This window comes from Marinomonas algae, from assembly GCF_047525555.1.
Lineage (GTDB): Bacteria > Pseudomonadota > Gammaproteobacteria > Pseudomonadales > Marinomonadaceae > Marinomonas.
This window is the reverse complement of the sequence record NZ_JBLIXK010000011.1, coordinates 1-57,350: the sequence shown is the minus strand read 5'-3', so window position 1 is coordinate 57,350 and position 57,350 is coordinate 1. Positions and strand designations below refer to the sequence as shown.

The following is a 57,350-nucleotide window of genomic DNA, read 5'->3' as shown; positions in this document are numbered from 1 at the left end:
GTGTCAACTTCTAACAAGAAGTGAACACCACCACGCAAATCAAGGCCTAACTTAGCCGGACCAGCACCTAAAGAGGCTAACCAATCAGGCGTTGTTGGCACCAAATTCAATGCCGTTACAAAGTCTTCACCCAGTGCAGCAGACACAACAGGTTTTGCTGCAAGTTGGTCCTCACCACTATTAAAGCGCAAGGTACCGCCAGCAGAGGTAAGCTCTGCTTCTTTTAATTCTATATTCGCTTTTGCAAGGGCGTTTTTAGCCTGCTCTAGCGTTTGTTCATCAACGACAGAAGTTGTTTTTTGAGCAGACAGTTGTAGCGCTGGATCATCTGGATAAAGATTTGGGAAGGCATAAAGTAGCCCCAAAGCCAAAACAAGAAGAATTAGCAAATACTTCCACAAGGGGTACTTGTTAAGCATGTAAAATCCTTTAAACCTGAAAAATAAAATGGATCGATTAAAGAAGAAAAGCGCCTACTGTTTAAAAACAGAGGCGCTTCTCCAAGAAGGTTAAATTGACTTTAACGTTCCTTTTGGTAGTACTGCTGCAACAGAAGACTTTTGAAATTTCATTTCAATGCCTTCAGAAACTTCTAGCACAACGTAGTTATCATCTACTTTAGATACTTTACCTAACACGCCACCGCCTGTTACTACTTCAGTACCTTTCGCTAAAGAAGCAATCAAGTTTTTATGCTCTTTGGCACGTTTTGCTTGTGGGCGCCACATAAGGAAGTAAAAAATAACAACGAAACCTGCAAGCAATACAAGGTTAAAAATACCTGCATCGGCAGGTGCGCCACCTTCAGCATACGCTGGTGAGATCAATGCGATCATGGGATTAACTCTCCAATGGTTTATGAAACTTTCGTGTTTTTCTTATCAAATAGAGGAAAACCACATTTTTTGTTTATTATTCACTCAAAGCAGGCGTTTCTAAGCCACGCTTTGCATAAAACTCATCAACAAAGGCGTCAAATCTACCTTCATCGAGCGCTAGACGCAATCCCGCCATGAGTGTTTGATAATATCGTAAGTTATGAATGGTATTTAATTGTGCACCAACCATTTCTTGACACTTATCTAAATGATGTAGATAAGACCGAGAAAAGTTTTTACAAGTGTAGCAATCACATTCTTTATCCAAAGGCCCAGTATCATGACGATATTGAGCGTTACGAATACGCACAACACCTTCAGAAGTAAATAAATGACCGTTACGAGCATTTCGTGTTGGCATAACGCAGTCAAACATATCGACACCACGACGCACACCTTCGACCAAATCTTCTGGCTTACCAACCCCCATCAAGTAACGAGGTTTGTCTTCTGGCATTTTTGGCGTTGTATGATCCAACACCTTCATCATCTCTTCTTTTGGCTCACCAACAGAAAGACCACCGATTGCGTAACCATCAAAGCCGATATCAACCAAACCTTCTAAAGATTCATCACGCAAGTTTTCGTACATGCTGCCTTGGATGATTCCGAACAAAGCGGACGGGCTGTCGCCATGTTCATCTTTAGAACGTTTCGCCCAACGCAAACTCATGCGCATCGATTTTGCCGCCACTTCTGGCGTCGCTGGATACGGCGTACATTCGTCAAAAATCATTACAATATCGGAACCAAGATCTCTTTGAACCTGCATAGAAATTTCAGGACTCAAAAACACTTTAGAACCATTAATAGGAGAACGGAAACTCACGCCCTCTTCGGTAATTTTTCGCATTTCTCCCAAAGAGAAAACTTGGAAACCACCGGAGTCGGTCAAAATAGGTTTTTTCCATTGGGTAAAGTCATGCAAGTCGCCATGAGCTTTAATCACTTCCGTACCTGGGCGAAGCCACAAATGGAATGTGTTACCCAAAATAATATCCGCACCGATTTCTTCGATGTCTTTGGTTAACATACCTTTCACTGTGCCGTAGGTTCCTACTGGCATAAACGCTGGCGTTTCAACTTTACCGCGAGGAAAAGTTAAGGTCGCACGACGCGCTTTCCCTGAGGTTTTGTGAAGTTCAAAATCCATGAAACATTCTGGACGCTTATCAGACATTCGTCTTATTCCTCACTTTGCGGGCCTTTCGCCTGCGCATTTCGTGTAATAAACATGGCATCGCCATAACTAAAAAATCGGTATTTTTGCTCAACGGCTTCTCGATAAGCAGACATTACATGGTCGTACCCAGCAAAGGCGCTAATCAGCATAATGAGCGTTGATTCCGGTAGATGGAAATTGGTGATCAGAGCATCCACCGTTTTAAATTCGTAACCAGGATAAATAAAAATGCTCGTATCATCCTGCATAGGCGCAATTTCGCCACTTTGACTGGCCGACTCAAGACTACGTACGCTAGTCGTTCCAACCGCAATCACTCGCCCGCCGTTGGCTTTCGTCGCTTTCACTTGATCAACAACCGCTTGATCCACTTCAACGTATTCAGCGTGCATAATATGATCTTCCACATTATCCACCTTCATCGGCTGAAAAGTGCCAGCACCAACATGCAAGGTAACAAACGCCACATCTACGCCTTTGGCTTTTATCTTTTCTAACAAAGCATCATCAAAATGCAAACCTGCCGTCGGCGCCGCAACCGCACCAGGTTTCTGGTTATAAACCGTTTGATAGCGCTCCTGATCACTTTCTTCATCAGGGCGCTCAATATAAGGCGGCAAAGGCATGTGTCCAACGCGAGACAATACATCCAACACTGGCTCTTCAAAAACAAGATGGAACAAGGCACCAGAACGACCAATCATTGTCGCCTCGATTTGTTCACCTTTATCTTGTCCTAAAAAGATCTTGCTGTTTTCTTTTGGCGATTTGCTAGCACGAACATGAGCCAAGGCTTCATTCGTCGCAACAACACGCTCGACCAAAATCTCCACTTTACCGCCAGATTCTTTCTGACCAAATACACGAGCAGGAATAACACGAGTGTTGTTAAACACCATCAGATCGCCCGGCTGAACAAGCTCTAACACATCAGGAAACTGACGATGGGCAAGCTCACCACTCGGGCCATCAAGATGCAACAATCGGCTAGCGGTTCTGTCCGGTGTTGGATAATTCGCGATCAACGAATCGGGTAAATCAAAGTGATAATCGGAAACGAGCATGAAAAGAAAACTACCTAGAAAAAACGACCCAGCATTTTATCGAAAAACCACATAAAAAGGTACTTCCAAGAGACATCTCTTAAAAAGATAAAAAATAACACGCACAACCGTTGACATATATTCAAATTCCCCTAGAATACGCCTCACCTTTTTCAAGGCCAGTGTGGTGGAATTGGTAGACACGACGGATTCAAAATCCGTTGCCGAAAGGCGTGGCGGTTCGAGTCCGCCTACTGGTACCAACATAAAAAAGCCCTGATCGATGATCAGGGCTTTTTTTTCGTTCCTCGAATGACCTTCTTGGATATTACAATAGACCATTAAATCATTTAGGAACAAATATGAACCGCCGTAAGAAAATCAAAAGCATTTTGACGAAGAAGTCCAAACGCGCCAACTTGAAAGAAAACCCAAAAAAGGCGAAGCCTAAGTATATTTCAAAGGCAGAACGCGCCAAGATGGAAGCAGAAGAATCCAGTGTTGTAGAAAGTTCTGAGCCTTCAGCCGACACATCTGAAGACAACACCTAATAGATAAATAACACCCTGCTCTATTCAGGTTTGATCTAATTAACCTTGCTCCAAACCGCCCATTCATTTTCGCATGGATCTAGGAAATGAAAGCGACGACCTCCGGGAAACTCGAAAATCACTTGCTCTATATGACCACCAAAAGCAGGTATTTTCTCAACTAAGGCTTCCAGGTCATCGCTGTATAAAACCACCAACGCGGCACCCGTTTGAGGTCTCGAACAAAAATCGGCCTGAAAGAAACCACCGTCTAAACCAGCATTTTTAAACGCCGTATATTCTTGTCCAAAGTCTTCAAAGTCCCAACCAAACACATCACGAAAAAAGGCCTTGTTTAATACCAAATCACGAGCAGGCAACTCTACATAATTAATTTTTGTCGATTCCATCAAAACCTCACTTTATGGTTGAACTCACTACCAAGATCACACTCGCCACAATCATAGCACCGCCTAACCATTGCTGCTTGGTAATGCGCTCCGCAAAACGCTTCTTAGAAAAATACAAAGTGCCTAGAATTTCCACTTGGCCCAATGTTTTTACTAAAGCGGGATTCATCAAAGCAAACGCCGTAAACCATGCAATCGAACCCAAAGAACTGAATACACCTACTTTTGTACTCAACACAATATTCTTTCTTATTGGTGCAAGTAAATCTCTTTCTTTAGCCATCTGTATCCCGCACAAAATAACCGATTGAAGCGCCAAAACATAAAATAAGGTCACACCCGCACTGGTAATAATAGATCCTTGCAATGAATGACTAGCAAGGGAGGCGGTTACTGTACTCAAGGCAAAACAAAAGCCACTACCTAAACCAAAAAGCAATGAAGTATCTTTATGAACCTGCTTAATATTTTGCCATTTAACACTCATCACAAATGCACCAATCACTCCCAAAGCCACACCCAGCCAAGAAACCAAAGTCAGGGTAAAATCTAACAACACCAAACCAATCAGAGCAGCTAAGACGGCTTCTGTTTTTGCTAATAAAATGCCTAGCGTGAAACTGCCTGACTGGAATACTTTTAGCATAAGATAGGTCGCAATAACTTGTGCAATCGCACACACACTGGCCGTAACCCAGAATAAACTACCACTGGGGAATTGAATCCAGCCAAAGGCAAAATAACAAATAATCAGATATAAACTAACGAGAGGTAAACCATACAAGGAACGGGACAAAGTAGCATGCAGAAAGCCAGTTTCACGGGCCAGAGTATTCTGATAAGCCGTCCGAATTGACTGACAGCCAGCCGCAAAAAGCGTGATAAAAATCCACATACCAAAACCCTACTAAAACCATAAAGCGGTAGCATGCAGAGAAATTTAGTATTTGTAAAAAGAATAAATCTTATTTTTAGCATTCTCAGAAGGAATACCAAAACATCCTTGTCTGGTAAAAACTAACACAACCGCATCACGCTATTTTTCATCAGCGTATTTAGCGAAGCGACCTTCTTGCTTATCATGAACTTGATCGTGACGAGGCCAAGGCCAACCACCAAATTTGGTTTCTTGGTAATCATTAAAGGCTTGCTGCAATTCAGCTTTCGTGTTCATAACAAAAGGCCCATGTTGCTCAACAGGCTCACCTATCGGGCGGCCCTGTAACACCAAAAACCGGGCAGCTTTGCCAAGGTTCTTAAGCGTCACTTTACGATCACTTTTCAACACAAAGGCTTCATCAACACGACCTTTTTCACCGTCTAATTCGGCCTCTTCACCTTCAAAGAAGTAAAGACTACGATTCAACCCAGATACCGCCGCAGGTAAATCCCACTCTGCATTTTCTAGCAAATCAATTATCCAAATAGCCACATGACTATCACTCTCAGCCGCCCACGAATTCGGAGGGCAAGGCGCAGCTTTGACATCATTCAATGTTCCTGCAACGACTTTGATAGACACTTGGTTACCTTGAGCATCCAGCTCTTTTACGACTGGCGTGTCTTCGTGCCACATCATAGTAAAATGCGGCGGCACCATTTTGTTTTTGCTAGGAAGATTCAGCCAGATTTGAAAAAGCTCAATAGGGTTATCGCTATCTTCATTTAGCAGAGGGAACATTTCTGAATGCTGAACACCTGCTCCTGCGGTCATCCACTGGGTATCACCTTCTCCGTAACGACCAGCCGCGCCCATCGAATCGGCATGATCAACCAAGCCTTTATTGACGACTGTGACTGTTTCGAAACCACGATGAGGATGAGCCGGAAAGCCTGGAACTTTTTTCCCGTGATACATTCTCCAACCGTCGATGCCTGCAAAGTCTTGACCCAACGCACGCCCTGCTAACGACTCAGCAGGCCCCATGCTTCCATCGCCTTTAGGGTATTTATCATTATGAAAAGCACAAAATAAAAAAGGGTCAAACGTCGGCCAGAACATTTCCAGCGGAAGTCGTTTTAAAATAGCTGAACTCATTTGTCTTCTCCTGCACGAAACTATATTTCAATATGAGCATCATAGCACCACCCAAGAGATTAAATTTATACAGATATTTGGTCGAACTTATCGATTTTTTCAATGCAAAACACGAGGCATAAAAAAAGAGCTCAATGAGCTCTTTTCACTTGAACCTACACCTTAATCACATACTCACCGAGCCGTAACTTGGTTCAGAGTGTGATTGATTAAGTGCTTCTTGAGCATGAGGCATGTAAACAACAGCATCACCTTCTTCCGTTGTTCTAGGTTTCGTTGTTTCACCTTTCCAAGCGATTTTGCGTTCATCACGAGGTGAAACACCAATGTGTTTTCGATAACAACGACTAAAGTGCGGAGTAGAAATAAAGCCACAAGCCATCGATATCTCAACAATCGACATATTAGACTGTTTCAATAGTTTACGTGCCCTTTCAAGCCTTAGTCGAAGGTAGTAACGAGAAGGAGAACAATCTAAATGGCGATGGAACATACGCTCGATTTGGCGACGAGAAACATCAACAAAAGAAGCTAGCTCATCCAACTCGATAGGCTCTTCTAAGTTATTTTCCATTAACTCAATTACATCCACCAACTTAGGCGTACACATGCCCACACTGTTGAATTGGCGCATCGGCATACGCTGTTGATCAGATTCATTGCGAATACGATCACAAATAAACATGTCGGAAATGGCGTTCGACAAGCGCGCCCCATGCTGTTTCGTCATCATATTCAAAAGCATATCCATTGGCGCACTGCCACCAGACGATGTCATACGATCACGATCCAAAGAAAACAGTCGATTATTGCAATTCACTTTCGGATAAGTTTCCTGCAATGCGGTTAAACATTCCCAATGAACACTACATTGGTAGCCATCCAATAAACCAGCATGAGCCAGCACATAAGCGCCTGTACAAATCCCGCCTAGCTGAACACCTTTGCGGCTTTGCTTCATTAACCAAGAAACCTGTTTGTTCGTATAAGTGCGAGTAATATCAACGCCACCAGCAACAATAATCAGGTCAAAATCAACATTATCTTGAAGTGAAAAGTCAGGCGTCAAACTTAAACCGTCACTGGCTACAACCGCACCGCCATCTTCTGAAATCAAACTCCAACTATAAAGTTCTTCAGCAGATAACTGGTTCGCCATACGCAATGGCTCAATTGCGGAAGCAAGAGCGATCATGGTGAAATGATCAAGCAACAAAAAGCCTATTTTAGTTGTTCCCTTCGCTTCAAAAACGAGAGAAGAGTCTGTTGTCATTTCCATATTAATATCCCCATACGTGTGCCATTTACGTCTACTGCTTGGCGATGATTCATGTTCGATATTGCTATCTACTGTAAAAAAACATAAATCGAACAAAGCAAAATGCAGACCATTTATTAGACAACTTTTTTATTTTAAGGAAACTTAACGCTTTCCAGAGTCAGTGAGCAGCTATAGAGCCTATAGTCGACACATCAAGCTGACACCACGCACTAATATAGATCAAGAATGCGCTTAAACTGAACGTATATTTAGAAAAAAAATATTCTTATTCTGAAAAGCAATATAGCTCCCTAGTCTAATACTCAATCACAACATCGGATTTAGGCACAGTACAACAAGACAAAACATAACCCTCTTCAACGTCATCATCCGTAATGCCGCCATTATGATCCATCTGGGTTTCACCACTTTTCACCATAACTTTACAGGTACCACAAATTCCCATACCACAAGCTTTTGGAATCATGACATCCAATTTCGCGGCCGCTGTATGCAGGGTTTCTCCTGCTGTCACTTGAACACTTTTACCACTCCCTGAAAACTCAACACGCAACAAATCCTCTTGATTCACCGCTTCTGCTTCCGCTAACGCCACTTCAGCTTGTTCAATCGCATCTTCCACAGCACTCACAGGCGTTTCGCCGAAAGATTCTTCATGGTAGTGAGACATATCAAAGCCTCGCGACTGCAAAAGCGCTTTAACCGCTTTCATATAAGGCGCAGGCCCACAACAGAAGATCTCACGCTCCATAAAATCGGGCGAAATCATGTCTAACTTAGCGGCATCTAAATAACCTCGATAACCTTGCCAAGGCAAGCCGTTCTCCATGCGCTCAACAATAAGGTACAAGCCAAAATTGTCGAGGCGAGACGCCATGTGATCCAACTCTCTAGGGTAAATCACATCTCGCGGTGAACGAGCACTGTGAATAAAGGTAATATCCACATCGGCATTAGTATCAAACCACCAACGAGCCATAGACATCACAGGCGTAATCCCAACACCGCCAGACAAAAGCAGCACCTTGTCGGATGGGAAATCAATGCAATTGAAATTCCCTACTGGGCCATGCACAGCCAATTCAGAACCGACCGTCAAATTATCATGTAACCAGTTAGACACTTCGCCACCAGCAACACGCTTCACCGTGATCGAAAAGCTGTAAGGCACAGAAGGAGAACTGGAAATCGTGTAGGAACGCATTACCTGTTTGTTTTCAATTTCTAATTCCAAGGTGACAAACTGCCCTGGCTTAAAAAAGAACATCACAGGCTGTTCAGCCATAAAGCAAAAGGTGCGTACATCCCATGTTTCATGAATCACCTTCACGCAACGCACGTTATGTCGTCCATTCACCCAAGTCTGGGTATTCACGGGAGCTAAGTAATCCGCATTCACCAAAGGCGTAGAAGAGTCAGTCATAATAGGATCTCTTAAGTTAAATTCGTTATGGCACTGTTTCGAATCATTCTGGAGCCAGTTAATCAATCCAAGTTAACCCTAACCGACAATTTGTTGCTCATGGCAGCCAAACCTAGTCAGCACAAGACATAGAGAGTCGATTTATGTATCAACTCATGTCGTGAATGGTCATTTCCGACTAGTTTAATTGCGCCACTATAGCCTCGTAATCAAATGCGCTGAAAAGCAGTTCAATCAATCTTTTTGTCATGAAGGCCCAGAAAGATGAATCAACACGATCTCCTCAATGTTCGCCACGCTTCCGTTGATGAAGCAAAAACAGCCATGTCCGATATGCTGACTAAGCGTCTGAACCATTACTCATTAGATGCGCCGCTCTACAACGACCCACATATGTTCCGAGTCGATATGGAAGAAGTCTTTCAAAAAGAATGGCTGTTTGTTGGTATGACCAGTGAAATCCCTAAAAAAGGCGATTACATCACGGTAGAAGTTGGGCAAAACCCTGTTTTAGTGGTGCGCGACGCCGAAGGCAATGTGAACGCATTTCACAATACTTGCTCTCATCGTGGCTCATTAATTTGCACAGAACACAGAGGAAAAGTCGCCAACCTTGTTTGCCCTTATCATCAATGGACTTATGACTTAAAAGGCAATTTGCTTTTCGCTGGCACAGAAATGAATAAGGACTTCGACAAAGGGCAACATGGACTCAAACCCGCTTTTTGCAAAACTGCAGGCGGCTTTATTTTCGTTTGCCTTGGCAAAGAAGCACCAGACGACGGCTTTGACGATTTCCTAGACACTCTCGAAACCTACATGGAACCTTATGACGTGGAAAACACCAAGTTAGCGGTGGAATCTACCATGTATGAACGCGCCAACTGGAAACTGGTCTTAGAGAACAATCGTGAATGCTATCACTGCGTCGGCAGCCATCCTGAACTTCTCCAAACACTACTAGAAGAAGACGACACAGAAGACCCTAGAGCGTCAAAAAACTTCCTAGAATTACACGCCGACCAAGCAGCGAAATGGGATGCAGAAGGCATTCCGCATAAGCTCAAAAGCTTTGGCGAAGTGCAGCGCAACAGGATCGTGCGCATGCCTCTCAAGAAAGGCACTCAAGTTATGACCATTGACGGACTAGCGGCTTGTACAAAAATGCTCGGACGCATTAAAAACAGAGAACTTGGCTCCATGCGTATTCTGCATTTACCTAACTCTTGGAATCACATGCAGTCTGACCATTTTATCGTTTTTCGCGTATTACCCATTTCCGCTCAAGAAAGCCTTGTCACCACCAAATGGTTTGTCCACAAAGACGCGGTTGAAGGCGTGGACTACGATCCAGAAAACCTACGCAAAGTATGGGATGCAACCAACGAGCAAGACAAAGTCCTTGGTGAGCGTAACCAGCTTGGCATTAACTCCATCGGCTATCGACCAGGTCCTTATTCCGAAACCTACGAATTTGGCGTCATTAACTTCTTAAATTGGTACTCAAATACCATCAAGAAAAACCTGAAAACCAAATAGCTTTTCAAAGCTAGCAACCAAAAGCAAAAAGGCGAACTCATTCCAAATGAGTTCGCCTTTTTGCTTGGCTCTAAATGAATATGGTTCTAAAACAAGAGATTTAGCCGAGTTATAAAATTCGCTTTAATAATCGATCCATTCTAGTACGAACAACTTTTTTCAATAGCCTCTGAATCTTCGATGGATAATCTTGCAATGTCTCTAATTGGCTGCATGAAGCAACCCGCTGAGTATGCTGAAAGATATTATCAAACTCCGCACTGAACTTTGCTTCTAGTCGTTTTTGAGGGTCTTTAATGAGCAAACCATTTTCCAAGTCTAACGACCATGCCCTTGGATTAACATTGTTACCTGTCAGCAAAGTAGTTTTGCGGTCTACCCATATTCCTTTTAAATGGTAACTATTAAAGTCGTGCTTCCAGAGGTGAAGAGACAAAATTCCTGATTTCGTGTACTTCTCATTCACCACCGCAAACTTGCGCAAATTCATTTCATATAAATATGGCAAACCACCAATGGCTTTAAACGGCTGATCTGGAGCGATGTAAAAATCATTGGCGGTTTTATCGCCCACGACAATATCGACTTTCACGCCGCGCTTAATCGCTCGCTTTACTTCTCTTAGAATTGGTTTCGGGAAATTGAAATACGGCGTACATAAAACGATCTCTTCCTTCGCATTGGCCAGCAAAGCAAGAATCTGCTTATTGAGAAGGTTATTCCTTCGTCCCACACCGACCAAAGGCGTTACGGCAACGTGCGCTTCTTCAACAGATTCTGGTTTAACTTTATAGGACGACTTACTCAAGGCAATACGGAATTTTCGAATCGATAATTTGATTTCTTTCGTACTTGGCAAATCAACCTGAGACAAGTTATGAACCGCCGACTGCTCGATCATGTCCTGTCGAACAAAGTCCACCATGCAATCAGCTAAATGTGCATGCTGAATAGTATGGTAGCGGTCAAAACGGTAGCGGTCTTTATGGTGCAAGTAAACGTTGTTCAAACTGGCACCGGTATAAATCACAGTGTCATCAATCACAAAGCCTTTGAGGTGCAACACACCGAACACTTCTCGAGTACGAACTGGAACGCCATAAACCGGCACTGAGATGCCGTATTTCTCAGCATAAGCCTGATAAAACGCGGCGTTACCCTTAGATTTTGCTGCGCCAACCAAACCTCGCTGAGCTCGATGCCAATCGACACACACAACTACATCTAGCTTAGGGTTTCGTAATTTGGCTTCATAAAGCGCTGCTAGCACTTCTCGCCCAGCGTCATCGTCTTCAAGATAGAGAGCAACAATATAGATTCGAGTGGTTGCCTTACGGATGGCTTCCAATAAATATTCACGAAAATGGCGAGCCGACTGCAGAACATCAAACTGTTCAGGGTCAACCGAAAAAGCGGGCAATGCGTCAACAGAATATCGAATGGACATGATACAGAGGTGCTACCTTTTTTAAACAACGGCGAACTGTAACAAATTTGTTTGTTGCGTGCTGTATGAATTCGTTAATAAAGTTATTCTCGTCTGATGACTCACACAACCTAAACCACTTGTTCCATTGGTCTAAACGCCAAACACATTCCTCACATCGACATTTTTCACAACGCAAAAATTTCTGTTTTTATTCAATGGGATGTACACTCCATTCGTGTACCAACATAAGCCATTTCGTTCACACACAATAAATGTAGAAGAATGAGAACAAGGCTTTTATCCTATATAAATTGAACCGCTCCCATAAACGCGGGTCTATTTAATTGAAAATACGCCTTTACCCTTGTCGTCGTTCACTTTCCAACGAGGCAGAAAACCTTTGGTAAGAACGATCAGAGCATTATGAAACAAACGATTAAGCCCCTATTCTCCTTATTCTTTCTGTTATCAGTTTTACTGCTAACGTCAATTGAGGCTGTGGCAAAAGATATCACGACACCGCATTCCACAGTGTTAATCGGCGGAGATCACAATTACCCTCCTTATGAGTTTCTCAATGAGCAAGGACAACCTGATGGCTACAACGTTGAACTGACGCGCGCCATTGCAGAAGTCATGGGCATGGACATCGATATACAGCTGAGCACTTGGGACAGCATGAGAACCAAGTTAACAGAAGGTGAGATCGACGTTCTTCAAGGCATGGTGTATTCCGAAGACCGAAATCAGGAGTTCGACTTCACGCCTCCTCACGCCATTATTAATCAATCTATTTTTGCTCGAAAAGGCGAATCAAGGGTTTCTTCTTTATCCGCACTGACAAACAAAGAAGTCATAGTTCAGGAAGGCGGCATCATGCACGACTACCTGCTGCAACAGAATGTTCAAGCCACACTGATTCTGGTAGACACTCACGCTGCCGCCTTGCGAATGCTGGCGTCTGGCAAGCATGATTATGCCTTGGTTGCCAACTTACCTGGTCTTTATCTTGGTCGAGAACTTGAACTATCAAACATAACGCCCGTAGGAAAACCCTTTGGCACGCTGGAATATGGCTACGCGCTTCCTAAAAATCACCCTCAATTATTAGCCCAATTCAGTGAAGGATTAGCCATTCTAAAAAATACCGGTCGCCAGCAAGCTCTATACGAGAAATGGCTAGGCACTCTTGAAAAACCAAGTTTGCCTTGGGAGAAAATAGGGCTGTTTACTGGTATCGCTTCTGCCTTGTTGTTTCTTATTCTAAGCGGGATTGTGATATGGAACAGAATGCTAACTCGTCAAGTTTCCCTTAGAACTGACGAAATAAAACGACAACATGAACAATTAATCCAAGCCGATAAAATGACCTCGCTTGGTGTGTTAGTGGCAGGTGTCGCCCATGAAATTAATAATCCTAGTAGCCTACTTTTATTGAATTTGCCCGTCATAAAAGAAATGTACCAAGACATGGAACCCATGCTAGAAGAGCGCTATCAAAACGAAGGTGATTTCGACTTTGCTGGGCTGACCTATAGTCGTCTACGAACGGAAATTCCAGCCATTTTGGATGACATGCTAGCCGGAACACAACGCATTCGCAGAATAGTAAACGACCTTCGGGATTTCGCTCACCAAAGACCCGCAGACTCATACGAGAACGTAAACCTTAATGACGTTGTCGCTTTATCTGTCCGCCTTGTTGATAACACCATCCGAAAATCAACCAACCATTTTGAAACCCATTATGGGAATCAATTGCCTTTATTTTTGGGCAACGCGCAACGAATAGAACAAGTCGTCATAAACCTTATTGTTAATGCTTGCCAAGCCCTAGATGACGCTAACAAAAGCATTAGCATTTCTACCTATTACCTTCAAAAAACCAACCGCCTTTGCTTGGAAATATCCGACCAAGGCTGCGGTATCGATTCAAGCGATCTTCCTCGCCTTAGCGATCCTTTCTTCACCACAAAGCGAGAAGAAGGCGGCACAGGGCTTGGGCTATCCATATCCTCCAGCATCATTAATGATCACGGAGGCACACTGACATATACATCTGAACTAGGCCAAGGCACCAAAGCCTTAGTCTCACTGCCGGCAATTCATAGGGACCAATCGATATGAGCATAAGTAGTAACCCTGACTTTGGTATCCTAATGATAGATGACGAGGTGTCTTTTTTACGCAGCCTCAGCATCTCGTTGGAACGACATGGCTTTAACAACCTTCACCGCTGTCACGACAGTCGTGAAGCTATGGATATCATTTCCCAAAAACAAATTGGTTTAGTCTTGCTAGACCTAACCATGCCTTACATATCTGGCGAAACACTATTAAAAAAGATTGTTGAAGAATACCCAGACATCTCTGTCATCATTCTTAGTGGTCTAAATCAGCTAGAAACCGCGGTGAACTGCATACGCTTAGGCGCTTACGATTACTTTGTTAAAACAACGGAAGAAGACCGTTTAATCGAAGGTGTTAGCCGTGCCATCAGAATGAAAGAGATGCAAATTGAAAACCAAAAGATGCGCCAAAAGTTTCTATCTGGCACGCTCGAACATCCTGAAGTTTTTTCCGAAATTATCACTCAAGATAAAAGCATGCACTCTGTTTTTCAGTATCTAGAGTCTGTTGCGATTAGCAACCAACCGCTATTAATAGGCGGAGAAAGTGGCGTAGGAAAAGAGCAAATCGCCCACGCCGTTCATACCTTGAGCAACCGCCCTGGCCCTCTTATCTGTGTCAACGTAGCTGGCTTAGACGACAACGTGTTTGCAGACACTTTATTTGGTCATCATCGTGGCGCTTTTACAGGTGCAGACACAGCGCGAGCAGGCATGATAGAACAAGCCGCAAACGGGACTTTGTTATTGGATGAAATTGGCGACCTGAGCTCTGCGTCGCAAATAAAGCTGTTACGACTTCTACAGGAAGGAGAATATTATCCTTTAGGAAGCGACCGGCCAAAACGCATCAAGGCAAGAGTCATTGTAGCGACTCATCAGGACCTAGAGAAAAAGCAGCAAACAGGAGAGTTTCGAAAGGACCTTTTCTATCGGTTAAGAATCCACCACGTTGAGATTCCAGCCCTTCGTCACCGTAAACAAGACATCCCATTACTGCTGGACTACTTTTTAACGGAAGCAGCGAAAGAACTGAACAAACGTAAGCCGACCATACCAAAAGAGCTATTAGTGTTATTGGCAAACTACCCTTTCCCTGGCAACGTCAGGGAGCTAAGAGCATTAGCTTATGACGCGATGAGTCAGCATAAAGCCAAAATATTATCTATGGAAAGTTTCCGTCGCGCCCTAAACATGACATCCATCCCAGATGTAGACACACCTGAAACCCTGCTGTTTAAACCAGATATGCCATTGCCAACCTTACAAGAAACCAATGACTTACTCATCGAAGAAGCCATGCGTCGCTCGCAAGGAAATCAATCCATCGCTTCTCGATTACTCGGTATTTCTCAACCGGCATTAAGTAAACGCTTAAAGAAAAAAGAATCCGATAGCGACATTAACTAGGGAAGACTTATTCGTAGCTTCCCTAGGCCTACAAAATGTTTGTTTAATCGCGTAAATATTTGTTCAAAATATCGTCAATTATGCAAACATTCCCCCTATAACCAAAGGAATAGCTATAACTATTATAGTCAAACTAACTCTTTGTTTTTATTGTAAAAATCAAATTACAAAGAATCATATATTCCTTTTGTTATACCCTTTAAGATCCTCGCAAAACCCTAAAAATTAAAAATAAATTCATATATTTCAATAGCTTATATCTTTTCAAATAAACTGGCACTGCTGTTGCTATGTATCAATATATGGAAGAAGTATGCAGACACCGATAAGACTCATTAAATGAGCTGAGTGCTTCATTTTAACAACAAGGCTGGTCGAGCAGATTCTCAATACCGAATCACTATTAATGGGACCCTAAAAAAAGATCCCTAATCATAACTATCGCAAAGGAAATAACTATGAGTACAGCAGAACAAACCACCCCTGGATTCTGGAAGGGCATGCCGCTCTGGAAAAAAATCTTAATTGGTATGGTGCTAGGTGTGATCGCAGGTTCGATCATGGGACCAAACGCAGAACTTTTAAAACCAATCGGTACTTTGTTCATTAACACAATCAAAATGTTGATCGTTCCTTTGGTCTTCTGTTCTTTGGTTGTGGGTGTTACTTCGATGGAAGACACTCGTAAAATGGGTCGTATTGGTCTTAAATCTGTTGTCCTTTACCTAGGCACAACAGCCGTTGCAATCAGCATCGGTCTTGGTTTAGGCATTTTCATGGCTCCAGGTGAAGGCATCAACATGACAGCGGGCGCAGCAGCACCTGTTGCAAAAGAAGCCCCGACTCTTATCCAAACACTTTTGGCTTTGATTCCTCAAAACCCAATCAACGCACTAGCGTCTGGTAACATTCTACAAATCATCGTATTTGCTCTTGGTCTAGGTGTTGCTTTAACTCTTTGTGGCGAAAAAGCAAAACCTGCTATCGCTGTATTCGAAAGCCTAGCTGAAGCAATGTACAAACTAACTGAACTTGTTATGAAGTTAGCGCCATACGGTATCTTCGGCTTAATGGCTTGGGTAACAGGAAAATACGGTTTAGACATCCTAATGCCTCTAATCAAAGTGGTTGCTGCGGTTTACATCGGTTGCATCATCCACGTTCTTGTTGTGCATTGTGGTTTGATCAGCACAGTTGCTCGCCTTAGCCCTGTAGGCTACTTGAAAGGCTTAATCGCTCCTGCTTCTGTTGCTTTCACGACAACAAGTAGTTCTGGCACGCTTCCTAGCACTATCAAAGCAGCACGCGAAGAACTGGGTGTTTCTAAAGGCATTTCAAGCTTTGTATTGCCACTTGGTGCGACAATCAACATGGACGGTACAGCGCTTTACCAAGGTGTGTGTGCAATCTTCATCGCTCAAGCATTCGGCATTGATCTTTCTATGTCTGACTACATGCTTATCATTGCGACTTCAACACTAGCGTCTATCGGTACTGCGGGCGTTCCTGGTGCTGGCTTAATCATGTTGTCATTGGTTCTAACAACTGTTGGCTTGCCAATGGAAGGTCTAGCGATTGTTGCTGGTATCGACCGTATTCTTGATATGGCTCGTACAAGCGTTAACGTTTGTGGTGACTTGATGGTTTCTACCTTGGTTGCTAAAAGCGAAGGTGAATTAGATGAGTCTGTATACAACAAAAAAACAAGCTAGTTTTTAGTTATTACTAACTCATAAAAATGCCCTATTAGGCTGTGCTTAATAGGGCATTTTTTCGTCTCATGGTTACTCGATTCACAAAGCTTAAATCATATTTTCTACGTCTCTAGCCTTGATTCAGACCCAATTCCTTTTGTTTCTTTTTCGTTAAACCCAAAGACACAATACGATAAGATTCTTCAATGTAATACTTTAGTTCTTCATCTAAATCTTTTGTCCCTTCAAACTGCTGAATCCATTTCATACCACGAGACGCAAGATAAGGCGCAGGCCTGTAACCCTCTTTATTGCGTAAAAACTCATAATTCAAATCAGACGTTTTAAAGGTAAACGCAGGCCCACCATCCTTATTCCAACCACCCACAGCAAACAACTTACCGCCAACCTTCCACACTTGAGAATTTCCCCATTGCACAACGTGGGTTGTCACCGGCAAAGAGCCACAAAATTGATTGAACTCATCATAGGTCATACGTCTGTTCTCTTATTTATAAACTCTAGATTAGGGTTGGCTATTAGATAACATTTCTTTAAAGGCTGACAAAGGTCGACCACCGATAATCGTCAAGCGTGCTTCCATTTCTTTCAACCACTCCTCGTCTTGCATCACTGAGTTTGGCAGTTTTGTACTAAGTTCGCTCTCGCCAATATAAAGCAATCCATCAATTAGCTCATCGACACTGCTGTCTTGATACCCATAAGCGCCTAAACGCACTTTCGCCTTTGGTAAGACATCAAGGAAAGAAAGCTTCTTCGCTTCAGGTTGGCTCGTCAGTAATAAAGAAGGCTCTTTCAATGAAGATAAGGCCGCATTCGGTATTGATTCAGTGATCGGCCATACTGTAAAAATTTGTTCAGGATACGCATGTTTCAATAACGTACCTAAAGGTAATGACACACCTTCTGGCGCATTAGAAACATCCAACAGATGAAAAGCGCCAAATACCATGAGCACTTTTTCATTCAACTCCATCGCATCGTGAGCGACGTTTAAAAAGCCTGCGGTTTTATTGTCAGCGGCGCTTTTCCAGTCAGATGCTTCAGAAACCTCTTCCCAATAAAAAGGCGCTTCAGCCAACCAAACTCTTACTCGCTGATAATCCGCAACAGACAAGTTATAGCGCCTTACCGCCATAAAAAAATCGACATAGATATCAGGCATCCAAGCGGTGAAAAACAAAGCATCACGACGCACTCTATCCAGAATACTGGCATCATCTGAATGACCGTTTAAGTAATCGTCTAGCGATTTTTGATAGCGACTGTTGCCAAACTCAACCACTAGATGCTTTACCTCATCCAGAAAGCCGGGCTGCTCCAATAAACGAACATAGTCCGATATGACTTTTTCATTCCAATGGTAGTCGCCCAGCATCACAACTTGATGAGTCTGAAACGCTCTATCAATCGCAGTCGAAAAGTCTTCTGCCGTGCTCATCCATTGCTCTGTCTCTTGCTTATCCAACGCCCATTCAGCAGAATGGGGAATATAGTCACACCCAGACATAAACAATACCACTCCATAAATACATGCTTTTAGACGCCCCAACATGAGTTTCCCCTATGTTTATACTTTCAAAAAAACAATGATAATAATTCGTAAAAACCAGAACAATCCCTTACTGCTCACTGCATCATTCACTTTCCTTACTTTTTATACCCTAGAGAAAAGCCACTAAGCCCTCTAGTATCAAGTGCGAGAATACAAAAGCACTCAAAAGGAGAAAACAATGAAGCAAGGGGTTGAATTGGATTTAGATATTGGCAGCGAGCATATTGTCATACAGCGACGATACGAAGCACTCGGCGCCTTAAATGATTTACTTATCGCGGTTTGGTTCTTAATTGGCAGCTTCTTTTTCTTGAACGATTCCCTAGTTGAAAGCGGAACTTGGCTGTTTATTGTGGGAAGTGCTCAACTGATCATCAAGCCACTCATTAAACTCACAAGCTTAATTCATGTGGGAAAAGTGTCTCAAAAAGCCAAATGAGACAAGCTAGATACCAATGGATTTCGTCATTCTTTTCGCTATGATTTTATGGGCTGGCGCTACTGGAATCATATAAAGCTTGCCCAACCAGTTTTTCACATGAACAACAGTAGAAACCGTTATAAAGGTTGAACCTGTAGAAGCGTCTGTCTTTTTATGAATGGATAAAACAACGCGAAGATGGTTGTCATCGTCTCCGAGCAACACCTCATTTTGGTCATTCTCAATGAGCGTGAAAATGCCAACTCGATCACCCGTTTTATAATCTGAGCTTGGTTTGCTCTCATCCATTTCTGAGAACGCGCCTAAATCCTTAAGCCCAAACAAGCTAACAACACGATTCCTCAAAACCATCAATCGATCAAACCATTTAGGTGTCTGTTTCATCACTCGAAGAAATTGCTCCAATGGCGCCAAATCTGGATTGATCGTTGGCATTTCCCAAGCATCGTAAAAACTCGCCCCACTGGCAATGGCTTGTATTTTACTCTGCTCTGGCAAAGCCACTTCTTTCGGTTCACTCATAACTTCATCCTTTAATAACTCACTCGCTGTGTCCATATTCGATCGCAAAAAACTAAAAAACCTTATGTATCTCGACGCTTTAACATAGGCGCTTTGACAGGAAGAAAAGTTCCTATCATGGTTCCAAGAATGATACACACCAACGCGACCAACAAACCAACCGTGACAGGCTCGCCAAACAAAGGTACCGCCATCACACTGGCCAGCAAAGGAACCAAGGCCATCAAAGCGCCCATTTTCGTTGCACCTAGTATGTGAACGGCTTTGCCATAACAAACAAACTGCACAGCAACCGCAATGACTCCTTGATAGAAAGCTTGTAAGCCAATCATGCCATAAGAAACGCCCTGTAAAACATCAGGAATCAAGGTCAAATAATAAGGTGTGAAAATAAGCGTCGTGAAGGTAATCACACCCAATGTCACATGCCAAGGAACAAACTTCCAGCGTCTTAAAAGAACCGTAAAAATGCCCCAGAAAAAGCAGGCTGAAATAAAGCTAAAATCACCAATAACATAAGACACGCCAGAAAAGATGGTCTCTAGCAGCAAGATCAATATCCCGAAGCTACTCACGCCAATTCCCATCCAAGCAAAACGAGATTGCCTTTCTCCCGCTAAAAAATAAGCCAAAACTGCAATCATAATAGGCATGAGACCCGGCAATAACAAAGCGCCATGAGTGGCTGGCGCATATTGAAAACCAAGAAAAGCAGACAGCGAATACGCCAAACCGCCAATGCAGCCAAGCACCATCATCTTCCACTGAAATATGGCTTTTCTATTGATCCATATCGCTGGACTAAACAGCACGAATGCCGTACCAAAGCGCACCATCATCATGTCGTATAAAGACAAGGACGCGAGAGACCCAGCACGAGAAATCAAAATAAAGCCCGTCCAAATAAATACAGCAATTAAGGCAAATACATAGCCTTGTAGAACAGGCTTACCTAATGGATCTTTCATACCTTGTACCCAAACATTGTCTAATAGTTGATTAGACAGAATACATACCGAAGACAAATTAATACATCTGAATATTACTCTTGTGTCGGCAGAGGTAATCATTTCCATCTTGTTTGTCTATTTTAGGAAGCTAAAAACAAAAAAAGAGCCAGCCGTTTTCACGAGCTGACTCTTTTTTCATGCTGATTATCTGGTTTCAATCAGCTTGAATAGCTACGGCACACACTATTTTGTGTCTGCTTTCTTAGCTTGTTGTTCGTCATAACGCTTTTCCCAAAACTCCGCACCTTTAATGCCAAGCGCTTTAGGGTTGAAAGTGTAATCCGTCACGCCAGAGGCTTTTTGATCTTCATAATCTTTTAGCGCTTTCATGGTTGGTTTTGCCATAAAGAAAATCGCAAGAATACCAACAATGTTCAGCCAAGCCATAAGACCAACACCAACATCGCCTAAGTTCCAAATGTAACCAGCCGTATTCACTGTACCGTAAGCCACCATAAACATGATCAGCAACTTAACAATTGTCAGTGAAATGTTCACTTTTAGCGCTTTACGCAAGTAAGCTACGTTAGTTTCTGCGATGTAGTAATAAGCCAAAATCGTCGTAAACGCGAAAAAGAAAAGCGCAACCCCAACAAAGATAGGACCAACACTTCCAAAGACGCTTGCTAATGCCATTTGTGTAAAGGCAGGCGAAGAGATAATGGTTGATGGATCAACGTTTTGTACAATGAACTGACCGTCAGCCAATGCGCCTTGTACGTTGTATTGCTGAGTGATCAAGATCATCAACGCAGTTGCCGTACAAATAAACAAGGTATCAACGTAAACAGAAAAAGCTTGAACCAAACCTTGCTGAGCAGGATGCTGAACTTCTGCGGCAGCAGCGGCATGAGGACCAGTTCCCTGACCTGCTTCATTTGAATAAACACCACGCTTCACACCCCAACCGATTGCAGCACCAAAGCCCGCTTGCGCTGTGAAAGCATCCGAGATGATCAAACCAAAGATGCCAGGAACTTTGTCAATGTTCAGAAAGACAACGATCAAAGCCATCACAATGTAGCTTAATGCCATAAAAGGCACGACAACTTGAGTGAAGTTAGCGATACGCTTAATACCACCAAAAATGATGAAGGCTAATACAACCAAGATGATCGCCAACGCAACCAATTTAGTGGAGCCGACTTCACCAAATGAGCTAGAAACAAGCGTACCTTCACCGAAAATTTGTACAACCGCATTACCAACAGAGTTTGCTTGAATGCCTGGAAGGAAAATACCGCAAGCCAAGATAGACGCAAGAGCAAACAAAACGCCTAACCAGCGAAAGCCAAGGCAACGCTCAAAGTAATAAGCTGGGCCACCACGGTATTGCCCGTTATCGCTTACTTTATAAAGTTGACCTAATGTTGATTCAGCATAAGCCGTACTTGCGCCTAGAAATGCTACAACCCACATCCAAAAAACAGCGCCAGGGCCACCAAAGCCAATTGCTGCCGCAACACCTGCGATGTTACCTACGCCAACACGACCAGATAAAGAAACCGCTAATGCTTGGAAAGATGAAATCCCTTTTTCCGACTCATTTGATTTAAAAAGCAGCGAACACATTTCTTTAAAGTGTCGTACTTGGGCGAAGCGAGTCAAAACCGAATAAAACAGGCCTGCTCCTAGACATAGATAGATTAGAGCTGGGCTCCAAATGATCCCATTTAAGAAATCAATGAACTCTTGCATAGATAGTCCTCGAATAAATTAGCTCGATGAGCTTTATTAGTTGTTATTTTTTATCGATAAATTCTGTCATTTATCGCAAGCGGAAATGGCAACTCAAACACCATTCCATCCAAACATTAGACAGAACAAGATGCTGCGATGCACCGCGGCGGTGCGAATCTAGCATGAAAAATAAGTCGGATCTATTAGAAAAACAAAGCGAGGAATAAAAAACCTAAAAACAAGGAGTTTTTAGATTTAAACACTATAAAGTTAAAGTTGAATGGAGAATAAGACTATCTGTTCAATATTTAACCATATTAAGCACTTTCACTTAGCTGGCCATGAATTTCTCAAGCTTCGGCTTCAATACCAGCGACATCGTTAAGCCAATACACAAGCCAAAAGGCAAAGCCGCAAGAAAAGCCTGTTGCCATGTACTGATAAAAACATCGGCATTGGTAAACCCAGTTAAGTTTGCTGTGGTGCTAACGGCCAATATTGACTCCATTACGAAAGCCATACCAATGCCAGTTAATACTTGGCGAAGCATGTTATGAGCATTAGGTAAGAGCTTCTCAAGGGACTTACTAATCATCGTCATAAACAACAAACCAGCAGGCGCCATGACTAAAACCGCAATGGCAAACGATGAAAGCCAATCAATAAAGAAACTCTCTCTGAAGCCCACATTTATGTAAGTCATGATTCCCGTCAGTGAGCCGCCAACAACGCTCACCAAACAAGCAATAACGAGAATTTTTTGATAAAGCGGCCTTTTCGCTGCACCCGTTTTCACTGTTGAATTTGTCATGCACTTCTCCTCAAATCTTGAATCGGCTTAATAATTAGTTGATAATGGCAACCATAATAAAACTAGATGATATTGTCAACTATATAGCTAAAGGTTTATATCATGTTCAAAGCCATCAATATCGAAGCAACATTTCATTTGGCTCACGCCATTAAGCAACAACTCAATAACCAGCTGGACATCCAAAATCTGGGCATTAGCCCTATGCATGTGCGGGTTTTAAAAATCATTGGTGAAATTCCCGGCTCAACGGCAATGGATATTGCGGCATTATTCAAACGAGACAAGGCGCAAATCACTCGCCTAGTAAACCACCTTATTGATCAAGAATTGATTACAAAAAAGCCTAATCCGAACGATAAACGCAGTCAGTTTCTGGAATTAACCGCCACAGGAGCAGTCCTGCAAGGAAAGCTAAAAGCCTTATCAGATAAGATGGAAAGTAGGATGATTGAGGGAATCAAAGAAGAAGATCTGGAGATCTTTAGCCAAGTTGCTCAACAAATGAAAAACAACCTAATAGATCGTTTCTAATAGACCTGAATCTTTTCGAAGCGATGTAAATCTCAATAGGAAATTGATTCCCCTCAAAAATACTTAAAGAGGAGAATCAACCTATGCCGTTCTCTTAGCTGTATTAGCCTTCGTACCCATCATACTGATCATCTTCGCGTATAGTGAAGACAATCTCATGCAAGGCCTTTGTTTTAAACTCCTGCGTTTTACCGGCTTTGGTAATCCGAATGGTTTCATTGCCAATATAGCGATAAGCTGGCTCGCCATTAGGTGCACACTCTTTTAAAGGCCTTTCAACCATCACAAGGTGGTCTTGATCAATTTGGAATTCAATCTCGAAATCCCCTTGAGACGCTTTCATTTTAAGAGTCTTTCCGTAAGGCAGCCCAAGTATGCTCTCACTTGCAGAGACCATATTTTCAACCGAACCTGTCATTGTCAAACCTTCACGATTAAAAACAGGATCAATCACAGCGCCATCCTTCGAGAAAACAAGGCAACTGAGTTGTGGCTCACCTTCACGCGGGATCATAACCGAGTAATCCACGGAATATTCCGGTGTGTGCAGCTTACCCCAATACCAATTCCGCTTCCCAGCGGATACCGGAACCTTACCCCAGTTGTGATCACGGTAACCGCTGCCTTTGACTGCTGTTTCGATCCCATCTTTGATAAGCGTGCCTTCAACACGTCCTTGCGGAACAGCAATGGTCCAACCCATAGGAATCTGAGCTATTTCTTCAGGTGTTCTACCAACCACCCAAGCAGGAAAGTCTTTATAAAGTTTCAAGTGGATTCCGTGTCCATTGCATAAAGCCTTAAGCTCAAAATGATCACCTTGGTCAATACAAAAATCATCACCAATGTGAGCATCGCATTTTTCATAAGAGACACTAACTTGATCCTCTGAATAACGAACAAGTTCACTGATTTCTCGTCCATCGGGTGCGTAAATATTTAGGCGAACCGTCGGCTGTCGTGGTGATACTCGAGTATCATTAGTGGACCACATCACAACAACATGATCACCCGTATCCAACTCAGCATCGAAATACCACCATTCAAAATCCGTCTCCCGATTTTCCATCGGAAATTTCAGGTGCATAGCATCGTGTTTCAAGAAATCAGTCATGTCTATCTCCTTTTAATGTCTGGGAAGAACCAGCCTTTCCTATAAGGTCGAAGCCTTCACAAAGTAATTCACTCAGATTTTCCCCTAAGCCCAACTATTATTCCTTGATATTCCTCACTCTTTAGGATTCTCAAGAAAGCCTGAATCTTTTCGGAGCGATGCAAATCTCCGTGCGTCACAATCCAGTTTGGAAAGTCCCACTGAATGTCTGGCAAGACGCGCTTTAATTTATCAAAGCGTGATGAGGCGTTGCATTGCATAAATCCGATACCAATACCATCAAGGATAGCGCGCTCTAATATCTCACGGTTATTACTGGTGCATACCACTTGTTCAGGTGGCACGGCGTCGTTAAACCATTTAACAATCCCTAAACGCTGTGGCGCATTGTCTATATATACAAACCTATGGTTTTTTAAACTTTGCTCATCATGCGGCGTACCCTGTTCATGCAAATAATCTTCATTAGCATACAAGCCGAAACTTATAGGAGTAAAAGGCAGAACAACGTAATCATCGTCTTGTGGCTTTGGGCCAGAACGAATCGCCACATGAGCCTGACCATATTCTAATTTCATCAACTCCGAACTGGTTAACCAACGAATTCGTATTTTGGGATGCTGGCGACTAAACATTTTTACCGCAGGCATCAAGAGTTCAGATAACGACTCTAACGAAGTTAAAATAAACTCACCCTGCAACTCACCTTGTTGCCCCTTGGAACGAGTTGCAAAATCACTAAATTGCTCTTCTGTTAACTTTGCGACTCGCAATAAGTCTTCACCCACCTCTGTTAACTGATAACCTTTGGCGTCACGCAAAAAGACCTTCGAACCCAACTCCTGCTCAATCACATCTAAGTGGCGAAGAATGGTTGCTCGATGCACGCCTAACGCCTTCGCAGCGCCGCTGATACTTCCAGTTTGAGCCACAAAGTAGGCTGTTCTCACTTCACTCCAATGCTTCATAATACGTCAATTTCCCATAGCGTCTCTGTATCAAAATCGCACACATAGATACAATTTTTGCTCATTGTTGCAAATTTAACACAGTATAGAATAAGCTCATTACTTAAAAGAGGTCTTAGAATGAATACCACAACACATACACTTATCATTGGTGGCGGCTTCGCCGGCGCTACTGTTGCACAAACACTGGAAAAATCAGGCATAGCAACCACTTTAATCGACCTCAAAGACTACTTTGAAGTTACTATGGCTGTACTGCGTAACATCGCTGATTTTGAAAAAGTTCAAAATACACCAAGGATTCGCTACACCGACTTTTTAACTGGTAACTTTGTCCAAGGCCGCATCAGTGAATTAACTGAAACAACAGCGACACTCGAAAACGGCGACACCTTCTCGTTTGAACAAGCCGTCATTGCGACAGGCTCAAGCTACCCTTCTTTTTCTGTTGCGAAATCCAACCAGGCATTCACCTTGGAAGCACGAAATGAAGAAATGAAAAACGCATCAGAGGCTTTAGCCAAATCCACATCAGCACTGATTATTGGCGGCGGTGTTGTAGGTGTCGAACTCGCTGGCGATATTGCCTATAGCCATCCCAACATGAAAGTCACACTCGCCAATTCCGGTGCAACCATATTGCCTAGTTACTCAGAAAAAACACAACGCAAAGCCACAGAGCAATTAAAATCCCTCGGTGTGAATATTGAATTGAACCGCTTTTATCAAGAACAAGACGGTGTTTATATCGACAAGAATACTGGCGATAAAATAACAGCAGACATCACTTATATGGCGGTTGGTGTCAAAGTCAATTCAAACTTTATGAAGCCACAGCTTGGTAACACACTGACCGAACAAGGCTTTATTAAAGTTGACGACCACTTTCAAGTGACAGGTACAACTTCTCTGTGGGCTATCGGTGATGTGGCCGATTTGAAAGATTGGAAACTCGCCGCGACAGCAATACCACAAGGCAAAGAACTGGCCGCGACACTCATCGCCAAACAACAGGGCAAGAAAACCAAAGCGCACAAACCTATGCCGGAAATGGGACTTATCCCAATTGGGCAGAAAAAAGGTGTTGCTCAAATACCGTTATTCGGCACAGTCACATGGAAACCGATTGTTAACTTTAAAAACAAAGACCTTCTGGTTAACTACGTTTTCAAAGGACTTGGGATAAAATAATACGGCAGGTTTACTAAGACACCGATGTTGAAACACCTTAGGTGTCTTAGTAATACATTCAGGGGCAAACACTTTCATTTTTAAGTAGAGCGCCTAGCCCCAAATAAAGTTTAGGGCAAGACACGTCTGAATGCTTTTAGTCTAGCTGGCCTTGTGAATACACGACTTCACCGCCTGTCATGGTGAGCAGCGGCATTAGGTCGGCAATTTCATCTTCCTCAACCGTCAAATAATCCTTATCCAACACCACTAAGTCGGCCAATTTACCCACCTCAAGCGAGCCGATGTGTTGCTCCATAAAAAGCAATTCCGCATTGTTTCTCGTGTGTGCTATCAAGGCTTGTTCTCGACTGACGCGCTGATCTTCACTCCAACCAGACTTCGCCGCCACGTTGTCTCCTGTCACAACCCATTCAAGTGTTATAAAAGGTTGATACGGTGCAACAATGCCAGCATCCGATCCCAATCCCCATAAGGCACCCGATTTTGCGATACTGCCAATTCGAGGAGCATTGAGAACACTCACACTCATGCGAGCTTGGTTATGTACAGCGAAGGCAATACCAAGATCCGCCGCCCGAGCGATGTCTTCGTCTTTCATCCCATTAACATGCGCGAAGGTCCAACGAAGATCCTTAACCTCTGGCACCTCAGCTGCGATATCTTCCACAAGATCAAGAAATTGAACTGCCATAACTTGGCTCATTACATGTTCGTGAACTGGCCAACCATTGCGAGCGGCGGCGAATGAAATCTGTGAAAACGGCCCCCAAACTTCCTCCTGCCAACGTTTTCTGTTGCGTGGATTGTCCGTAACAGGTGAATAAATATGCTCTCCTAACCCCAACAAACCAAACTGTTCATCGTTTGAGCGAGGCAACACTGAATCCGATTCGATCATTTCTAACGCACTCGCTGTGGATTCAGCATCACGAGCGTTGTAACGCAATGTATGGAAAACTCGCAATGGCATATCAGCGCTTTTCGCAAAGGCTTCAAGTGGCGCCAGTTCACCTTCAGAAGGTCGACCAACATCATAGACGGTCGTCAACCCAACACGGTTAAGCTCTTTCATGTAAGTACGGATCGCACTCTCATCAGAGCTTTTATTTCGCCAGCTAACAAGGTTAATGAACTTACTAACCGTATCGCGCCCTTTGACTTGAGCCTGACCGCCATTGTCCATTTTCGCCAGTTCAAGCGCTTTGCTATTGGCAAAACCTTCTGAATAGCCGACCATCAAGAAAAGTGGATTATCTGGGGCAATGTCATCAAGCTCTTGTAAGCTAAATCCGCTATTGTCATCGAGAAACTGATTGTAGCTCCAGCCACCCATGACAGTGATCCACTTGCCTGCATCCAGTTGCGTTGCCTTGTCACGGATTTTCTTCATGGCCTCAGCTCGTGAATCTATACCGTCGAGCCGAGCTTCTGTCTGAAAGTTCCAAACGCCTCGAATAAAATGAAGGTGGTTATCGATCAGCCCAGGAATGACCGTTTTTCCCTTAAGGTCTATGAGCTTTGTTTGCGCCCCCATCAACGGCTCAGTCGCCTCGTTGCTGCCCACCGCCACTATTCGTCCATCACGAATAGCCAAACTTTGAACAATGCTAAAATCCTCATCAACGGTTAAGATTTTCCCATTGGTAAACAGTGTGTCGGCACTTTGCGCAGCCTCACTGCTCGCGCTCGCATTCATTGTCATAAAAATCGACAAGGCGAATAAGATTCGTTTTTTCATTTTAAAATATCCTATTACAGAATAAAGAAAGGCAATATTACTTTAGCCAAAAGTAGCAATCCCCCTCACCAAACCATTCAAAATAATGAAAGTCTGTTTGTAATATTAGTAAACAAACCTCGGTAAACAACGCAATTTACAATACTTTAAATTAGACATTAAAAAGCCCGCTGAATGCAGCAGGCTATGAAGTGAGGATAATTAGAGGCAGCCCTCAATTATTTTATAAGGTCACTTGTTAAAGCATTTAAATATATTTAGTTATTTGGCTTTTTATTATATTCAATTATAAAAGCATACCTTTTGCCACCAGTTCGCTCCATTCCAAACGTACCGGCATCGTCTGAAAAATCCCCCCATGTTGGTACAGGTTGATTTAGTTCTCCAAAACCAATCGTTCTTTGACTATGTTGTTCACCAGAATTATTCGGTTGTGTGTTATTACGTGGATCTTTATCAATGATGCCATCGTCTAAGTTTTGTGCCCAGTTTGTGTATTCCCATTTTTCACCACTTAACCATTGCCAGCCATCGGTTGGCTCCACAGATGCGTCGTGTTTAAACCCACCCAACATCGGCCCAATCATAATTTCGTAATGATTGGCTTTGCTTTTGCCTTCAACATATTTTGGAAATTTCCAGAAATATTTTTCGTCGTTAACTAGGCTAAACAAAAATGCATTTTCTTCTGGTGTAGTTATGGATGCCAAATAACCTCCAGCATCATCGGCTAAATAAGCTGCTTGATACCAATTCAGTGTTCCATTGGGCATATAAACTAATTCGTAATAATGGGTGTCACCATTGGTATTGGTAAATTCAACAATTGGTTTTCTTTCAATCGTCAAATCGGAAGGCAGTTGGTCCCACGTATAAAATATATACTTGGCATTAACGGTCAGTTCAATCTCATTAATAGTCACCGTTTGTGTATCAGCTGGTGAACCATCACCCTGACCCTTAATCTCATTCGTTGACTGAGCACAGGCACCCAAGAACATTGCCATACTCATTAAAGCACCTAAACTTAAAATCTTGGTTTTTTTCATAATCTCAATTCCCTCCTTTGCTTACCGCCATTCGTTTTACTAAAAAACTTGGTATATCTCTTATGGCTTTTCAACTATTTGGAAGTAAGAAGAAATTTAGCGAGGTGTAGCCACCCACCAATCAGTTTCCTCTCATTCCATGATGGGATTAATGTATTAGGAATCTGCACACCTTTCCAATGTGATCAGCGATAGTTTTGATCTAACTCTAAGAAGTATCGAAAAGACATCTCCAAATTCAAATAATACGTACAGCACGCATTATTGAGGACATGAATTCTTAACTGCTTTATTTACCTTGCACAGGCTGCTTGCCTAACAAACCCGACAAAACCCAGAAATTGAGCCGATTCTGCGACCACAATTCGTCCTAGAGTATTGATTCACACCCAATATTAACCAACTGTTAAATTTAATTGATCTATATTAACCAACTGTTTAATATAGCGTTGAATGATATGAGGCAGTTATGAATAAAGCAGTTACCAAAAAGGCAAATACGCGTTCTGAACAACAGCGCGCTCAAGAAACCAAAGTGAAAATTCTGAATGCAGCGCTTTCAGAATTTGCCAAATCAGGGTTTGAAGGGGTGTCGACACGAGCCATCGCCACCAAGGCTGGCGTAAATCACACTCTTATTCCTCACCATTTTGGTCCTAAAGATGAGCTTTGGAAGGCAACCGCGGAGTGGTTTTTTAATACCTACAACCAAGAATTTCTTAACCGTCATAAATCATTAAATGACGTAGTGGCAACAGACATGCTTCGCATCTATATACGAGATTTCATCGAATTCTGCGTTAACTTCCCTGATTTTTCTCGTTTTATGATGCAGGCAAACCAAGGTGACGAAGAGCGTTTAAATTGGCTTGTCGATCGCTTCCTTCGCTCTGGTTCTGATACCGAGCTAGGGGTGTTGAAACAAGCTCAAAAATTAGGGTTTATTCCGCAAGGTGATAGCCTGCACATACGCTACCTATTTATTGGCGCTGCCACGTCTATTTTTACATTCGCACCAGAGTTCTCTCGACTCTCTGGTAAGAATCCATTTTCCCACGCCATGATAGAACAGCATATTGATTACCTTTTCACACTATTCAGTACTCAGGTGCCGCAATATAAGAAGGTATGACCAGATGACTAAGAAACTTGTAATGGCAGGGATTGGCTATTTAAACCATAGATGTAAATCGAAGTTATGAGCCAAGTTAATTTACATCATTCAATATGATCCTATAAATATGAGAAATTAAGATGAATAAATCAACGTCAGGAAACAAGTTACATATCGCAAGATGGCTTTTGATAGGCCTCTATTTAATATCCATCATAGTCTTTGGTGGTCAAATGGAGCACAGTACAGGGCAGTTATTTTTACTTGGTTCTATCCTCGTATTAATGCACGCGCCTAAAAGATATGGCTGGAAAGGTACATTCATATTTGTCGCTACCGCTTATATTATCAGCACCATTCTGGAAGATATGAGCATTCGCACAGGCTTCCCTTTTGGTAATTATCATTACACCCTTGGTGGATTGCATATTGATCAGGTTCCTGTTTTGGTTGGTCCTGTTTATATTGCGGTTGGATATATGTCATGGACAATTGGTTCGATCCTTCTTGATCACGCTGACAAACATCTGGATAAAAAATTCAACCTGATTGCATTGCCTGCTGTCAGTGCCTTTATTATGTGTCAGTTTGACTTAGTCCAAGACCCTCTCACTTCAACATTTGATGGCATTTGGATTTGGGAAAATGCTGGCGGTATCTTTGGTGTGCCACTGGTAAACTTCCTTGGTTGGTATCTAACCTGTTATGTATTCATGCAAATTTTTGCAATATATCTATCTAAAAATAGTCAGATCATTATTGAGACAGGCGATACTGAGAAAAAGTCATACTGGTTACAACCAGTCATTTTCTATTTATTGATTGGACTGTCTTACATCGGCCATTACCTGCATCAGATTAACAGTGACGAAGTAATCACAGACCTTGCAGGGAATGTATGGGGTGTTGCTAATCTGCATGAAACAGCGGTTGGCATAATGTTATTTACTATGCTTTACAGCGTTGTATTAGCCACTGTTCGTTTATTTAAACCAAAAACTTAGCCGTTAAGGTTTTGACTATACGGTGAATTCACCTGTCCTATTCACCGTATAGCAATGCTGAATTCTCCTTCTAAACCAACTGATGTCCATGAGTCGCTTTCTGAAAGCTTCCACAACCCCTTCAAGGCGTGTCATAAATACAGATTTGCTGGCTCTTGATTTAGGCATAATTCAACTCACCCTTGAGAAAGAGAAAGACTTGGTATGGCTGGGTTTTAAGGGGGAGTGGCACCGTAATGTCCAATAAATGAAAAGCACAAACAGAAAATTATTCAACATTTACAAAGTAAGTTGAAGGTTGCCCATGCTCAGCAATTAACACAGATCTTTAAAAAAACAGTATTTTCGTTACTTGGCGCTTAATTTTAGTGACTAATTCTACTCTCATAGCTTCTACCCTAAAATGTATTACTACAGTAACAACAAGTAATCGTTTTCAGTAATACTGCTGATGCCCACTTAAAAGAAAAGTATAATGGCACATTAGGATAAACTAAAAATGTCAGGCACTTTCTCTTTCCATTAGCTCATAAGGCATAGTGGCATGCAAAGTCTCTACTGGTTTTTGTTCAATCAAGGCAATTAGAGTTGTCACTGCCATTTCAGCCATTTCGACGCGAGGTATACGAATGGTCGTTAACCTAGGGTTAATGACTTCCGCAAAGTCCAAATCATTGAATCCAACAATATCTAGCTCTTTACCAACTTGAATACCATAGCGTTGACACTGCATGACGGCACCACCAGCCATATCATCATTTACAAAGAAAACTGCGTCGGTGTCTGGCCATAGGTTTAAAATCTCAGAAATAGCATCAGCCCCAGTGTGAAAAGAGGTTCTTTCATTGGTATTCACAAAACGATGTGCTTCCAACCCGTCCTCTACAAGAGCGGCTTCCCAGGCTTTTTTTCGAAGCATTGCCCTTCGGTCTAACCAAGTTGAGCAAAAAGCAATTTTTTTTCTGCCTTTCTTTATCAAGTATTTGGTCAACTCTGAAGCAGCGTCATATTGATTCACACCAAAATTAGCATTAAACGTTGGCTTTTTAACCACATCCATAATTTCAACCGCTGGCAGCCCACTCGTTTTTATCATATTTATGGTTGCCAAAGAATGTTCAGTTTCTGTGAATATAAAGCCATCCACATTTCTGGAAAGAAAATTCGCTACGACTTTTTCCTCTCCCATCTTATTATAAGAGGAATCCCCTATTAGCAGACTATAACCATTACTTTCACAGGTCTGTTTTGCAGCACTAATAATTTCTGAAAATACAGAGTTAGTGAAGCTAGGAATAATTAAAACTAAGGATTTACTTGATGACAACGCAAGCGTTTTTGCAGCTAAGTTTGGTATATAATTTAAAACCCTACAAGCTTCAATAACTTTATCATAAATGTCAGATGAAACACGGTCTGGGTTATTTAAAGCCCTAGACACTGTAGATTTATTCACACCTAAATAATTTGCCACATCTAAAATAGTTGTTCTTTTTTTCATTCTCAATCCAAAAAAGGCCTATGACTAAAACTGCCCTAGGCCTTGTATTAAAATTCACCCCTTATAACACTCCATTAAATCAGAATCATTACAATTTCAGGGTAAGCTAACAATAAGGCTAAAACGATAATTTGAATACAAATAAACGGCCAGACCGATTTAAATATATCCGTTAATTCAATACCTTCAGGTGCAACGCTTTTAAGATAAAAAGCAGCAGGACCAAATGGAGGACTTAAAAAAGAAACCTGCATATTCACACAAAACAATATACCAAACCATACAGGATCATAACCTAAGCTCAAAATGATCGGAATAAAAATAGGCATTGTCAACATAGCGACACCTATCCAATCAAGAAACATTCCCAACACCAAAAGAATCGCCATCATGATTAAAATGGTATAAATAGGAGCACCCAAATCAGTGAACAGGCTAGCAATATACTTATCCCCTCCCATTAGATTATAAATGCCGATAATCATGGTGGCACCTATCCCCACCCAAATTATCATCCCAACTGTTTTAAGGGTGGTTTTCACTGACTCGTATATAATGTTAAAAGTAAGCTCTTTCCGGTACCACGCCGCAAGAACAACACCAACAACTCCTACACAGGCAGACTCAGTTATGGATGCAATACCACCATAGATACTACCCATTATCCAGCCAGCGATCACAAGAGGAATCGCAATGTCTTTCACTATTTTTTTCTTATCTTCTCTCGACAGCCCCTTAATCTCAGAGATATCCATTGCAGGACCGTAATGAGGATAAATATGGCAAAGTATCAAAATATAAGCCACATATAAGCTAGATAAAATAACCGCCGCAGGTATTGCAGCTAAGAATAAATCACCGATAGACACATTAGCTGTCATACCATAAACAATCAGAACGATACTCGGGGGTACCATGGTTCCTAAAGCACCGCCCGAAACAACAGTACCAATCGCAAGTTTTTGGTTGTACCCAAGGCGTAACATTTGTGGCAAAGCTAACATTCCTAATAGTACTGTTTCTCCACCAATTATTCCTGACATTGACGCCAATAAAACCGCAACAACCATGCTCTGAATAGCGACCCCACCCTTCAGCCTACCAGCCAAAACACGCATGGAATTATAAAGGTCCCTGGCTATCCCTGTTCGATCCAACATGGTTGCCATTAGCACAAACATAGGCACAGCAACAAAGGTGTAAGAAGAGGTAAAATCTGTCACCCTGGAAGCAACCATTTGCATGATGGCTGTGGTATCAAACCAAAGATAGGAAAACGCAAGGGCAATTAAGCCTGTAAGAAAGCCTAATGGCATACCAATGACAAGTAGAAAAAGCATGACTGCAAATATAATCACAGTCCCCATACCTATACCGACTACACTAAGCATCAATCAACCCCATTTATTTTTATTAATAATATGTCGATACACATGTGACAAACATATAAGCAACATAATAATGCAAGAGATAAAAAAGAAGCCTTTATTTAAAGCTGGAAATGGAGAATCCAAGGCAGATCCTGAAGTTTGCATTTTAAATGACCCAAAAGGCGAAATAAACGCGTCTTTCGTTGTCAAATAAGACCCATATGTCAGCATTAACATAAAAGCTAAGGTTAGAATTTCAACTAATAAAACCAACCACCATTGAATATTTTTAGAAAAACTTAACCTTATAAAATCCATGCAGATATGTTTTCTTTCCGCATAGCAGCAAACACCACCATATATAAGAGAAATACTGATTAAAAATTCGGTTGTTTCATGAACCCAACTGGTTGGGGTATTAAAAACATACCTTAATACCACTTCTAAAAATCCAATAATCACCACAAATACAAATATCAAAGACATCCATTCGCCAGATTTAATAAAGGCATTATTAAATTTGTCTACAAAATGAGTTTTCATAAAAACCTTCCATTAATGTATTCAATAGAGCCAGAATCCCGAAAGTGGGTTCTGGCTCTTAACGTTACTCTTTTAACATTCCTTGAGAGTCAAGAAATTCAATCAGAGTGTCGTAATACATTTTGCCTACTTCTGAGTTTTCAGAAATTTCTTTCCAGATATCCTGCGCATACACACGCACTTTTGCCTTTTCTTCTGGGCTCCACGCGATAGGAGTCACGCCATTTTTAATGGCTTCACCATAAGCAATACTGTCTTCATAGTGTGCTTTTAGAAGAGAATCTAACGCCATACCTTTAAAATGATTCACCAAAAATTCTTGATCATTACTGGACAAGCTATTCCACTTTTTCAAGTTCATGATTACATGAACCGTTGGGGACGAATGAATACCTGGGTAGATAGGGTATTTAGCAATATCATGAACACCTTGGCTCTGATTGTTTGCTAACGTAGAAAAGTCAGCCGCATCAATGATGCCTTTTTCCAAAGCAGTGTAAATTTCAGATCCTGGTAGCCCTACAGGTGAAGCTCCCATCTTGGCAAATAGCTTTTGTATTGGGCCGGAAGGAGCTCGCATTTTCACTCCCTCAAAGTCTTCCACTTTTTCCAGTTTAATTTTGGAAGGTAAAGACTCAGCACCCGTCACAGATACACCAATTAACTTAGCGCCATAAGCTTGAAATATTTTATCAACAACCTCAAATCCACCGCCGTAGTAGTAGAACTTTAGAATATCTTCATCGCTATTCCATGCGGATATGGTATCGCCAATAAGACCAAACCCGGCATCATCACCAGAGTACATTGCGGCCGTTGCTATCGCGCCATCAATAATATTATTTCGAACACCTGTCAGCATATCGGAAGACTGCAAAACAGAGTTGAGAGGAAACAGATCAATATGAATACGCCCATTAGAAGACGCTTCCACCTTGTCCGCCCATTGTTTTTGAATGGAATAAACTTGTTCACCCGTAAAGTTCGAACTTTGGAATTTTAAGTTTATATCTGCAGCCTGAGCTGATGCTGCAATTAGAAGGGAGCTTATAGTGACCGCAATTTTTTTCATTTTCATTTTTTATTTCCTTTTCTTATTTTTGTTTTATGTCTTAAAAAGTGTGCTTATACTGCTGAGAGCATGCCACCATCGACAAATAGTAAATGGCCGTTTACAAAATCTGATGCATTCGACGATAAAAACACGGCAGCACCAATTAACTCTTCTGGGTCGCCCCAACGGTTTGCCGGTGTTCTTTTACACAACCAACTTGTAAAGGCTTCATCTTCAACTAAAGCTTTTGTAAGTTCTGTTTTAAAATAACCTGGTGCAATACCATTCACTTGAATGTTATATCTTGCAAGTTCTACACAACCTCCTCTTGTTAACATTTTTACGGCGCCTTTAGATGCCGCATAAGGCGTGATCGTGTCACGACCTAATTCACTTTGCATTGAACCAATGTTAATAATTTTTCCTGACTTCCTTTCCATCATGTACTTCGCCACTTCCTGCATCATCAAAAATACAGATTTTTGATTCACTCGAATGACGTCATCCCAATCTTTTTCAGGGAACTCAACAAAAGGGTAGCGACGTTGAATCCCTGCGTTATTCACAAGAATATCAATAGGCCCTATTTCAGCTTCGATTTTCCGTATTGACTCAACAATTTCACCTTTGTTCGTCACATCAAAAGAAATGCCGTAAGCACTATAGCCTAATGCTTGAAACTCTTTTACCGCTTGATCAACTCTGTCTTGAGTTAAATCATTAATAACAATCGTTGCACCATGGGCCGCCAAACCTTTAGCAAGTAAATTGCCAATCCCTTGGGCAGAACCAGTGATTAAGGCATTTTTTCCTTTCAAATCAAAAAGATTTTTCATTCTCACTCCTAAAATGACAACTGAACTTTCATCGCAGAATTTTTGTCTTCAGCCAACTTTAATGCTTCAACAATGTCTTGGTATGGAAACACCTTAGTTAGAAGAGGTAACGGTTTAACTTTTCCAGCTTCTAGCCATTTCACAGCCGTTTTAAACTCAGAAGTAAAACGGAATGAACCACTCATATTAATCTCCTTCGCTAGGCATTTAGTCAGTGGAAAATCCACCATCCCTGGTCTCATGCCAACCAAAACCAACGATCCTTTTGCACGAGTAAAATCAATACAAGAATGAAATGCTTGAATAGCGCCTGACGCCTCAAAAGACACATCGAAATAGCCTTTTGCTTGAGAATAGAGTTCAGGAGCACCTTCTATAGGAGAAAAACTGGAATCCGCTCCCATTTCAGCAGCAATATCTCGGCATCGATCACTCACGTCACTACCAACGACTTCAATAGCTCCAGCAGCACGACATGCCGCAATAATGAGACAACCTATTGGGCCACAACCCGTCACCAAAACTTTTTTACCTAAAACGCCACCAGATTGACTAATAGCATGAATCGCAACAGCCAAAGGCTCAGCAAAAGCCATCACATCATGACTAATAGACTCATCATAGGGGACTATTTGCGAATGCTTCACCGACAAATATTGAGAGAAGCCACCATTTACATGTGGGTTTCTCATTGCACTTCCGAAAAATTGCATATCTACACATTGGTTCGAGTGACCTGCCTCACAGTAACTGCATTCTCCACAAGGCAAACTTGGGTTAATGGCAACCGCTTGACCCGTCTCTGCAACACGGCCAATTACTTCATGACCTAGCGTCATTGGATGTTGTAATTTGAAGTCTCCTACACCGCCGTGCTGATAATAGTGAATATCTGACCCACAAATACCACCACGGGTAACTTGCACCAAAACCTCATCACTACCGACGTCTAAAGAAGTGCTTTCAACACCAACAGCCCCTTCTCCATAAACTTTTACTGTTTCAACCTTCATCAGAAAACCTTTTATTATTCGTTATGACTGACAATCACCTACTTGGCAACCGATTGCCAATATAAATATTTTAATCTAAAATGGAAAGCAGTTTTTACAAAAAAATAATAGGATTATAAAAATGAATAAAACTATTTTCTTCGTTATGGGAGTTTCTGGATGTGGAAAAAGCTCTATAGGAGAAGGTATTTCTTCTTATCTATCAATAGATTATGTTGATTCAGACGATTTTCACCCTGCCACAAATGTTGAAAAAATGAAAAACAGTATTCCACTCACTGACGAGGATAGAAAACCTTGGCTAGATGCTCTAAACAAGATGGCAACCGAGTGCGTAGAAAAAAAACAACCTATTGTCATTGCCAGCTCCTGCTTAAAGCCATCCTATAGAAAGAGACTTCAACAAAGCATCGAGGAAAAGGTTGTATTTATCTATTTAAAAGGCTCATTTGAAAAAATTAACGCGCGAATGAAACAGAGGGAAGACCATTATTTTAGTGGTGAAGACATGCTTAAAAGCCAGTTCGCCTCACTTATAGAACCAGAGGACAACGAATCCATTGACTTTATTCAGGTCGATATCGATCAACTCAACATACAAGAAACAATAAGCAACGCCTTAAGCTTGCTAAAAGCCAAGGCATATATCTAAAGCTTCATTTAGAAAAAGGAAGGGACTAAATACCTAAACTTCTGCATTTTCTTGTTTTAAGCTGTTGTTGATTTCTTTCCACGTCAATCCAGTACGTTTTTTGGTTTCTGGTAGTCCTTGTTGTGTGAGTTGGATGATTTGTGCGGAGATGGAGATGGCGATTTCGAAGGGCTTTTTGCCTTCGATTTCAGGTAGGCCGACTGGGCTGTGGACGGAGTCGATTTCAGTTTGGCTGAATGAGGCGCTGGCGAGGCGTTTGCGGAATCGTAGTGCTTTGGTTTTGGAGCCGATGAGGCCGATGAATCGGCAGTCTTTGCGATCCAGTAATGCTTCGGTCAGTTGGTAGTCTAAAGCGTGGTCGTGGGTCATGATGAGGGCGATTTCGTTTGCGCCCATTTTCTCTACATGATCCAGCATAGATTCGTATAAAAATGGTGTCACGTTGGCGGGTAAGCCTTTCACCTCTTGATCTTGGGCGAGGTTGTCGCGGCTGTCTATCCAAGACACTTTGGCTTGCATGTTGCCCAACACATTAACCAAGGTAGAGGCCACATGTCCCATGCCGAATATGGTGATTTTCGTTGCAGGTTCTGGGAAGTATTCCAACAGCACACTGACAGAACCGCCACAGCATTGGTTGGTTTTCGCGGCAAGAGGAAAATGCTCCAACAAGTGAGATGCGCCTGTGTGCTCCCCTTCCAACATGCCTCGGGCTTTTTGGCAGACAGCGTATTCCAGCTGCCCGCCGCCTATGGTGTCGAAGGTGTGATCGGCGGTGATGATCATCTTGCTAGACGATTCTCTCGGCGCTGAACCTTGAGTGCCGATGACAGTGGCAATCACCCACGCTTGCCCTGCTTTTTCCACTTCGGCTAAGGCTTGAATCCAACTCATTGAAGACATCATAACTTGGCTCCTTAGGCGCTTTTTTCTGTGGCGCTGTTCGGCACATCATTCGATTCGAAAAAAGCTTTCGCCGCTTGCATGCTGTAGAACACGGCTTCTGGCGTGGCTGGCACAGACAAAGGTGGCGAGAATGTGTGATCGCTCATGGCGGCACAGGCATCTTTCAAAGCACACCAAACGGAAATGCCTAGCATTAACGGTGGCTCACCCACGGCTTTGGAGCGGTAAACCGACTCTTCACTGTTGGCGCGATCGAACAGCTTCACATTGAATTTCTCTGGCACATCCGCCGACGTTGGAATCTTGTAGTTAGCTGGGCTGTTGGTGGTAATGCGCCCTTTTTCGTCCCAGCTTAATTCTTCCGAGGTGAGCCAGCCCATGCCTTGCACAAAGGCCCCTTCAATTTGGCCGATATCAATGTCCGAGTTAATGGACGCGCCCACGTCATGAAGAATGTCCACTTGAGTGACTTTGTATTCTCCCGTAAAAGTATCGACAACCACTTCCGCGACCGCTGCGCCATTGGCGTAATACAAGAAAGGACGACCTTTGGCGGCTTTTCTGTCATAGCCAATTTTCGGTGTTTTATAAAAGCCAGTAGACGAAAGCGACACGCGGTTCATGTAGGCCAATTTTACGAATTCTGGGAAGCTCATGGTTTCTTTTCCAAGGGAAACCGTGTCGTCTTCAATGGCGAATTCCTCTGCCGTGATGCCGAAGTGTTCCATGGCGAATTCTTGCAAACGGACTTTGATGGTTTGTGCCGCATCCAGTGCCGCCATGCCGTTCAAATCGGTTCCCGCAGACGCGGCTGTTGGTGAGGCGTTCGGCACTTTATCCGTACGGGTCGAGCCAACATTCACACGCTGATAATCAATGCCAAAGGTTTTCGCGACAATTTGCGCGACTTTGGTGTACAAACCTTGGCCCATTTCCGTTCCGCCATGACTCACGTGAACGCTGCCATCCGTGTAAATATGAACCAAAGCGCCACCTTGGTTAAGGTGTTTTGAGGTAAAGGAAATACCAAATTTCACTGGCGTCAGTGCCAAGCCTTTTTTCACAAATGGGCTTTGCTTGTTGAATGCTTGAATGGCGCTACGACGAGCACGATAATCCGAGCTTTCTTCTAGCTCTTCCATCAGCGTCAGTAAGACATTTTCGTCCACTTCTTGGCCGTAAGGGGTTTTGCTTTTGCCATCTTGATAACAATTGAGCTTACGAATATCCAAAGCGTCTTTGCCTACAGAACAGGCGATTTCTTCCACTACGGTTTCCGCAAGCAACACGCCTTTTGGTCCACCAAAACCACGGAAAGCCGTGTTCGATACTGTATGAGTTTTACCGCGATAACCGCTGATGCGAGCATTTGGTAAGAAGTAAGCGTTGTCCGCATGGAACATGGCGCGGTCGACAACACCGTCTGATAAATCCGCTGTACAGCCACATTTACCGACCATGTCGTATTCGGCGCTAAGAATTTCCCCTTCCTCTGAAAAGCCCACTTCGTAGCTGTTCCAAAAATCGTGGCGTTTACCCGTTTGCACCATGTCGTCTTGGCGTGGCATTCGGTATTTGACTGGGCGACGATTACGAATCGCCAACACCGCCGCCATACAACCTAATACCGCCGCTTGAGATTCTTTACCGCCAAACCCACCGCCCATGCGGCGCACTTCGACCAAGACTTGCCCTACTGGCACGCCAAGCACTTTTGCCACCAGCTTTTGCACTTCTGCTGGATGCTGAGACGAAGCGTAAACCACGACACCGTTATCTTCGGTTGGCGTAGCGACACTGATTTGTCCTTCCAGATAAAAGTGCTCTTGGCCTTTGATATAAAGGTCAGATTTGATCTTACGAGGCGCAGACGCCATGGCCGCTGACACATCGCCACAAGAAATAGTGTGAGTTGGCAAAACGAACTCTTGGCGCGCTAAAGATTCTTTCGGATGCAAGGTGGCTTCGCGAGTTTTGTATTCTATTTCCGCTAATTCCACCGCTTGTTTCGCCGCACGAAAACTGGTCGCGGCCACCGCAAAAATAGGCTGACCAATGTAATGGACAAAATCACCCGCTAAGAGTAAATCGCCACTCAATACAGGCGACACGTCTACTTCACCGGGAATATCCGATTGCACTATTACGTCAATCACACCCGGATAAGCACGTACTTTTTCTAGATTAATACTGACAATGTCCGCGTGCGCTTCGGTGGATTTGCCTGTTGCCACGTGTAATTCGTTTGGCCATTCTGGCATGTCATCAATGTAGATGGCTTCGCCTGTCACGTGCTTTTTCGCCGATTCATGAATCGGTTGTTTGAGCTTGTTGTTAAAGGTTTGCCCAGCGACCTTGGCATTGTCTTTTTGTATGGTTAAATCGTTTGGAAGCTTACGCATGAGACGCTCCTCCTTGCTGAGCACTTTGGCTGGTGTTGGACGTCAGTTCATAACCGAGGGAAGCGTCTGACACTGGATGACCAGAGAAAGTCGGAATCGAATGTCCATTCAATTCTAACCACGCTTTTCGCACGAGATTACACGCCATGTCAGAACGGTAACGAGCGCTGGCGCGCATGTCGCTAAGCGGTGTCAATTCGTCTTTGAGGATCGCCAAGGCATTGGACAAGGCTTGTTCGTCATTCACGTCACTATTGAGCAAAGCAGCTTCGGCTTTTTTCGCTCGAATCGGTGTGGCTGCCATGCCACCAAAGGCCAAACGAAGGTCGCTGATTTTGCCTTCTGTCACGGCAAAACGAGTCGCTAACATGACGCTGGAAATGTCGTCTTCCATGCGTTTGGACACTTTATAAAAACGATGAAAGTCCGCTAATGTGGCCAAATCCATGGTAAAAGACGCAATCACTTCGCCTTCTGTTAAGACTGTTTGCTTGTAGCCTTGGTAAAAGTCATGAATGCTGACAATGCGCTGACTGCCATCCAAATTCACAATCTGAATGTCCGCATCAAATGCCAATAAAATGGGCGGCATATCCGCAATGGGAGAGGCGTTCGCCACGTTACCGCCGATGGTTCCGCGATTACGAATTTGGCGAGAAGCAATGCGCTCAAGAAGATGATAAAGGTGCGGATAACGGGTTTTACTGAACTGCTCTAATTCGCTGTAAGTAACCGACGCGCCAATGCTCAATTGGGTGCCGTTGTCTTCGATCTTGGTCAATTCATTGATTTGAGAGACATCAATCAGCACACCAAAGTCATGGAAACGCTGGGTGTTTTCCAACATCAAATCGGTTCCACCCGCGACCAAAGTGGCGTCTTTATGATCCGCTTTGATGGTTAAGAATTCGGCCAATGTTTGAGGCTGAAAGTAATTGTTGGCGGCTTTCGCTTCGCCTTGCAAACTGGCGAGTTTGGCTTTGACAGATTCTGTGTTGTCCGCAAGGTTTGACCAAGGTGAAGCCGTTTCATTTTGCATAGACAATCCAGCATCAATAATCGGGCGATAGCCAGTACAGCGACATAAGTTACCAGAAATGGCATCGCAAACGGATTCACGATCTATGGTTTTATCAGAGACTTGGCTGTTTTCATAAAGGCTGGCGAGGGAGAGAATAATGCCCGGTGTGCAAAAACCACATTGGGAACCGTGATACTCCACCATGGCTTGCTGAGCTGGGTGCAATTTGTCCGCATCAGAAAGGTATTCCACCGAAACAACGTGTTTTCCGTCCAGCGATTGCACAGGCGTAATGCAGGAGTTAAAGGTAGAATATTTCAACTCGCCTTCTTCCAATGCACCAACAAGAAGCGTACAGGCACCACAATCACCCGAACCACATCCTTCTTTGGTGCCCGTTAAACCGCGTTTTTCTCGTAAATAACGTAGCGCAGAAAAGTCGCTAGGCAAGGTATTATCTTCTATCAGCTCATCATTCAGTACAAACTTCAAAGCACTCTCCTCAAAATTCTTTGATTAGATTATGCAAAAACTTGACCAATCGTACAAACTTTATTTTGTTTTCTATTTCGCGAATAAATATTAGGCATTTATCTCTTTGCAAAATTCCAGCCGACCTCTTCACCGAGATTACAAAACACGCTTTTGTACTCTCGCTCTTCATACCTCTGAATTTAAAGGATAGCAAAAAGCAAAACTTAGATCTAAAATAAGCACTAAATAAAGCTCTTTTTAGGTGAAATCATGAGACAAATATTCGCGAATAACTCCGCTAGCATTTCCGAATTAAAGAAAAATCCTACCGCGCTATTGAATGAAGCAGATGGCGAAGCCATTGCTATACTCAATCACAACAAGCCTGCGGCTTATTTAGTACCTGCAGAAACGTACGAATACTTAATGGAAATAATCGACGATATTGAACTATCTAAGATGGTTGCCGAACGCCGAGCAGACTTGTCCCAAGCGGTAGAAGTAAGCCTAAATGACTTATAAGCTTAAATTCCTTCCTGCAGCGTTAAAAGAGTGGCGTAAATTAGCACCACCGATACAAGCGCAATTTAAGAAAAAACTCGCAGAGCGCTTGAACAACCCTCATGTTCCAGCGTCCAAACTGCGTGGCTATGATTCTGTTTATAAGATAAAACTCCGAACCTCAGGCTATCGTCTAGCGTACGAAGTGATAGATGATGAAATCGTGATTTATGTACTCGCCATCGGCAAGCGAGATAAAGATGCTGTTTATAAAAAATTGTCGTCTAGAGCTGAGTAACATTGAGTCACTCAAATATAAATATTTATTAAGGAATAGATCATGAGCCAAAAGGATATTTCAAGCAGATTTTCTGGACATGACTGGCATTTAGAATATACAGGAAATGGTTGCACCGCAGATATACATTGTAAATCATGGAATGGATTTTTAGATTTTTTACATCATGAAAAAACAATGAGGGAGAACCAACTTTATATATACAGAGGGCAATCATCAGAAAAATGGAAATTAGAGCCCACACTGAAACGTAAAAAATTATCAATTGATACTCAAAGCATTGAAGAAGAAACACTAAAAAGTTTCCAACTCCATTGCTTAGGAAGACGAGGACATAATCCACCAAAGCTATCTGAATCAGAATGGTGGGCACTTGGGCAACACTTTGGTTTAGACACTCCATTATTAGATTGGTCTGACTCTCCATATATTGCAGCTTTTTTTGCATTCAATAGTGATACGTTAGAGAGTGAAAACGTAGTTATTTGGCTATTAAATAAAAAAATAAATGACGATGTGGGTGCGAAGAAGTTAAAAAGAAATCAAAGAATAGAAATTTTAACCCCCTATTTAGACGAAAATGCACGATTAATAAATCAAAGAGGTCTTTTTGTTCGCACTCCTAATATGCAATGTATTTCTGAATGGGCTGCATGTTTAGAAAGCACAGAAGTCATAAGCTTAGGACGAATCTTAATTCCCAGCTCAGAGAAAAAATTCGCCTTGGACTCATTAGATAAAATGAATATAAATAATTACTCTTTATTCCCTGACCTTTCAGGCTCTGCTAAGCACGCTAATTACATAACAAACCGCAATTATAAAAAGCTTTAGAAATTTACCACCATGCGCCTCGATAAATTTGTCTGTAAAAGCACTTCGTTAACCAAGCCAGAAGCCTTGTTGCGCATTCATGCGGGTGAGGTATTTGTGAATGGTGAAGTTGTGACGAGTGAAGTGGCTCAAGTTCATGAGAAGAATACCATTCTATTGGATGGCCAAGAGCTCAAAGCGCGCCCTTTTCGTTATATTCTGATGAACAAACCTACCGATACGATTTGCTCAAACATTGATGAAGCTTACCCTTCCCTCCTCAATCACCTAGACCTTGATAATAAAAGTGAACTTCATATTGCGGGACGCTTGGATGCTGATACGACAGGTTTGGTGTTGATCACTGACGATGGTCGTTGGTCTTTTGATATCACAAGGCCAGAAACACACTGTCCAAAAGTGTATCGAGTAGGGTTATCAAGAGCTTTGTCTGACTCTGTGGCAAATGACATTAAGTTGAAGTTTGCGCAAGGCATTCAGTTACAAGGCGAGACAGCTTTAACACTTCCAGCTACCTTAGAAGTCATTACGCCCACAGAAGTGTTATTAACTATTACTCAGGGAAAATTCCACCAAGTGAAGCGCATGTTTGCTGCCGTTGGAAACCGTGTGATCACACTTCATCGGGAGAAAATCGGAGAGATACACTTGGATATTCCAGTGGGCAATTGGCGCTATCTCACTCACGATGAAGTCATATCATTGAGTAAAATTTAACGCCCTCTCTTGATTCTCACCTTTTGTTAAAACGTTGGATTAGACAACTCTTCTTAGTGTGTTTTTCGCTTACGCCACAACCAAGCAGAACCAATACATGACAACATCAACATAAGAACCAGCATGAGATTAAAGCCAATAAACTCAGCAACAGCGCCCATGAGGAAAGCGCCAACCGCTGGGCCTCCAAGGGCAATCATGATCCAAATACTCATCACTCGCCCACGAATTTCATTATGCGTGGAGAGCTGAATCAATATTTGTGAACCTGTGCCAATGACGGTCATCAACAAACTGATAAGGCAGATTAATCCACCAAGAATGAAAACCGGCGGTACCAATAAAATAGGAGCAATGGTCAGAGCGGTTCCCAACATGGCTGCCATGATGAGTTTCATGAGTCGCTGTTTCTCACCCTTTTGACGAGCAATAAATAAAGCCCCAAGAATCGAACCTGCGCCAGAGCAAGCCGTCAAAACAGCCAAATCATGTGGCTGACCTTGTGTGAAAGTACCTGATAATGCTGGCAAGAGTTCCATTAATGCTCGCCCTACTTGGCTGTTTACCAAGGTCATTAAGAGCATTAAAAGAATAAATTCTGATTGATAAGCAAAGCGAAAGCCCTTTACTAAGTCTTCCAGTTTACTCTGTTTCTTCTCGCGCTTCGCGGGCGGTAAAGCGCTAAGGCGAGTGTTAAACAGTACCGCTACCGCAAAAGACAACGCACTGATAAGAAAAATGTATTCTGGAGCAATGATGGTTAATAACGCAGCGGCAATAGCAGGCGCAATCACCCGAGACGAATTAAATATAATGGCCCCTAAACCAACCGCGTTCGGCAAGGTTTCTTGATCCACTAATCGAGGAATCAAAGACAAACGCAATGGCGAACCTGCAGACGCCACACAGCCAAAAATCAATCCCAATGAAATCAGACTAAACAAATTCGGAGAGAAAAAGACAAAAAGGCAAAACGCCACAAAAGCAACAAAGGATTGGCAAGAAAGCCAGATCAACATGCCCTTTCGTAAATCAATTCGATCAGACACAACCCCAAAAAATGGCGTGATGATCAAGGTTGGAATCAACAACGCCGAGCTAATAATTCCCACCCAGAAAAAGGATTCCGTTTGCTCCCACACCAACCAACCGAACATGAATCGTCCCATCCAAACGGCAAGCGTAGAAAACCAAGAAGCAAAAAAGTAATGACGATATTGAATGTGTTTTAGGGAAGAAAAATCAAATACAGATAACAATTTGTTTAGGTACAACATGGGCAGAATGCCTCAATTCAGAAAGGTTATATTCTTGTTTTATCTATCATAGCACTAACCTATTCCCTATTTTCAGCTTTTTAACAGGATCATCAACCTCAAAAGAAAAAAGCGGATAACATCAACAGTATCCGCTTTTATAAAGATCCCAAATTAGGCCACTAAGCCAGTAACTCAATCAGATGAAATTGACTACTCATGCCTTCATCTCGTAATGGAAGAATGGCTTGATAAGCGTCACTGTTATACCAATCTTTAGCACTTTTTTGATCTGGAAATTGGATAATGGCTTTCACCGAATGGGCCGTGTCACCATGCAATACATCAAACGCACCTTTGGCAATAAAATGGCCAGCAAAAGGTTTTAATGTCTCTGCTGCTTGAGCACTGTACTCCGCCATTTTTTCTTTATTAATCGGTGTTAAATCCACAATAACTAAACTGGTCATTTTCATTTCCTCTTTTATTAAATTAGTTGACACAGAATAGTGCTGCGATAAAGACTAAACAATAACCAAAAATTTAACGGATTGTTTAATAATATGAACAGTGTGAAATTAGCCCCTTTGCTTTTAATCTTTGTTGAAGTCGCAAAAAAACGCTCTTTTACGGCGGCAGCCAAACAGCTAGGTTTAAGCAAGTCCGCTATAAGCCAACAAATCAAACGACTAGAAGAGGCAACAGGACAACAGTTGCTTGTAAGAAACACTCGTGGTGTGGTTTTAACAGCTGTAGGTGAGACGTTACTAGCAAGAAGTGAATTACTAAGTGAACAGTTAGGTCTAACGTTAACTGAGCTTGATAGTGCAAAAGAACAGCCAAGCGGTCATTTCAATGTCTCTGTTCCGCCATTTTTTGAAAAAAACATTGTGGTTCCAGCTTTAAAACAATTAAGTTTAGAGTTCCCTAAAATTGTTCCTAAATTGATAGTAACAGGACGCTGGCGGGACTTGATTGAAAACAATTTAGACGCGGCTATTTTCGGTGGAAACATCAAAAACACTAACTATCGAGCCTTACCTATAGGAGACGTACCCGAAGTGCTATGTGCTTCCCCTCGCTATATTAAACAACAAGGACAACCTGCCAATATAGATGAATTAACGCAACACAATTTTATCGCCACACCTTGGCAACATGATGTTATAAACCTATTCGATGAACAGCAGAACAAACACGCGGTTTCTGTCCATCATTGCGCAAAAGTAAATACATTGCAGACAGTATTGGAAATGACTCTAAATGACATGGGGATAGCCTTCTATCCTGAATTCTTAGCACAACCACATTTAGCCAATCAGCAACTGATCAGAGTATTACCAAACATCAGAGGGAAAACATGGCAATTTTATTTTCTACACCAATATCAAGGAAAGAAGCCCGTCCACATCACTCGATTTTATGAGCTTTTCTGTCATTATTTTACTAGAGAAAATAAACGTTAAATTCGCCTTTTTAACTGAATTTTTCGCTAAAAAGATAACCACACAACAATGCCCCAAATATAAGCTAAGACACCCTCAAACGCAGTGAGCAAGTATTTGATACCATTCTTTCGTTGGGCTACCCAACAAAAGCAATCTAAATCAAGTTGTCTCCTATTTTTTCTGCCAATATATGAAAACATAATATTTAAACAAAACGGGCAAAATAAGCTAGATGGTCAACTACGAACAAAATATTACAAGGGTATGCGATTACATCAATCAGAATCTTGATGAAGAATTGTCGTTAGATATTTTGAGCGAGGTATCTGGCTTTTCTAAATTTCATTTCCATCGTATTTTTTCGTCTTATACAGGTTTTAGTGTGATTCGATACATTCGTATTTCTCGTCTTAAACGCGCCTCTTTTAGATTGGTTTTCAAGACGAATTTAAAAATCATCGATATCAGTTTAGAAGCTGGATTTGAAAGCTCAGAAGCCTTCTCTAGAGCTTTTAAACGTGAATTTGGACAAACACCATCTCAATTCAGAAAAGCACCGAAGTGGCGTGAATGGCACATTAGATCACAAACTCTCGCCCCTCAAAAAGACGACAACATAGACGTAAAAATCGTTGATTTCCCAAACACAAAAGTGGCTGCATTCGAACACCATGGTTCACTTGATTTATATTATGAGTCATCGAGAAAATTCATGATGTGGCGTGAAATGAGTAAACTTTCTCCAGTCAAAACGAGCCTCAGTTTTGGCATTCCTTACGCCAACCCTAATGAGGTAGAAGAGCAAGACTTTTATTTCGACTTTTGTGGAACAGTAAAAGAAGATGTGCCACATAATTCCTATGGCATCAAAACAAAAGTTATTCCGGCAGGACGCTGCGCTGTTCTCCGCCATACAGGAAGCTATGATTATTTGACTGAAAGTATCAACTATTTATACAAGGAATGGTTACCCAAAACGGATTTTGAAAATCTTGAGTGCCGTGATTTTCCTGTATTCTTTCAGTTTTTAAATTTTATTCATGATGTGAATGAACATGAATTGCTGACCGATATTTATTTACCCATTAAATAAGCAGCCTAAATCAGGAAGAAAAGATGACCACACCTTCTAACAATATGTTTCTTACCGGATCTTTACCTTCAGTCTTTCTAAAAACCGCTTCCCCCATTATTTTGATGATGTTGGTGAATGGTTCGTTTTCTCTGGTGGATGCTTATTTTCTCGGTGAATACGTTGGTGCTTTTGCGTTAACCGCTGTAACGTCTGTGTTTCCTGCTTTTATGATTCTTGTGGCGCTGTCAAGTTTAGTGTCTATGGGATTTTCCAGTGTGATGGCAAGACTGCTCGGGGCGAACAAAATAGAGGAAGCACGAGACGCTTTTGCTCAAGCGATTACTTTGTCCCTTCTAGTCTGTGTGTTCTTAATTGTGCTTTTCATGCTGGGTGGTGAGCAGCTGGTTTCATTTGTGAATAATGGCTCTGAGAGCCTTTCCGAGATGAGCTACGCCTATTTATCATTGATGATTCTGTTCTCACCTTTGCTTTTTATTCTGACTGTGAACAGCGATACATTACGATGCGAAGGAAAAATGACCTTTATGGCTGTCATTCCTTTACTGTCTGTCGGGCTTAATATTGTTTTTAATTATCTGTTTATCGCTCAGTTTGGTTTGGGTGTTGTAGGGTCGGTTTACGGCACCTTGTTGGCTCAAGCGCTTTCTTTGTTAGCTGTGTATCTCTTTCGTCGCTTTCAAAACCGTGCTCAAGGCTCTTCTCAAGACAATGGCTTAAATATCTCTATCATGCGTTTTACAACTCGCCGGCAACACTGGGGAAATTTCTTGGCACTAGGCGCACCATCAAGTCTAACCTATGTTGGCGTTGCCTTAATGTCTGCGGCCATCTTATATAACCTACAAGTATGGAGTGTTGAAAACTATGAAACAACAGTAGCTGCGTACGGCATTGTTACTCGATTAAACACCTTTATTTTTCTCCCTTTAATTGGTTTAAGCATGGCGTTTCAAACCATCTTAGGGAATAACATTGGCGCCAAAGAGTGGCAGCGTTCAAACAGCGCTATTAAAATCGCCATGATCATGGCGTTATTTTATTGTCTCTTTTTCCAGTTAATTATCTTTGTGTTTAAAAACCAATTAGGTGGGCTTTTTGTTGATGATCTTGCTGTCATTCAAAAAGTCAGTCAGGTATTACCTTTGATGACATTGGCCTTCTTTTTATTAGGTCCACTGATGATGGTCGGCGTAGTATTCCAAGCCATGGGTGATGCAAAACGTGCGGCTATTCTCCGACTGGCAAAACTTTATATGTTTACTTTACCGCTTGTCTTTATTTTACCCTTTTTCATTTCTGAATTAGGAATTTGGTTAGCAGGGCCAAGCTCTGAAATACTAGCACTCTTACTGACTTTTGGTGTTTTGTATCAGCGTAAAAAACAAGAAGGAAATCCGTTTGGATTGTTTTTTAAATGATGGTGAAAAGCAAAATAAACTCTATGAGTCACTACGATAAAAGTATTTCAAGAGTCTGTAATTACATCAATCAAAACCTTGATGAAGAGCTATCTTTAGATAGCCTAAGTGACGTATCAGGCTTTTCTAAATATCACTTCCATCGTATTTTTTCGACGCGTACCGGCATTAGTTTGGCCAAATTTATTCAAATATCTCGTCTTCGACGAGCCTCTTTTCGACTCATGTTAAAAGGCAACATGAAGATTATTGATATCGCCTATGAAGCAGGTTTTGAAAGTGCCGAAGCTTTTTCACGAGCTTTTAAGCGTGAATTTGGCCAAACGCCCTCCACTTTTAGAAAAGCGCCTCAGTGGATTGAATGGCACGAAAGGTCTGAATCCTTATCGGTCAAAAAAGCTGAGCAGCCAGAAGTAAGAATAGTGGATTTTGAAGAAACCAAAGTCGCTGTTTTAGAACACCATGGATCCCCTGAGTTAATGTATGAAACCTCTCAAAAATTCATGCATTGGCGTACCGAAAGCAAGCTTTTCCCAGCTAATACAACACGAAGTTTCGGGCTTGTGTACGCTGATCCTAAAAAAGCGAATCCCGATGATTTCCGTTTCGATTTTTGCAGTTCGATTAAAGAAGACGTTCCTAAAAATCCCCATGGAATACTCGCTAAAACCATCCCCGCTGGCCGTTGTGCTGTCTTTCGTCACTCCGGCAGTTTTAAAAACATTAGAAATGGTATTCATTATTTGTATTCCACATGGCTGGTGCAAAATAATGCAGAATGTCGAGATTTCCCTTTATTTTTTCATTATATCAATACCATTTATGAGGTCGATGAACACGAATTGCTCGCTGATATTTATTTGCCTATTAAATGATTTAGAAACGTTGTCGATTTATACGGATTCAATTATTTCTTAGCAAAGGTTGGCATGAGCCTAAGCAAAAAAACATTCAAGTTCATCACGTTTTGCCTTTTATTGCTTAACCGTAAAAAAAGGTAAATTATCACCTTCATAATTGAAAAAAACCTAAGTGAATGAAAGGATACCCGCTTATAAAAACCGATAAGGATAACGCAATGAAAAAGTCTTTTTTGCTGTCTACACTCACCTTTCTACTGACATTTCAAGTCTCACAAGCTTCCGCTGAAAAAGTAGAGATTACATTGGTCGATCAACTAAATGGCATTTTGAATGGTTACTGCTTTGATGTGGCTGGCGGCAATCGCAACATAGATATTTCCAAAGGTTTACAGACTCACACCTGTTATAGCTATCGCGGCGAGCTAGGCGAAGATCAGATTTTTGAAAAAAGTCACCTTTCAGACAATCAACTCTATATGCCGAATTACGATGTTTGTGCGACGCTAACGGTTTTAGAAGCAGGAGCAAAGTTAGGTCTCGCAACTTGTAACAACAGCGAACTGCAATCTATTTCGTTTTCGGACTCAGGTAAGATTAGCCCAGTTGCGGCACCTGATTTATGTCTAACAGCAGGAGAAGAAACACGCTTTGGTCGTGGTGGCACCTCTCAGCATCAAATAAAAACGCTTACATTAGAAGCCTGCAGCGATGATAAGTCTGCTTATCAAACATGGCGAACGCGCACTTACGATGATGATCCAGTTTAAGCAATAAACAGAATTTCACATCAAGCCCAAGCTTACAGCGAGAGAGCCTAATTAAGAAAAGGAGTCTGACGACTCCTTTTTTGTTTCCAACGTTTTCACCATGAAACGCCCGTCTCATTTTCATGCACCTTTTGTTTCATATCGACCATTTTAGTTGCACCAAAACAGTTCAACACCAGATAAAAAAGCGCCACAATATTACATGAGCTTTGATAAGCTATTGTTTTTATTAAACTTACAAAAACTGGAACAAATGTTGCTAAATACAATTAGACTGAAACAAAAGATTCTAAACCCCCTCACTCTGTTGGAGACTTTTTATGAAAGCAGCAATGAAAACCACTCTTCGTCTTTCTTTATTAGCAGGCTTAGTTGCAAGTGCCTCTGCCATGGCTGCAGATAAGGTGACATTTCAATTAGATTGGTTACCTGGTGGCGACAAAGCTCCTGTTTATGTCGGTATCCAACAAGGCTTTTTTGCCGATGAAGATTTGGAAGTAAAAATTGCCAGCGGTCGTGGTTCTACCGATGCATTAACAAAAATGGCAACAGGCCAGTCTGACATAGGCAGCTCAGACATTGGCGCGTTAATGGCAGCAAAAGCACAAGACAATGTGCCTGTCGTGGCGGTTCTTCCTTACTTTACTCAAGCTCCTCACGCATTTTTCGTATTAAAAGACAGCGGCATCAGCTCCATTACAGATTTGAAAGGAAAAAAAGTAGCGACATCGCCTTTCACCTCTTCTAATGCTTTCTTACCTTTGGTGTTAAAACAAAATGGTTTGGCTGAAGATGACATTCAACTTGTGAAATCTGATCCAGGTGCATTGTCTCCAATGATGATCACAGGCAACGCAGATGCCATCATCGCATGGGTAACAAACACGGCTTTGTTTGAGTCTCAAGCCGCTGGTGCAGGCAAAGAAATCATCGAAATACCTTGGTCAAACTCTGGTCTATCACTTTACAGCTCGTCTCTATTAGCCTCTGAGAAGTTCCTAGAAGAACGCCCTGATGTGGCAAAACGCTTCATCAAAGCATTCGCTAAATCAATTGAATTCTCTTACAAGTACCCAGAAAAAGCCGGTATCGACCTTCACGAAATGGTTCCAGAAGTAGATGCTGATATTGTTGCCGCTCAGCTGAAAAGCATCACCAACTTGGTTTATAACGACGTGACTGAGAAAGATGGCGTGGGCAAATTCGATCCAGCGCGCATTCAGCAAACATGGGAATACGTTGCTGAAGCAAATGGTCTATCTGAGACATCACTAGACCCTCAAACTACTGTAAACACAGCCTTCACTCCGGAGTAATTCAGATGGACAATAAGCCTCTTGAGAGCGAAAGCTCAACAGGTGCAGCTTATGTCAGCATGAAAGGCGTGGGTCACAAATATGACCCACGCCCTGATGCGGCAATGGCTGTGCAAAATATTGATCTTGATATTCACAGACATGAATTTGTCTCTGTGGTTGGGCCTTCTGGTTGTGGTAAATCCACTCTATTACGCATGGTTGCAGGCTTGTTAATTCCTTCTCATGGAGAAGTGTCGGTTTTCAATCGTCCTGTTACTGAACCTCGTGATGACGTGGGCATTGTGTTTCAAAAAGCGAACCTTCTGCCTTGGCTAACCGTACGCAAAAACGTCCTTTTCCCACTCAAACATAAATATGGCAGCTACAGCGCCTCGGACGAAAGAAGAGCCAACGAGCTCCTTGCAATGGCAGGTTTAACGCAATTCGCAGACAAGATGCCAGACGAGCTATCAGGCGGCATGCAGCAACGTGTTGGTATCGTTCGCGCTTTGCTATTGAACCCAGACATTCTATTAATGGATGAGCCTTTCTCTGCATTGGACGCGTTGACCCGAGAGCAAATTGGTTTTGATTTGTTGGACATCTGGAAATCTCAGCCAAAAACCGTGCTCTTTATCACTCACTCCATTACTGAAGCCGTTCTTTTGTCTGACCGCATTTTGGTTATGAGCAAACGCCCTGGTACGGTTCTGGATTTGATTGAGGTTGATTTACCCCGTCCGCGTTCACAGCAAACCATTAACTCAACACGTTTTGCTGAATTAACTGATTTAATCCGAGGATATATTTATGAACCAAACACTCCCGCTTAAGTCTTGGTTAAAATATCAGGTAAACCGTTTTGCACCTGCCTTGTTTTTCATCGGCTTGGTTATCCTATGGGAAATCATCTGCGTGGTTGGCAAAGTGCCTAATTACATTTTGCCTTCCCCTTCCGCCATTGTGACGGCTTTTTTCAATGTGGAATTTTCCCGTTGGATGACGCACCTTTGGGCAACGCTTCGTGTGGCATTAATGGGGTTTGCTTTATCTATCGCCATTGCTTTGCCTTTGTCCATCGGCATGATGCGCTCTGAGTTGATGAATCGAATCCTCTACCCTGCCTTGATTGTGATCCAATCAACGCCTGTGGTTGCAGTTGCACCTTTGATTATTGTGTTGCTTGGCACGGATGATCCTTCTCGAGTTTTGATTACTTGCTTAATCACCTTCTTCCCATTGGTGGTTTCCACCACAACAGGCATGTTAGAAACGCCACCAGAAATGGTTGAGCTAAGCCAATCTTTACGTGCTCCACGTTATCGTGAAACTTGGCAAATTCGTATTCCGTATGCGATTCCGCACATTTTCAGCGGTTTGCGTGTTTCCATCACTTTGGCAATTATTGGTGCGGTTGTAGCCGAATTCGTGGCAGCTGAAGAAGGTTTGGGGTATTTCATCCAGTTCTCCACCTCTTTCTTTAAGATTCCACAAGCTTTCGCAGGCTTAATCTTCTTATCTGTAATCAGTTTGCTTTTATTCAAATCGGTTCAGTGGATTCAAATGTGGCTCTTCCCTTGGAGCCTACCTAAGAAAAAATAACAGGCAATATCATGAGTTTAAACGAAAAAGACGCAAAATTTCTCCGTCAGAGCTTTGCTCTGGCGGACGAAGCTAAACAACAAGGCATTCACCCTTTCGCTGCTATTTTGGTGGACGATCAAGAAAATGTGCTTATGTCGCAAGTAAATGGTTATTTACCTGATTTAGACATGACAGGACACGCTGAACGTATTCTTATGACACGCGCCAGTAAAGCTCATCGTCCTGATTTTCTTGCCAAATGCACCATGTACGTTTCGGCAGAACCTTGTGCTATGTGTGCAGGCTCGGCTTATTGGGCGGGATTGGGACGTTTAGTTTACGGACTTAGTGAAGCAAGCCTTAAAGAAATCACGGGGAATCATCCAGAAAACCCAACACTGGATTTACCTTGTCGCGCGGTATTTGACTCAGGCCAACGGAAAGTCGAAGTCATCGGCCCTTGTCTTGAAGAAGAAGCGGCGGAGTTACACAAAGACTTTTGGTAAAGTCTTATCATTAAAATGTACTGGAGTAGAAGCAGTCAGGCATTGCCAGGTCATTGCTCCATCAAACTTCATAATTGGAGGGAGCAATGACAAATACTACTCGTTTAACAGAAAATCAATCCACAGAAGCTCAGCTTAAAGAGCTGCAAAGAGAAGCCACTTTTGGTGGCGCAGGTGAAGACGCAGATGACCGTGAGGTTCGTGTCATCGATATGAGCGACTTTGAAAACCGTCGAGCAGAAATCACCGAGCAACTTTGGCTCGCCGCCACAGAGATTGGTTTCTTCCAACTTTCTAATCATGGTATTTCTAGCAAAGACATTGCAGCCGCTTTCGCGGAATCCGATCGTTTTTTCAATCTACCAGAAGCAATAAAGGCTCAATATCCAAGACCTAAAGGGGTGAATGCTGGATGGGAAAGTCGCAGCCAAATTCGCCCTTCAACAGGCACAAAAGACGAAAAAGAGTCTTACCAAATAACCCAATACCACATGGACAATTTGTGGCCCAGCGAAGAAGAATTGCCAGATTTCCAAGCCAATAGTTTGCGTTTTGAAAAACAATGTTGGGAAGTAGGAATGAAGGTACTCTCATGCTTTGCGGACAAGCTCGGTTTTGATCGAGACTTCTTCACCAAGGCTCACGATCCAAGCCAAGAAGATTACCAAAGTACCTTACGTTTATTGCACTATTTCCCTACAGAAGGTGTAACAGAACAAGGCAATATTTGGCGAGCTGGTGCTCATACGGATTTCGACTGCTTAACACTACTTTTCCAGCATGAAGGTCATGGTGGTTTACAGGTGTGTCCTGGCGCCGAGGCAGAGACAAAACGCTGGACGAATATTCCGCCGTTACCGAACGTCATTACGTGTAATATCGGTGACATGCTTATGCGCTGGAGCGATGACAAACTCATCTCTAACTTACATAGAGTTCGCCTGCCAAGAGTCGATGAGTATTGTGGTAGCCGCCACTCTATCGCCTTTTTCTGCCAAGCTAATAAAGAGCAAATCATTCAAGGCCCAGACAAGCATTATGAACCTATCAGTGCCGCAGATTTTTTAAACCAACGGATTCAAGCTAACTTTGTTGATAAAGAAACAGGCAAGAAATCGAGTTGATTCTGACTAGTCCTGATATAGGTTGACACTTATTCAGGTTCTAAAACGCTCGATGAACCTCATCGGGCGTTTTGTATTTTAAGGCCATATGTGGCCGACTCTTATTATAACTTTCTACCGACTC

Annotated in this window: 56 protein-coding genes and 1 tRNA gene (1 of these 57 running past the window's edge); 26 read left to right on the top strand and 31 right to left on the bottom strand. The window is 42.4% G+C overall.

Annotated features, from left to right (window positions below; translation table 11 throughout):
- The 4 genes from secD to queA form a co-directional block, all read right to left on the bottom strand.
- Positions 1–419, bottom strand: the 5' portion of a protein-coding gene (secD, locus tag ACMUMQ_RS13440; RefSeq protein ID WP_414682494.1) for a protein translocase subunit SecD. The gene continues 1,435 nt to the left of window position 1, outside the view; 419 of the gene's 1,854 nt are visible here — the first part of the coding sequence; its start codon is at positions 417–419; its stop codon lies off the left edge, out of view.
- A gap of 90 nt (positions 420–509) precedes the next feature.
- Complete coding sequence (yajC, locus tag ACMUMQ_RS13435) at positions 510–836, bottom strand: preprotein translocase subunit YajC (protein ID WP_012070335.1); 327 nt, start codon at positions 834–836, stop codon at positions 510–512.
- Positions 837–912: 76 nt separating this feature from the next.
- On the bottom strand, positions 913–2,031 hold the full coding sequence (tgt, locus tag ACMUMQ_RS13430; RefSeq protein WP_414682540.1) for a tRNA guanosine(34) transglycosylase Tgt: 1,119 nt from the start codon (positions 2,029–2,031) through the stop codon (positions 913–915).
- Positions 2,032–2,063: 32 nt separating this feature from the next.
- Entirely contained in the window at positions 2,064–3,125 is a 1,062-nt protein-coding gene (queA, locus tag ACMUMQ_RS13425) for a tRNA preQ1(34) S-adenosylmethionine ribosyltransferase-isomerase QueA (protein ID WP_414682493.1), read from the bottom strand.
- Between the two features lie 157 nt (positions 3,126–3,282).
- On the opposite strand from queA, the gene ACMUMQ_RS13420 reads away from it, so the two are divergent.
- Together ACMUMQ_RS13420 and ACMUMQ_RS13415 are read left to right on the top strand one after the other, a co-directional pair.
- Positions 3,283–3,367: transfer RNA gene (locus ACMUMQ_RS13420), tRNA-Leu, on the top strand.
- Between the two features lie 99 nt (positions 3,368–3,466).
- Positions 3,467–3,655: a DUF2986 domain-containing protein gene (locus ACMUMQ_RS13415; protein ID WP_414682492.1), complete on the top strand. Its 189-nt coding sequence runs from the start codon at positions 3,467–3,469 to the stop codon at positions 3,653–3,655.
- A 35-nt stretch (positions 3,656–3,690) separates the two neighbouring features.
- Here ACMUMQ_RS13415 and ACMUMQ_RS13410 read toward each other — a convergent pair whose 3' ends face one another.
- From ACMUMQ_RS13410 to gbcB, 5 genes are all read right to left on the bottom strand, one after another.
- Entirely contained in the window at positions 3,691–4,044 is a 354-nt protein-coding gene (locus ACMUMQ_RS13410) for a VOC family protein (protein WP_414682491.1), read from the bottom strand.
- Positions 4,045–4,051: 7 nt separating this feature from the next.
- Complete coding sequence (locus ACMUMQ_RS13405; RefSeq protein WP_414682490.1) at positions 4,052–4,939, bottom strand: EamA family transporter; 888 nt, start codon at positions 4,937–4,939, stop codon at positions 4,052–4,054.
- A gap of 141 nt (positions 4,940–5,080) precedes the next feature.
- A complete protein-coding gene (locus ACMUMQ_RS13400) occupies positions 5,081–6,082 on the bottom strand; it encodes a pirin family protein (protein ID WP_414682489.1) in 1,002 nt (333 codons plus the stop codon).
- A gap of 166 nt (positions 6,083–6,248) precedes the next feature.
- Positions 6,249–7,361 (bottom strand): choline metabolism transcriptional regulator GbdR, encoded by a 1,113-nt coding sequence (gene gbdR, locus ACMUMQ_RS13395; protein ID WP_414682488.1) that lies wholly within the window; start codon positions 7,359–7,361, stop codon positions 6,249–6,251.
- Between the two features lie 298 nt (positions 7,362–7,659).
- The gene (gbcB, locus tag ACMUMQ_RS13390; RefSeq protein ID WP_414682487.1) at positions 7,660–8,787 is read right to left on the bottom strand and encodes a glycine betaine monooxygenase reductase subunit; all 1,128 of its coding nucleotides are present in this window, start codon (positions 8,785–8,787) and stop codon (positions 7,660–7,662) included.
- 264 nt (positions 8,788–9,051) lie between these two features.
- Between gbcB and gbca the strand changes: the two genes are divergently transcribed.
- On the top strand, positions 9,052–10,326 hold the full coding sequence (gene gbca, locus ACMUMQ_RS13385; protein WP_414682486.1) for a glycine betaine monooxygenase oxygenase subunit: 1,275 nt from the start codon (positions 9,052–9,054) through the stop codon (positions 10,324–10,326).
- A gap of 109 nt (positions 10,327–10,435) precedes the next feature.
- Here the strand turns inward: gbca and pssA are convergent, their stop codons facing one another.
- Positions 10,436–11,773, bottom strand: a complete 1,338-nt coding sequence (gene pssA, locus ACMUMQ_RS13380; RefSeq protein ID WP_414682485.1) for a CDP-diacylglycerol--serine O-phosphatidyltransferase — start codon at positions 11,771–11,773, stop codon at positions 10,436–10,438.
- A gap of 405 nt (positions 11,774–12,178) precedes the next feature.
- On the opposite strand from pssA, the gene ACMUMQ_RS13375 reads away from it, so the two are divergent.
- The 3 genes from ACMUMQ_RS13375 (at position 12,179) to ACMUMQ_RS13365 (ending at position 17,006) form a co-directional block, all read left to right on the top strand.
- Entirely contained in the window at positions 12,179–13,882 is a 1,704-nt protein-coding gene (locus ACMUMQ_RS13375) for a transporter substrate-binding domain-containing protein (protein WP_414682484.1), read from the top strand.
- Positions 13,879–15,294: a sigma-54-dependent transcriptional regulator gene (locus ACMUMQ_RS13370; RefSeq protein ID WP_414682483.1), complete on the top strand. Its 1,416-nt coding sequence runs from the start codon at positions 13,879–13,881 to the stop codon at positions 15,292–15,294. Before ACMUMQ_RS13375 ends, ACMUMQ_RS13370 begins: the two co-directional genes overlap by 4 nt.
- A 458-nt stretch (positions 15,295–15,752) precedes the next feature.
- Positions 15,753–17,006 carry a dicarboxylate/amino acid:cation symporter gene (locus tag ACMUMQ_RS13365; protein ID WP_414682482.1) on the top strand — a complete coding sequence of 418 codons (1,254 nt, stop codon included), beginning with the start codon at positions 15,753–15,755 and terminating at the stop codon, positions 17,004–17,006.
- Positions 17,007–17,118: 112 nt separating this feature from the next.
- Here ACMUMQ_RS13365 and ACMUMQ_RS13360 read toward each other — a convergent pair whose 3' ends face one another.
- Both ACMUMQ_RS13360 and ACMUMQ_RS13355 read right to left on the bottom strand, forming a co-directional pair.
- Positions 17,119–17,484, bottom strand: coding sequence for an MmcQ/YjbR family DNA-binding protein (locus tag ACMUMQ_RS13360; RefSeq protein WP_414682481.1), 366 nt, complete (start codon positions 17,482–17,484; stop codon positions 17,119–17,121).
- Positions 17,485–17,514: 30 nt separating this feature from the next.
- Entirely contained in the window at positions 17,515–18,564 is a 1,050-nt protein-coding gene (locus tag ACMUMQ_RS13355; RefSeq protein WP_414682480.1) for a hypothetical protein, read from the bottom strand.
- A 178-nt stretch (positions 18,565–18,742) separates the two neighbouring features.
- Here ACMUMQ_RS13355 and ACMUMQ_RS13350 point away from each other — a divergent pair, with 178 nt between their 5' ends.
- Positions 18,743–19,003 carry a YrhK family protein gene (locus ACMUMQ_RS13350; protein ID WP_414682479.1) on the top strand — a complete coding sequence of 87 codons (261 nt, stop codon included), beginning with the start codon at positions 18,743–18,745 and terminating at the stop codon, positions 19,001–19,003.
- 6 nt (positions 19,004–19,009) lie between these two features.
- Here ACMUMQ_RS13350 and ACMUMQ_RS13345 read toward each other — a convergent pair whose 3' ends face one another.
- The 4 genes from ACMUMQ_RS13345 to ACMUMQ_RS13330 form a co-directional block, all read right to left on the bottom strand.
- Positions 19,010–19,528, bottom strand: coding sequence for a DUF2867 domain-containing protein (locus ACMUMQ_RS13345; protein ID WP_414682478.1), 519 nt, complete (start codon positions 19,526–19,528; stop codon positions 19,010–19,012).
- A gap of 62 nt (positions 19,529–19,590) precedes the next feature.
- Entirely contained in the window at positions 19,591–20,496 is a 906-nt protein-coding gene (locus ACMUMQ_RS13340; protein ID WP_414682477.1) for a DMT family transporter, read from the bottom strand.
- 225 nt (positions 20,497–20,721) lie between these two features.
- Entirely contained in the window at positions 20,722–22,236 is a 1,515-nt protein-coding gene (locus ACMUMQ_RS13335; RefSeq protein ID WP_414682476.1) for an alanine/glycine:cation symporter family protein, read from the bottom strand.
- A gap of 313 nt (positions 22,237–22,549) precedes the next feature.
- Positions 22,550–23,029, bottom strand: a complete 480-nt coding sequence (locus ACMUMQ_RS13330) for a DUF2798 domain-containing protein (RefSeq protein WP_414682475.1) — start codon at positions 23,027–23,029, stop codon at positions 22,550–22,552.
- A 102-nt stretch (positions 23,030–23,131) separates the two neighbouring features.
- Between ACMUMQ_RS13330 and ACMUMQ_RS13325 the strand changes: the two genes are divergently transcribed.
- A complete protein-coding gene (locus ACMUMQ_RS13325) occupies positions 23,132–23,563 on the top strand; it encodes a MarR family winged helix-turn-helix transcriptional regulator (protein ID WP_414682474.1) in 432 nt (143 codons plus the stop codon).
- A 103-nt stretch (positions 23,564–23,666) separates the two neighbouring features.
- Here ACMUMQ_RS13325 and ACMUMQ_RS13320 read toward each other — a convergent pair whose 3' ends face one another.
- Positions 23,667–24,677 carry a hypothetical protein gene (locus ACMUMQ_RS13320; protein ID WP_414682473.1) on the bottom strand — a complete coding sequence of 337 codons (1,011 nt, stop codon included), beginning with the start codon at positions 24,675–24,677 and terminating at the stop codon, positions 23,667–23,669.
- 68 nt (positions 24,678–24,745) lie between these two features.
- Positions 24,746–25,645: a LysR family transcriptional regulator gene (locus ACMUMQ_RS13315; RefSeq protein WP_414682472.1), complete on the bottom strand. Its 900-nt coding sequence runs from the start codon at positions 25,643–25,645 to the stop codon at positions 24,746–24,748.
- 120 nt (positions 25,646–25,765) lie between these two features.
- Here ACMUMQ_RS13315 and ACMUMQ_RS13310 point away from each other — a divergent pair, with 120 nt between their 5' ends.
- Complete coding sequence (locus ACMUMQ_RS13310; protein ID WP_414682471.1) at positions 25,766–26,836, top strand: NAD(P)/FAD-dependent oxidoreductase; 1,071 nt, start codon at positions 25,766–25,768, stop codon at positions 26,834–26,836.
- Between the two features lie 136 nt (positions 26,837–26,972).
- Here the strand turns inward: ACMUMQ_RS13310 and ACMUMQ_RS13305 are convergent, their stop codons facing one another.
- Complete coding sequence (locus ACMUMQ_RS13305) at positions 26,973–28,577, bottom strand: amidohydrolase (protein ID WP_414682470.1); 1,605 nt, start codon at positions 28,575–28,577, stop codon at positions 26,973–26,975.
- Between the two features lie 257 nt (positions 28,578–28,834).
- Entirely contained in the window at positions 28,835–29,626 is a 792-nt protein-coding gene (locus ACMUMQ_RS13300; protein WP_414682469.1) for a C-type lectin-like domain-containing protein, read from the bottom strand.
- A 469-nt stretch (positions 29,627–30,095) separates the two neighbouring features.
- On the opposite strand from ACMUMQ_RS13300, the gene ACMUMQ_RS13295 reads away from it, so the two are divergent.
- Positions 30,096–30,758, top strand: coding sequence for a TetR/AcrR family transcriptional regulator (locus ACMUMQ_RS13295; protein ID WP_414682468.1), 663 nt, complete (start codon positions 30,096–30,098; stop codon positions 30,756–30,758).
- A gap of 122 nt (positions 30,759–30,880) precedes the next feature.
- Positions 30,881–31,744 (top strand): carotenoid biosynthesis protein, encoded by an 864-nt coding sequence (locus ACMUMQ_RS13290; RefSeq protein WP_414682467.1) that lies wholly within the window; start codon positions 30,881–30,883, stop codon positions 31,742–31,744.
- Positions 31,745–32,246: 502 nt separating this feature from the next.
- Here ACMUMQ_RS13290 and ACMUMQ_RS13285 read toward each other — a convergent pair.
- The 6 genes from ACMUMQ_RS13285 to idnD form a co-directional block, all read right to left on the bottom strand.
- Complete coding sequence (locus ACMUMQ_RS13285; protein ID WP_414682466.1) at positions 32,247–33,245, bottom strand: LacI family DNA-binding transcriptional regulator; 999 nt, start codon at positions 33,243–33,245, stop codon at positions 32,247–32,249.
- A gap of 74 nt (positions 33,246–33,319) precedes the next feature.
- On the bottom strand, positions 33,320–34,636 hold the full coding sequence (locus tag ACMUMQ_RS13280) for a TRAP transporter large permease (protein ID WP_414682465.1): 1,317 nt from the start codon (positions 34,634–34,636) through the stop codon (positions 33,320–33,322).
- 3 nt (positions 34,637–34,639) lie between these two features.
- Positions 34,640–35,158 carry a TRAP transporter small permease subunit gene (locus ACMUMQ_RS13275; protein ID WP_414682464.1) on the bottom strand — a complete coding sequence of 173 codons (519 nt, stop codon included), beginning with the start codon at positions 35,156–35,158 and terminating at the stop codon, positions 34,640–34,642.
- 64 nt (positions 35,159–35,222) lie between these two features.
- On the bottom strand, positions 35,223–36,236 hold the full coding sequence (locus ACMUMQ_RS13270; RefSeq protein ID WP_414682463.1) for a TRAP transporter substrate-binding protein: 1,014 nt from the start codon (positions 36,234–36,236) through the stop codon (positions 35,223–35,225).
- 47 nt (positions 36,237–36,283) lie between these two features.
- Complete coding sequence (gene idnO, locus ACMUMQ_RS13265; protein WP_414682462.1) at positions 36,284–37,048, bottom strand: gluconate 5-dehydrogenase; 765 nt, start codon at positions 37,046–37,048, stop codon at positions 36,284–36,286.
- An 8-nt stretch (positions 37,049–37,056) separates the two neighbouring features.
- Positions 37,057–38,061: an L-idonate 5-dehydrogenase gene (gene idnD, locus ACMUMQ_RS13260; RefSeq protein WP_414682461.1), complete on the bottom strand. Its 1,005-nt coding sequence runs from the start codon at positions 38,059–38,061 to the stop codon at positions 37,057–37,059.
- Between the two features lie 121 nt (positions 38,062–38,182).
- Here idnD and ACMUMQ_RS13255 point away from each other — a divergent pair, with 121 nt between their 5' ends.
- A complete protein-coding gene (locus ACMUMQ_RS13255; protein WP_414682460.1) occupies positions 38,183–38,713 on the top strand; it encodes a gluconokinase in 531 nt (176 codons plus the stop codon).
- Between the two features lie 33 nt (positions 38,714–38,746).
- Here ACMUMQ_RS13255 and xdhC read toward each other — a convergent pair whose 3' ends face one another.
- From xdhC to xdhA, 3 genes are read right to left on the bottom strand one after another with little or no spacing between them, the layout of a single operon-like run.
- The gene (gene xdhC, locus ACMUMQ_RS13250; protein WP_414682459.1) at positions 38,747–39,619 is read right to left on the bottom strand and encodes a xanthine dehydrogenase accessory protein XdhC; all 873 of its coding nucleotides are present in this window, start codon (positions 39,617–39,619) and stop codon (positions 38,747–38,749) included.
- Positions 39,620–39,630: 11 nt separating this feature from the next.
- Positions 39,631–42,021: a xanthine dehydrogenase molybdopterin binding subunit gene (gene xdhB, locus ACMUMQ_RS13245; protein WP_414682458.1), complete on the bottom strand. Its 2,391-nt coding sequence runs from the start codon at positions 42,019–42,021 to the stop codon at positions 39,631–39,633.
- Positions 42,014–43,534, bottom strand: a complete 1,521-nt coding sequence (gene xdhA / locus ACMUMQ_RS13240) for a xanthine dehydrogenase small subunit (protein WP_414682457.1) — start codon at positions 43,532–43,534, stop codon at positions 42,014–42,016. Before xdhA ends, xdhB begins: the two co-directional genes overlap by 8 nt.
- A gap of 252 nt (positions 43,535–43,786) precedes the next feature.
- Between xdhA and ACMUMQ_RS13235 the strand changes: the two genes are divergently transcribed.
- Genes ACMUMQ_RS13235 through ACMUMQ_RS13220 form a run of 4 tightly spaced genes read left to right on the top strand, consistent with a single transcriptional unit; the run spans position 43,787 to position 45,866 of the window.
- Positions 43,787–44,038, top strand: coding sequence for a type II toxin-antitoxin system Phd/YefM family antitoxin (locus ACMUMQ_RS13235; protein ID WP_414682456.1), 252 nt, complete (start codon positions 43,787–43,789; stop codon positions 44,036–44,038).
- Entirely contained in the window at positions 44,028–44,315 is a 288-nt protein-coding gene (locus ACMUMQ_RS13230; protein WP_414682455.1) for a type II toxin-antitoxin system RelE family toxin, read from the top strand. The genes ACMUMQ_RS13235 and ACMUMQ_RS13230 overlap by 11 nt, the downstream gene beginning before the upstream one ends.
- A gap of 42 nt (positions 44,316–44,357) precedes the next feature.
- Entirely contained in the window at positions 44,358–45,149 is a 792-nt protein-coding gene (locus tag ACMUMQ_RS13225) for an FRG domain-containing protein (RefSeq protein ID WP_414682454.1), read from the top strand.
- 12 nt (positions 45,150–45,161) lie between these two features.
- On the top strand, positions 45,162–45,866 hold the full coding sequence (locus tag ACMUMQ_RS13220) for a pseudouridine synthase (protein ID WP_414682453.1): 705 nt from the start codon (positions 45,162–45,164) through the stop codon (positions 45,864–45,866).
- 53 nt (positions 45,867–45,919) lie between these two features.
- Here ACMUMQ_RS13220 and ACMUMQ_RS13215 read toward each other — a convergent pair whose 3' ends face one another.
- Both ACMUMQ_RS13215 and ACMUMQ_RS13210 read right to left on the bottom strand, forming a co-directional pair.
- Entirely contained in the window at positions 45,920–47,143 is a 1,224-nt protein-coding gene (locus ACMUMQ_RS13215; RefSeq protein ID WP_414682452.1) for an MFS transporter, read from the bottom strand.
- Positions 47,144–47,304: 161 nt separating this feature from the next.
- The gene (locus ACMUMQ_RS13210) at positions 47,305–47,592 is read right to left on the bottom strand and encodes a DUF1330 domain-containing protein (protein WP_414682451.1); all 288 of its coding nucleotides are present in this window, start codon (positions 47,590–47,592) and stop codon (positions 47,305–47,307) included.
- A gap of 93 nt (positions 47,593–47,685) precedes the next feature.
- Here ACMUMQ_RS13210 and ACMUMQ_RS13205 point away from each other — a divergent pair, with 93 nt between their 5' ends.
- From ACMUMQ_RS13205 to ACMUMQ_RS13160, 10 genes are all read left to right on the top strand, one after another.
- Positions 47,686–48,588: a LysR family transcriptional regulator gene (locus tag ACMUMQ_RS13205; RefSeq protein ID WP_414682450.1), complete on the top strand. Its 903-nt coding sequence runs from the start codon at positions 47,686–47,688 to the stop codon at positions 48,586–48,588.
- 214 nt (positions 48,589–48,802) lie between these two features.
- Entirely contained in the window at positions 48,803–49,663 is an 861-nt protein-coding gene (locus ACMUMQ_RS13200; protein WP_414682449.1) for an AraC family transcriptional regulator, read from the top strand.
- Positions 49,664–49,686: 23 nt separating this feature from the next.
- On the top strand, positions 49,687–51,084 hold the full coding sequence (locus ACMUMQ_RS13195) for an MATE family efflux transporter (RefSeq protein WP_414682448.1): 1,398 nt from the start codon (positions 49,687–49,689) through the stop codon (positions 51,082–51,084).
- Between the two features lie 23 nt (positions 51,085–51,107).
- Complete coding sequence (locus ACMUMQ_RS13190) at positions 51,108–51,959, top strand: AraC family transcriptional regulator (RefSeq protein ID WP_414682447.1); 852 nt, start codon at positions 51,108–51,110, stop codon at positions 51,957–51,959.
- A gap of 203 nt (positions 51,960–52,162) precedes the next feature.
- Positions 52,163–52,714 (top strand): ricin-type beta-trefoil lectin domain protein, encoded by a 552-nt coding sequence (locus tag ACMUMQ_RS13185; RefSeq protein WP_414682446.1) that lies wholly within the window; start codon positions 52,163–52,165, stop codon positions 52,712–52,714.
- A 320-nt stretch (positions 52,715–53,034) separates the two neighbouring features.
- Positions 53,035–54,030 (top strand): ABC transporter substrate-binding protein, encoded by a 996-nt coding sequence (locus ACMUMQ_RS13180; RefSeq protein WP_414682445.1) that lies wholly within the window; start codon positions 53,035–53,037, stop codon positions 54,028–54,030.
- A 5-nt stretch (positions 54,031–54,035) separates the two neighbouring features.
- The gene (locus ACMUMQ_RS13175; RefSeq protein WP_414682444.1) at positions 54,036–54,845 is read left to right on the top strand and encodes an ABC transporter ATP-binding protein; all 810 of its coding nucleotides are present in this window, start codon (positions 54,036–54,038) and stop codon (positions 54,843–54,845) included.
- Positions 54,823–55,614 (top strand): ABC transporter permease, encoded by a 792-nt coding sequence (locus ACMUMQ_RS13170; RefSeq protein ID WP_414682443.1) that lies wholly within the window; start codon positions 54,823–54,825, stop codon positions 55,612–55,614. The genes ACMUMQ_RS13175 and ACMUMQ_RS13170 overlap by 23 nt, the downstream gene beginning before the upstream one ends.
- Positions 55,615–55,625: 11 nt before the next feature.
- Positions 55,626–56,102 carry a nucleoside deaminase gene (locus ACMUMQ_RS13165; RefSeq protein WP_414682442.1) on the top strand — a complete coding sequence of 159 codons (477 nt, stop codon included), beginning with the start codon at positions 55,626–55,628 and terminating at the stop codon, positions 56,100–56,102.
- 86 nt (positions 56,103–56,188) lie between these two features.
- Entirely contained in the window at positions 56,189–57,226 is a 1,038-nt protein-coding gene (locus ACMUMQ_RS13160; RefSeq protein ID WP_414682441.1) for an isopenicillin N synthase family dioxygenase, read from the top strand.
- The last annotated feature ends 124 nt before the right edge of the window (positions 57,227–57,350 follow it).

What these genes read in the sequence shown, in the direction of transcription:
- ACMUMQ_RS13325 (WP_414682474.1), top strand. Translation starts at nt 23,132, where the DNA reads ATGTTCAAAGCCATCAATATCGAAGCAACATTTCATTTGGCTCACGCC.
- ACMUMQ_RS13175 (WP_414682444.1), top strand. Translation starts at nt 54,036, where the DNA reads ATGGACAATAAGCCTCTTGAGAGCGAAAGCTCAACAGGTGCAGCTTAT.
- ACMUMQ_RS13310 (WP_414682471.1), top strand. Translation starts at nt 25,766, where the DNA reads ATGAATACCACAACACATACACTTATCATTGGTGGCGGCTTCGCCGGC.
- xdhB (WP_414682458.1), bottom strand. Translation starts at nt 42,021, where the DNA reads ATGCGTAAGCTTCCAAACGATTTAACCATACAAAAAGACAATGCCAAG.
- ACMUMQ_RS13160 (WP_414682441.1), top strand. Translation starts at nt 56,189, where the DNA reads ATGACAAATACTACTCGTTTAACAGAAAATCAATCCACAGAAGCTCAG.
- idnD (WP_414682461.1), bottom strand. Translation starts at nt 38,061, where the DNA reads ATGAAGGTTGAAACAGTAAAAGTTTATGGAGAAGGGGCTGTTGGTGTT.
- ACMUMQ_RS13170 (WP_414682443.1), top strand. Translation starts at nt 54,823, where the DNA reads ATGAACCAAACACTCCCGCTTAAGTCTTGGTTAAAATATCAGGTAAAC.
- ACMUMQ_RS13190 (WP_414682447.1), top strand. Translation starts at nt 51,108, where the DNA reads ATGAGTCACTACGATAAAAGTATTTCAAGAGTCTGTAATTACATCAAT.
- tgt (WP_414682540.1), bottom strand. Translation starts at nt 2,031, where the DNA reads ATGGATTTTGAACTTCACAAAACCTCAGGGAAAGCGCGTCGTGCGACC.
- gbca (WP_414682486.1), top strand. Translation starts at nt 9,052, where the DNA reads ATGAATCAACACGATCTCCTCAATGTTCGCCACGCTTCCGTTGATGAA.
- ACMUMQ_RS13415 (WP_414682492.1), top strand. Translation starts at nt 3,467, where the DNA reads ATGAACCGCCGTAAGAAAATCAAAAGCATTTTGACGAAGAAGTCCAAA.
- ACMUMQ_RS13305 (WP_414682470.1), bottom strand. Translation starts at nt 28,577, where the DNA reads ATGAAAAAACGAATCTTATTCGCCTTGTCGATTTTTATGACAATGAAT.
- ACMUMQ_RS13220 (WP_414682453.1), top strand. Translation starts at nt 45,162, where the DNA reads ATGCGCCTCGATAAATTTGTCTGTAAAAGCACTTCGTTAACCAAGCCA.
- xdhC (WP_414682459.1), bottom strand. Translation starts at nt 39,619, where the DNA reads ATGATGTCTTCAATGAGTTGGATTCAAGCCTTAGCCGAAGTGGAAAAA.
- pssA (WP_414682485.1), bottom strand. Translation starts at nt 11,773, where the DNA reads ATGTCCATTCGATATTCTGTTGACGCATTGCCCGCTTTTTCGGTTGAC.
- ACMUMQ_RS13350 (WP_414682479.1), top strand. Translation starts at nt 18,743, where the DNA reads ATGAAGCAAGGGGTTGAATTGGATTTAGATATTGGCAGCGAGCATATT.
- ACMUMQ_RS13400 (WP_414682489.1), bottom strand. Translation starts at nt 6,082, where the DNA reads ATGAGTTCAGCTATTTTAAAACGACTTCCGCTGGAAATGTTCTGGCCG.
- ACMUMQ_RS13355 (WP_414682480.1), bottom strand. Translation starts at nt 18,564, where the DNA reads ATGTTGGGGCGTCTAAAAGCATGTATTTATGGAGTGGTATTGTTTATG.
- idnO (WP_414682462.1), bottom strand. Translation starts at nt 37,048, where the DNA reads ATGAAAAATCTTTTTGATTTGAAAGGAAAAAATGCCTTAATCACTGGT.
- queA (WP_414682493.1), bottom strand. Translation starts at nt 3,125, where the DNA reads ATGCTCGTTTCCGATTATCACTTTGATTTACCCGATTCGTTGATCGCG.
- ACMUMQ_RS13405 (WP_414682490.1), bottom strand. Translation starts at nt 4,939, where the DNA reads ATGTGGATTTTTATCACGCTTTTTGCGGCTGGCTGTCAGTCAATTCGG.
- ACMUMQ_RS13410 (WP_414682491.1), bottom strand. Translation starts at nt 4,044, where the DNA reads ATGGAATCGACAAAAATTAATTATGTAGAGTTGCCTGCTCGTGATTTG.
- ACMUMQ_RS13315 (WP_414682472.1), bottom strand. Translation starts at nt 25,645, where the DNA reads ATGAAGCATTGGAGTGAAGTGAGAACAGCCTACTTTGTGGCTCAAACT.
- ACMUMQ_RS13370 (WP_414682483.1), top strand. Translation starts at nt 13,879, where the DNA reads ATGAGCATAAGTAGTAACCCTGACTTTGGTATCCTAATGATAGATGAC.
- ACMUMQ_RS13345 (WP_414682478.1), bottom strand. Translation starts at nt 19,528, where the DNA reads ATGAGTGAACCGAAAGAAGTGGCTTTGCCAGAGCAGAGTAAAATACAA.
- ACMUMQ_RS13285 (WP_414682466.1), bottom strand. Translation starts at nt 33,245, where the DNA reads ATGAAAAAAAGAACAACTATTTTAGATGTGGCAAATTATTTAGGTGTG.
- ACMUMQ_RS13205 (WP_414682450.1), top strand. Translation starts at nt 47,686, where the DNA reads ATGAACAGTGTGAAATTAGCCCCTTTGCTTTTAATCTTTGTTGAAGTC.
- ACMUMQ_RS13210 (WP_414682451.1), bottom strand. Translation starts at nt 47,592, where the DNA reads ATGACCAGTTTAGTTATTGTGGATTTAACACCGATTAATAAAGAAAAA.
- ACMUMQ_RS13295 (WP_414682468.1), top strand. Translation starts at nt 30,096, where the DNA reads ATGAATAAAGCAGTTACCAAAAAGGCAAATACGCGTTCTGAACAACAG.
- ACMUMQ_RS13195 (WP_414682448.1), top strand. Translation starts at nt 49,687, where the DNA reads ATGACCACACCTTCTAACAATATGTTTCTTACCGGATCTTTACCTTCA.
- ACMUMQ_RS13255 (WP_414682460.1), top strand. Translation starts at nt 38,183, where the DNA reads ATGAATAAAACTATTTTCTTCGTTATGGGAGTTTCTGGATGTGGAAAA.
- ACMUMQ_RS13300 (WP_414682469.1), bottom strand. Translation starts at nt 29,626, where the DNA reads ATGAAAAAAACCAAGATTTTAAGTTTAGGTGCTTTAATGAGTATGGCA.
- ACMUMQ_RS13375 (WP_414682484.1), top strand. Translation starts at nt 12,179, where the DNA reads ATGAAACAAACGATTAAGCCCCTATTCTCCTTATTCTTTCTGTTATCA.
- ACMUMQ_RS13360 (WP_414682481.1), bottom strand. Translation starts at nt 17,484, where the DNA reads ATGACCTATGATGAGTTCAATCAATTTTGTGGCTCTTTGCCGGTGACA.
- ACMUMQ_RS13215 (WP_414682452.1), bottom strand. Translation starts at nt 47,143, where the DNA reads ATGTTGTACCTAAACAAATTGTTATCTGTATTTGATTTTTCTTCCCTA.
- ACMUMQ_RS13275 (WP_414682464.1), bottom strand. Translation starts at nt 35,158, where the DNA reads ATGAAAACTCATTTTGTAGACAAATTTAATAATGCCTTTATTAAATCT.
- ACMUMQ_RS13185 (WP_414682446.1), top strand. Translation starts at nt 52,163, where the DNA reads ATGAAAAAGTCTTTTTTGCTGTCTACACTCACCTTTCTACTGACATTT.
- ACMUMQ_RS13340 (WP_414682477.1), bottom strand. Translation starts at nt 20,496, where the DNA reads ATGAAAGATCCATTAGGTAAGCCTGTTCTACAAGGCTATGTATTTGCC.
- ACMUMQ_RS13290 (WP_414682467.1), top strand. Translation starts at nt 30,881, where the DNA reads ATGAATAAATCAACGTCAGGAAACAAGTTACATATCGCAAGATGGCTT.
- ACMUMQ_RS13330 (WP_414682475.1), bottom strand. Translation starts at nt 23,029, where the DNA reads ATGACAAATTCAACAGTGAAAACGGGTGCAGCGAAAAGGCCGCTTTAT.
- ACMUMQ_RS13320 (WP_414682473.1), bottom strand. Translation starts at nt 24,677, where the DNA reads ATGACTGATTTCTTGAAACACGATGCTATGCACCTGAAATTTCCGATG.
- ACMUMQ_RS13235 (WP_414682456.1), top strand. Translation starts at nt 43,787, where the DNA reads ATGAGACAAATATTCGCGAATAACTCCGCTAGCATTTCCGAATTAAAG.
- ACMUMQ_RS13335 (WP_414682476.1), bottom strand. Translation starts at nt 22,236, where the DNA reads ATGCAAGAGTTCATTGATTTCTTAAATGGGATCATTTGGAGCCCAGCT.
- ACMUMQ_RS13225 (WP_414682454.1), top strand. Translation starts at nt 44,358, where the DNA reads ATGAGCCAAAAGGATATTTCAAGCAGATTTTCTGGACATGACTGGCAT.
- ACMUMQ_RS13230 (WP_414682455.1), top strand. Translation starts at nt 44,028, where the DNA reads ATGACTTATAAGCTTAAATTCCTTCCTGCAGCGTTAAAAGAGTGGCGT.
- ACMUMQ_RS13280 (WP_414682465.1), bottom strand. Translation starts at nt 34,636, where the DNA reads ATGCTTAGTGTAGTCGGTATAGGTATGGGGACTGTGATTATATTTGCA.
- gbdR (WP_414682488.1), bottom strand. Translation starts at nt 7,361, where the DNA reads ATGGAAATGACAACAGACTCTTCTCTCGTTTTTGAAGCGAAGGGAACA.
- ACMUMQ_RS13180 (WP_414682445.1), top strand. Translation starts at nt 53,035, where the DNA reads ATGAAAGCAGCAATGAAAACCACTCTTCGTCTTTCTTTATTAGCAGGC.
- yajC (WP_012070335.1), bottom strand. Translation starts at nt 836, where the DNA reads ATGATCGCATTGATCTCACCAGCGTATGCTGAAGGTGGCGCACCTGCC.
- ACMUMQ_RS13200 (WP_414682449.1), top strand. Translation starts at nt 48,803, where the DNA reads ATGGTCAACTACGAACAAAATATTACAAGGGTATGCGATTACATCAAT.
- ACMUMQ_RS13270 (WP_414682463.1), bottom strand. Translation starts at nt 36,236, where the DNA reads ATGAAAATGAAAAAAATTGCGGTCACTATAAGCTCCCTTCTAATTGCA.
- ACMUMQ_RS13365 (WP_414682482.1), top strand. Translation starts at nt 15,753, where the DNA reads ATGAGTACAGCAGAACAAACCACCCCTGGATTCTGGAAGGGCATGCCG.
- gbcB (WP_414682487.1), bottom strand. Translation starts at nt 8,787, where the DNA reads ATGACTGACTCTTCTACGCCTTTGGTGAATGCGGATTACTTAGCTCCC.
- ACMUMQ_RS13165 (WP_414682442.1), top strand. Translation starts at nt 55,626, where the DNA reads ATGAGTTTAAACGAAAAAGACGCAAAATTTCTCCGTCAGAGCTTTGCT.